Annotated in this window: 62 protein-coding genes and 1 tRNA gene (1 of these 63 cut by a window edge); 50 read left to right on the forward strand and 13 right to left on the reverse strand. The window is 62.5% G+C overall.

Translation table 11 applies throughout. From position 1 onward, the window contains the following. From L6D75_RS16825 to bfr, 31 genes are all read left to right on the forward strand, one after another. A partial coding sequence (locus L6D75_RS16825; RefSeq protein ID WP_236193715.1) for an EF-Tu C-terminal domain-related protein occupies positions 1–473 on the forward strand: 473 nt, incomplete at its 5' end. A 141-nt stretch (positions 474–614) separates the two neighbouring features. After that, positions 615–926: a 30S ribosomal protein S10 gene (rpsJ, locus tag L6D75_RS16830; RefSeq protein ID WP_003186070.1), complete on the forward strand. Its 312-nt coding sequence runs from the start codon at positions 615–617 to the stop codon at positions 924–926. Positions 927–1006: 80 nt separating this feature from the next. After that, positions 1007–1642, forward strand: coding sequence for a 50S ribosomal protein L3 (gene rplC, locus L6D75_RS16835; RefSeq protein ID WP_003257089.1), 636 nt, complete (start codon positions 1007–1009; stop codon positions 1640–1642). 12 nt (positions 1643–1654) lie between these two features. Then, positions 1655–2257, forward strand: coding sequence for a 50S ribosomal protein L4 (gene rplD / locus L6D75_RS16840; RefSeq protein WP_003255485.1), 603 nt, complete (start codon positions 1655–1657; stop codon positions 2255–2257). Next, entirely contained in the window at positions 2254–2553 is a 300-nt protein-coding gene (rplW, locus tag L6D75_RS16845) for a 50S ribosomal protein L23 (protein ID WP_003255484.1), read from the forward strand. Before rplD ends, rplW begins: the two co-directional genes overlap by 4 nt. A gap of 14 nt (positions 2554–2567) precedes the next feature. Next, entirely contained in the window at positions 2568–3392 is an 825-nt protein-coding gene (rplB, locus tag L6D75_RS16850; RefSeq protein ID WP_016393391.1) for a 50S ribosomal protein L2, read from the forward strand. 16 nt (positions 3393–3408) lie between these two features. Next, positions 3409–3684, forward strand: coding sequence for a 30S ribosomal protein S19 (rpsS, locus tag L6D75_RS16855; RefSeq protein WP_003255482.1), 276 nt, complete (start codon positions 3409–3411; stop codon positions 3682–3684). Positions 3685–3695: 11 nt separating this feature from the next. Beyond that, positions 3696–4028 (forward strand): 50S ribosomal protein L22, encoded by a 333-nt coding sequence (gene rplV / locus L6D75_RS16860; protein ID WP_003103908.1) that lies wholly within the window; start codon positions 3696–3698, stop codon positions 4026–4028. Between the two features lie 13 nt (positions 4029–4041). Beyond that, positions 4042–4728, forward strand: a complete 687-nt coding sequence (gene rpsC / locus L6D75_RS16865; protein WP_003255481.1) for a 30S ribosomal protein S3 — start codon at positions 4042–4044, stop codon at positions 4726–4728. Positions 4729–4740: 12 nt separating this feature from the next. After that, positions 4741–5154, forward strand: a complete 414-nt coding sequence (gene rplP / locus L6D75_RS16870; RefSeq protein ID WP_003255479.1) for a 50S ribosomal protein L16 — start codon at positions 4741–4743, stop codon at positions 5152–5154. Further along, complete coding sequence (gene rpmC, locus L6D75_RS16875; protein ID WP_002555481.1) at positions 5154–5345, forward strand: 50S ribosomal protein L29; 192 nt, start codon at positions 5154–5156, stop codon at positions 5343–5345. The genes rplP and rpmC overlap by 1 nt, the downstream gene beginning before the upstream one ends. A 2-nt stretch (positions 5346–5347) precedes the next feature. Then, positions 5348–5614: a 30S ribosomal protein S17 gene (gene rpsQ, locus L6D75_RS16880; protein WP_008089812.1), complete on the forward strand. Its 267-nt coding sequence runs from the start codon at positions 5348–5350 to the stop codon at positions 5612–5614. Between the two features lie 23 nt (positions 5615–5637). Next, positions 5638–6006, forward strand: coding sequence for a 50S ribosomal protein L14 (rplN, locus tag L6D75_RS16885; protein WP_008089810.1), 369 nt, complete (start codon positions 5638–5640; stop codon positions 6004–6006). 11 nt (positions 6007–6017) lie between these two features. After that, positions 6018–6332 (forward strand): 50S ribosomal protein L24, encoded by a 315-nt coding sequence (gene rplX, locus L6D75_RS16890; RefSeq protein ID WP_003255476.1) that lies wholly within the window; start codon positions 6018–6020, stop codon positions 6330–6332. A 20-nt stretch (positions 6333–6352) separates the two neighbouring features. After that, positions 6353–6892 (forward strand): 50S ribosomal protein L5, encoded by a 540-nt coding sequence (gene rplE / locus L6D75_RS16895; RefSeq protein ID WP_012316517.1) that lies wholly within the window; start codon positions 6353–6355, stop codon positions 6890–6892. Between the two features lie 13 nt (positions 6893–6905). Next, the gene (gene rpsN, locus L6D75_RS16900) at positions 6906–7211 is read left to right on the forward strand and encodes a 30S ribosomal protein S14 (RefSeq protein WP_012316516.1); all 306 of its coding nucleotides are present in this window, start codon (positions 6906–6908) and stop codon (positions 7209–7211) included. Between the two features lie 209 nt (positions 7212–7420). After that, positions 7421–7813 carry a 30S ribosomal protein S8 gene (rpsH, locus tag L6D75_RS16905; RefSeq protein ID WP_008089805.1) on the forward strand — a complete coding sequence of 131 codons (393 nt, stop codon included), beginning with the start codon at positions 7421–7423 and terminating at the stop codon, positions 7811–7813. Between the two features lie 12 nt (positions 7814–7825). Continuing rightward, complete coding sequence (gene rplF, locus L6D75_RS16910) at positions 7826–8359, forward strand: 50S ribosomal protein L6 (RefSeq protein WP_009681972.1); 534 nt, start codon at positions 7826–7828, stop codon at positions 8357–8359. Between the two features lie 10 nt (positions 8360–8369). Further along, complete coding sequence (gene rplR / locus L6D75_RS16915) at positions 8370–8720, forward strand: 50S ribosomal protein L18 (protein ID WP_008089801.1); 351 nt, start codon at positions 8370–8372, stop codon at positions 8718–8720. Positions 8721–8723: 3 nt separating this feature from the next. Then, on the forward strand, positions 8724–9224 hold the full coding sequence (gene rpsE, locus L6D75_RS16920) for a 30S ribosomal protein S5 (RefSeq protein ID WP_003255465.1): 501 nt from the start codon (positions 8724–8726) through the stop codon (positions 9222–9224). A 2-nt stretch (positions 9225–9226) separates the two neighbouring features. Next, the gene (rpmD, locus tag L6D75_RS16925) at positions 9227–9403 is read left to right on the forward strand and encodes a 50S ribosomal protein L30 (protein ID WP_008089798.1); all 177 of its coding nucleotides are present in this window, start codon (positions 9227–9229) and stop codon (positions 9401–9403) included. 3 nt (positions 9404–9406) lie between these two features. Beyond that, positions 9407–9841, forward strand: a complete 435-nt coding sequence (gene rplO / locus L6D75_RS16930; protein ID WP_008089796.1) for a 50S ribosomal protein L15 — start codon at positions 9407–9409, stop codon at positions 9839–9841. Next, positions 9842–11173, forward strand: a complete 1332-nt coding sequence (secY, locus tag L6D75_RS16935; RefSeq protein WP_003255459.1) for a preprotein translocase subunit SecY — start codon at positions 9842–9844, stop codon at positions 11171–11173. It begins immediately after the preceding gene. A gap of 28 nt (positions 11174–11201) precedes the next feature. Further along, on the forward strand, positions 11202–11318 hold the full coding sequence (rpmJ, locus tag L6D75_RS16940; RefSeq protein ID WP_002555468.1) for a 50S ribosomal protein L36: 117 nt from the start codon (positions 11202–11204) through the stop codon (positions 11316–11318). A 131-nt stretch (positions 11319–11449) separates the two neighbouring features. After that, on the forward strand, positions 11450–11806 hold the full coding sequence (rpsM, locus tag L6D75_RS16945) for a 30S ribosomal protein S13 (protein ID WP_003255457.1): 357 nt from the start codon (positions 11450–11452) through the stop codon (positions 11804–11806). An 18-nt stretch (positions 11807–11824) separates the two neighbouring features. After that, a complete protein-coding gene (gene rpsK, locus L6D75_RS16950) occupies positions 11825–12214 on the forward strand; it encodes a 30S ribosomal protein S11 (protein WP_003255454.1) in 390 nt (129 codons plus the stop codon). 15 nt (positions 12215–12229) lie between these two features. Continuing rightward, positions 12230–12850 (forward strand): 30S ribosomal protein S4, encoded by a 621-nt coding sequence (rpsD, locus tag L6D75_RS16955; RefSeq protein ID WP_008089778.1) that lies wholly within the window; start codon positions 12230–12232, stop codon positions 12848–12850. 22 nt (positions 12851–12872) lie between these two features. Continuing rightward, positions 12873–13874: a DNA-directed RNA polymerase subunit alpha gene (locus L6D75_RS16960; RefSeq protein WP_003255452.1), complete on the forward strand. Its 1002-nt coding sequence runs from the start codon at positions 12873–12875 to the stop codon at positions 13872–13874. Positions 13875–13916: 42 nt separating this feature from the next. After that, entirely contained in the window at positions 13917–14303 is a 387-nt protein-coding gene (gene rplQ / locus L6D75_RS16965; RefSeq protein ID WP_003255451.1) for a 50S ribosomal protein L17, read from the forward strand. A gap of 171 nt (positions 14304–14474) precedes the next feature. Beyond that, positions 14475–15914: a catalase gene (locus tag L6D75_RS16970; protein WP_176515235.1), complete on the forward strand. Its 1440-nt coding sequence runs from the start codon at positions 14475–14477 to the stop codon at positions 15912–15914. A 164-nt stretch (positions 15915–16078) separates the two neighbouring features. After that, positions 16079–16543: a bacterioferritin gene (gene bfr / locus L6D75_RS16975; protein ID WP_012316512.1), complete on the forward strand. Its 465-nt coding sequence runs from the start codon at positions 16079–16081 to the stop codon at positions 16541–16543. 70 nt (positions 16544–16613) lie between these two features. Here bfr and uvrA read toward each other — a convergent pair whose 3' ends face one another. Then, positions 16614–19448 (reverse strand): excinuclease ABC subunit UvrA, encoded by a 2835-nt coding sequence (gene uvrA / locus L6D75_RS16980; protein ID WP_176515237.1) that lies wholly within the window; start codon positions 19446–19448, stop codon positions 16614–16616. A gap of 129 nt (positions 19449–19577) precedes the next feature. On the opposite strand from uvrA, the gene L6D75_RS16985 reads away from it, so the two are divergent. After that, complete coding sequence (locus L6D75_RS16985) at positions 19578–20972, forward strand: MFS transporter (protein WP_176515238.1); 1395 nt, start codon at positions 19578–19580, stop codon at positions 20970–20972. Positions 20973–20981: 9 nt separating this feature from the next. Further along, on the forward strand, positions 20982–21533 hold the full coding sequence (locus L6D75_RS16990) for a single-stranded DNA-binding protein (protein WP_176515240.1): 552 nt from the start codon (positions 20982–20984) through the stop codon (positions 21531–21533). A 76-nt stretch (positions 21534–21609) separates the two neighbouring features. Here the strand turns inward: L6D75_RS16990 and L6D75_RS16995 are convergent, their stop codons facing one another. Continuing rightward, complete coding sequence (locus L6D75_RS16995; protein ID WP_176515242.1) at positions 21610–23007, reverse strand: aminotransferase-like domain-containing protein; 1398 nt, start codon at positions 23005–23007, stop codon at positions 21610–21612. Between the two features lie 419 nt (positions 23008–23426). Between L6D75_RS16995 and L6D75_RS17000 the strand changes: the two genes are divergently transcribed. From L6D75_RS17000 to L6D75_RS17010, 3 genes are read left to right on the forward strand one after another with little or no spacing between them, the layout of a single operon-like run. After that, complete coding sequence (locus L6D75_RS17000) at positions 23427–24452, forward strand: TauD/TfdA family dioxygenase (protein WP_176515244.1); 1026 nt, start codon at positions 23427–23429, stop codon at positions 24450–24452. 29 nt (positions 24453–24481) lie between these two features. Continuing rightward, positions 24482–25267: a sulfite exporter TauE/SafE family protein gene (locus L6D75_RS17005; RefSeq protein WP_176515246.1), complete on the forward strand. Its 786-nt coding sequence runs from the start codon at positions 24482–24484 to the stop codon at positions 25265–25267. Between the two features lie 24 nt (positions 25268–25291). Continuing rightward, entirely contained in the window at positions 25292–26059 is a 768-nt protein-coding gene (locus L6D75_RS17010) for an SDR family NAD(P)-dependent oxidoreductase (RefSeq protein ID WP_176515248.1), read from the forward strand. A gap of 12 nt (positions 26060–26071) precedes the next feature. Here the strand turns inward: L6D75_RS17010 and L6D75_RS17015 are convergent, their stop codons facing one another. Both L6D75_RS17015 and L6D75_RS17020 read right to left on the reverse strand, forming a co-directional pair. Then, positions 26072–26512, reverse strand: a complete 441-nt coding sequence (locus tag L6D75_RS17015) for a GlcG/HbpS family heme-binding protein (protein ID WP_236193716.1) — start codon at positions 26510–26512, stop codon at positions 26072–26074. A gap of 170 nt (positions 26513–26682) precedes the next feature. After that, entirely contained in the window at positions 26683–27579 is an 897-nt protein-coding gene (locus L6D75_RS17020; protein ID WP_176515252.1) for a LysR substrate-binding domain-containing protein, read from the reverse strand. 183 nt (positions 27580–27762) lie between these two features. Between L6D75_RS17020 and L6D75_RS17025 the strand changes: the two genes are divergently transcribed. The 12 genes from L6D75_RS17025 to L6D75_RS17080 all read left to right on the forward strand — a co-directional run bounded on the left by L6D75_RS17025 (position 27763) and on the right by L6D75_RS17080 (position 43989). Further along, complete coding sequence (locus L6D75_RS17025; protein WP_176515254.1) at positions 27763–28683, forward strand: ABC transporter permease; 921 nt, start codon at positions 27763–27765, stop codon at positions 28681–28683. A 10-nt stretch (positions 28684–28693) separates the two neighbouring features. Further along, positions 28694–29554 (forward strand): ABC transporter permease, encoded by an 861-nt coding sequence (locus L6D75_RS17030; RefSeq protein WP_236193717.1) that lies wholly within the window; start codon positions 28694–28696, stop codon positions 29552–29554. 60 nt (positions 29555–29614) lie between these two features. Beyond that, positions 29615–31186, forward strand: coding sequence for an ABC transporter substrate-binding protein (locus L6D75_RS17035; RefSeq protein WP_176515258.1), 1572 nt, complete (start codon positions 29615–29617; stop codon positions 31184–31186). 14 nt (positions 31187–31200) lie between these two features. Further along, entirely contained in the window at positions 31201–32706 is a 1506-nt protein-coding gene (gene argH, locus L6D75_RS17040) for an argininosuccinate lyase (protein ID WP_176515260.1), read from the forward strand. A 14-nt stretch (positions 32707–32720) separates the two neighbouring features. Further along, a complete protein-coding gene (locus L6D75_RS17045; protein ID WP_176515262.1) occupies positions 32721–34550 on the forward strand; it encodes an ABC transporter ATP-binding protein in 1830 nt (609 codons plus the stop codon). Between the two features lie 252 nt (positions 34551–34802). Continuing rightward, positions 34803–37871 carry a formate dehydrogenase-N subunit alpha gene (fdnG, locus tag L6D75_RS17050; RefSeq protein WP_176515264.1) on the forward strand — a complete coding sequence of 1023 codons (3069 nt, stop codon included), beginning with the start codon at positions 34803–34805 and terminating at the stop codon, positions 37869–37871. Further along, complete coding sequence (gene fdxH, locus L6D75_RS17055; RefSeq protein ID WP_176515266.1) at positions 37871–38821, forward strand: formate dehydrogenase subunit beta; 951 nt, start codon at positions 37871–37873, stop codon at positions 38819–38821. The genes fdnG and fdxH overlap by 1 nt, the downstream gene beginning before the upstream one ends. Beyond that, positions 38818–39474, forward strand: coding sequence for a formate dehydrogenase subunit gamma (locus L6D75_RS17060; RefSeq protein ID WP_176515268.1), 657 nt, complete (start codon positions 38818–38820; stop codon positions 39472–39474). The genes fdxH and L6D75_RS17060 overlap by 4 nt, the downstream gene beginning before the upstream one ends. A 4-nt stretch (positions 39475–39478) precedes the next feature. Further along, entirely contained in the window at positions 39479–40405 is a 927-nt protein-coding gene (gene fdhE / locus L6D75_RS17065; protein WP_176515270.1) for a formate dehydrogenase accessory protein FdhE, read from the forward strand. Positions 40406–40540: 135 nt separating this feature from the next. Beyond that, on the forward strand, positions 40541–41968 hold the full coding sequence (gene selA, locus L6D75_RS17070; protein WP_176515271.1) for an L-seryl-tRNA(Sec) selenium transferase: 1428 nt from the start codon (positions 40541–40543) through the stop codon (positions 41966–41968). Beyond that, on the forward strand, positions 41965–43887 hold the full coding sequence (gene selB, locus L6D75_RS17075) for a selenocysteine-specific translation elongation factor (RefSeq protein WP_176515273.1): 1923 nt from the start codon (positions 41965–41967) through the stop codon (positions 43885–43887). The genes selA and selB overlap by 4 nt, the downstream gene beginning before the upstream one ends. Before the next feature lie 6 nt (positions 43888–43893). Further along, positions 43894–43989: transfer RNA gene (locus L6D75_RS17080), tRNA-Sec, on the forward strand. Positions 43990–43995: 6 nt separating this feature from the next. Here the strand turns inward: L6D75_RS17080 and L6D75_RS17085 are convergent. Both L6D75_RS17085 and L6D75_RS17090 read right to left on the reverse strand, forming a co-directional pair. Further along, positions 43996–44982 (reverse strand): asparaginase, encoded by a 987-nt coding sequence (locus L6D75_RS17085; protein WP_176515275.1) that lies wholly within the window; start codon positions 44980–44982, stop codon positions 43996–43998. A gap of 72 nt (positions 44983–45054) precedes the next feature. Beyond that, the gene (locus L6D75_RS17090) at positions 45055–46497 is read right to left on the reverse strand and encodes an alanine/glycine:cation symporter family protein (protein WP_176515277.1); all 1443 of its coding nucleotides are present in this window, start codon (positions 46495–46497) and stop codon (positions 45055–45057) included. A 178-nt stretch (positions 46498–46675) separates the two neighbouring features. Between L6D75_RS17090 and L6D75_RS17095 the strand changes: the two genes are divergently transcribed. After that, on the forward strand, positions 46676–47485 hold the full coding sequence (locus L6D75_RS17095) for a helix-turn-helix domain-containing protein (RefSeq protein ID WP_176515279.1): 810 nt from the start codon (positions 46676–46678) through the stop codon (positions 47483–47485). Positions 47486–47810: 325 nt separating this feature from the next. Here the strand turns inward: L6D75_RS17095 and L6D75_RS17100 are convergent, their stop codons facing one another. From L6D75_RS17100 to L6D75_RS17130, 7 genes are all read right to left on the reverse strand, one after another. Then, positions 47811–48659 carry a TauD/TfdA dioxygenase family protein gene (locus L6D75_RS17100; RefSeq protein WP_176517499.1) on the reverse strand — a complete coding sequence of 283 codons (849 nt, stop codon included), beginning with the start codon at positions 48657–48659 and terminating at the stop codon, positions 47811–47813. A 14-nt stretch (positions 48660–48673) separates the two neighbouring features. After that, a complete protein-coding gene (locus L6D75_RS17105; RefSeq protein ID WP_176517498.1) occupies positions 48674–49654 on the reverse strand; it encodes a quinone oxidoreductase family protein in 981 nt (326 codons plus the stop codon). A 166-nt stretch (positions 49655–49820) separates the two neighbouring features. Further along, positions 49821–50381 (reverse strand): fasciclin domain-containing protein, encoded by a 561-nt coding sequence (locus tag L6D75_RS17110; RefSeq protein WP_176517497.1) that lies wholly within the window; start codon positions 50379–50381, stop codon positions 49821–49823. A 74-nt stretch (positions 50382–50455) separates the two neighbouring features. Next, on the reverse strand, positions 50456–51163 hold the full coding sequence (locus L6D75_RS17115) for an anti-sigma factor (RefSeq protein ID WP_176517496.1): 708 nt from the start codon (positions 51161–51163) through the stop codon (positions 50456–50458). Next, positions 51160–51702, reverse strand: a complete 543-nt coding sequence (locus L6D75_RS17120; protein ID WP_219824873.1) for a sigma-70 family RNA polymerase sigma factor — start codon at positions 51700–51702, stop codon at positions 51160–51162. Before L6D75_RS17120 ends, L6D75_RS17115 begins: the two co-directional genes overlap by 4 nt. Before the next feature lie 88 nt (positions 51703–51790). Then, complete coding sequence (locus L6D75_RS17125) at positions 51791–53644, reverse strand: ABC transporter ATP-binding protein (protein ID WP_176517494.1); 1854 nt, start codon at positions 53642–53644, stop codon at positions 51791–51793. A gap of 199 nt (positions 53645–53843) precedes the next feature. Continuing rightward, a complete protein-coding gene (locus L6D75_RS17130) occupies positions 53844–54344 on the reverse strand; it encodes a DUF4142 domain-containing protein (RefSeq protein ID WP_176517493.1) in 501 nt (166 codons plus the stop codon). A gap of 170 nt (positions 54345–54514) precedes the next feature. On the opposite strand from L6D75_RS17130, the gene L6D75_RS17135 reads away from it, so the two are divergent. Further along, positions 54515–55420: the 5' portion of an iron-containing redox enzyme family protein gene (locus L6D75_RS17135; RefSeq protein ID WP_176517492.1), read on the forward strand. It continues 429 nt past the right edge of the window; the window shows 906 of its 1335 coding nt (coding positions 1–906); the start codon lies at positions 54515–54517; the stop codon falls past the right edge of the window.

A 55420-nucleotide genomic window follows, 5' to 3' on the forward strand; every position in this document is an offset into this window, starting at 1 on the left:
GCGTTCAGGATCCGCTGGAAATCGTTGGTCTGCGTGACACCACCACCACCACCTGCACCGGCGTTGAGATGTTCCGCAAGCTGCTGGACGAAGGTCGTGCTGGCGAGAACTGCGGCGTGCTGCTGCGCGGCACCAAGCGTGACGACGTTGAGCGTGGCCAGGTTCTGGTCAAGCCAGGTTCGGTCAAGCCGCACACCAAGTTCACCGCAGAAGTCTACGTCCTGTCGAAGGAAGAAGGCGGCCGTCACACTCCGTTCTTCAAAGGCTACCGTCCTCAGTTCTACTTCCGTACCACTGACGTGACCGGTAACTGCGAACTGCCGGAAGGCGTTGAAATGGTAATGCCAGGTGACAACATTCAGATGACTGTCACCCTGATCAAGACCATCGCAATGGAAGACGGTCTGCGCTTCGCTATCCGTGAAGGCGGTCGTACCGTCGGCGCCGGCGTCGTAGCCAAAATCATCGAGTAATCACTCGACCGATTGAAAAAACCCCCGCTCAGCGGGGGTTTTTTTTATTGGGTTGACACTAAATTGGGGCGTCTATAGAATCACGCCTCCTTTTAGCGGGCGTAGTGCGTCCGTTGGGAACAGCCTGGAGTCTGAAATCCAATGCAAAATCAGCAAATCCGTATCAGGTTGAAGGCTTTCGACCATCGCCTGATCGACCAATCCACCCAGGAAATCGTGGAAACCGCGAAACGTACTGGTGCACAAGTGCGTGGTCCTATTCCACTGCCTACCCGCAAAGAGCGTTTCACCGTTCTGGTCTCCCCGCACGTCAACAAAGACGCGCGTGACCAGTACGAGATTCGCACTCATAAGCGTGTTCTGGACATCGTCCAGCCAACGGATAAAACCGTTGACGCGCTGATGAAGCTTGATCTGGCGGCAGGTGTGGAAGTACAGATCAGCCTCGGCTAAGACTTCGGTCTAGTCGTGTAACGCTCTGAAATGGGCGGCCATAGCGGGTGAAAGCCCCGTACACTCATGAGGTTTACAACATGACTATTGGTGTAATCGGTCGCAAATGCGGTATGACCCGCATTTTCACCGAAGAAGGTGTCTCCATTCCGGTCACGGTCATTGAGATCGAGCCGAATCGCGTCACCCAGTTCAAAACTGAAGAAACCGATGGCTACCGTGCAGTGCAAGTCACTGTCGGCGAGCGTCGTGCTTCGCGTGTGACTGCCGCTCAGGCAGGCCACTTCGCCAAGGCCAACGTTGCCGCTGGTCGCGGTGTCTGGGAGTTCCGTCTTGAAGAAGGCGATTTCCAGGCTGGCGATCTGATCAAAGCTGAACTCTTCACTGCAGGCCAGCTGGTAGACGTAACCGGTCAGTCCAAAGGTAAAGGCTTTGCCGGTACCATCAAGCGCTGGAACTTCCGTGGCCAGGACAACACCCACGGTAACTCCGTGTCGCACCGTGTCCCAGGTTCCATCGGCCAGTGCCAGACTCCTGGTCGTGTGTTCAAGGGCAAGAAAATGTCCGGTCACATGGGCGCCGAGCGCGTGACTGTTCAGTCCCTGGAAGTAGTTCGCGTAGACGCTGAACGCAACCTGCTGCTGGTCAAGGGTGCCGTTCCTGGCGCTACTGGCGGCGACGTGGTTGTACGTCCAGCTGTCAAGGCTCGCGGTTAAGGGGAAACTGACATGCAACTTAATGTAAATGACGCTCAGGCGATCGAAGTTTCCGAACTGACCTTCGGTGGCGAATTCAACGAGACGCTGGTACACCAAGCAGTCGTGGCCTACATGGCCGGCGGCCGTCAGGGCACCAAGCAGCAGAAGACCCGTTCCGACGTGGCTGGTGGCGGTAAGCGCCCATGGCGTCAGAAGGGTACTGGCCGTGCTCGTGCTGGTACCACTCGTGGTCCGATCTGGCGTGGCGGTGGTGTAACCTTCGCAGCTCGCCCTCAAGATCACTCGCAGAAGCTCAACAAGAAGATGTACCGCGCAGCCCTGCGCTCCATCCTCGCTGAGCTGGTGCGTAGCGACCGTCTGGTCGTGGTTCAGGACTTCGCTGTTGAAGCGCCGAAAACCAAAGATCTGCTGAACAAGCTGAACGGCATGGGTCTGAGCGATGTTCTCATCGTTTCCGACGCTGTTGATCAGAACCTGTACCTGGCTGCTCGTAACCTGCCGCACGTCGACGTACGTGACGTACAAGGTTCCGACCCGGTCAGTCTGATCGCATACGAGAAAGTGTTGATCACTGTCTCGGCCGTGAAGAAATTCGAGGAGCTGCTGGGATGAACCAGGAACGCGTATTCAAAGTCCTCCTTGGCCCGCACGTTTCCGAGAAGGCTACCGTTCTGGCTGAGAAAAAAGGCCAGTTCGTATTCAAGGTTGCTACTGACGCAACCAAGCTGGAAATCAAGAAAGCTGTCGAAGGCCTGTTCAACGTAAAAGTTGAAAACGTGTCGACTGTTAACGTTCTGGGTAAAACCAAGCGTACCGCACGTGGTCTGGGCAAGCGTAATGACTGGAAGAAGGCGATCGTCTCCCTTCAGCCAGGCCAAGATCTCGATTTCAGCAGCAGTGCTGAGTAAGGAAGGGGTGCATCATGGCAATCGTTAAATGCAAACCGACTTCCCCTGGCCGCCGTTTCGTGGTCAAGGTGGTCAACAAGGAGCTGCACAAAGGCGCTCCTCACGCACCGCTGCTCGAGAAGAAATCGAAGTCTGGTGGTCGTAACAACAATGGCCGCATTACCACTCGTCACGTTGGTGGTGGTCATAAGCAGCATTACCGTCTGGTCGACTTCCGTCGCAACGACAAAGATGGCATCCCAGCCACTGTCGAGCGTATCGAATACGATCCAAACCGTACTGCTCACATCGCCCTGCTGTGCTACGCAGACGGTGAGCGTCGCTACATCATCGCCCCTAAAGGCGTGAGCGCTGGCGACCAGCTGATCGCAGGTGCCCTGGCCCCAATCAAGGCCGGTAACTCCCTGCAACTGCGCAACATCCCAGTAGGTAGCACCATTCACGGCATCGAACTGAAGCCGGGTAAAGGTGCTCAGATCGCTCGTTCCGCTGGCGCTTCGGCTCAGCTGATCGCTCGTGACGGCGTATACGTGACCCTGCGTCTGCGCTCCGGTGAGATGCGTAAAGTACTGGCTGAGTGCCGTGCGACCCTGGGCGAAGTCTCGAACTCCGAGCACAGCCTGCGTTCGCTGGGTAAAGCGGGTGCCAAACGCTGGCGCGGCGTTCGCCCAACCGTTCGTGGTGTTGCCATGAACCCGGTTGACCACCCACATGGTGGTGGTGAAGGTCGTACCTCCGGTGGTCGTCATCCGGTATCGCCATGGGGCTTCCCAACCAAGGGTGCTAAAACCCGCGGTAATAAGCGTACCGACAACATGATCGTCCGTCGTCGCAAGTAACTAGAGGGATACGACAGTGCCACGTTCTCTGAAAAAAGGTCCTTTTATCGATCTTCACCTGTTGAAGAAGGTCGAAGTGGCGGTGGAGAAGAACGATCGCAAGCCAGTTAAAACCTGGTCGCGTCGTTCGATGATCCTGCCACAAATGGTCGGTCTGACCATCGCGGTTCACAACGGTCGCCAGCATGTCCCAGTTCTCGTGAACGAAGACATGGTCGGCCACAAACTGGGCGAGTTCGCCGGTACCCGCACCTATCGCGGGCACGTGGCTGACAAGAAAGCCAAGCGTTAAGGGGTAAGGAAATGGAAGTAGCCGCTAAGTTGTCGGGCGCTCGCATCTCCGCCCAGAAAGCCCGCTTGGTCGCCGACCAGATCCGCGGGAAGAAGGTGGGCGAAGCGCTCAACCTGTTGGCCTTCAGCAGCAAAAAAGCCGCTGAAATCATGAAGAAAGTCCTCGAGTCGGCCGTTGCCAACGCCGAACACAACGAAGGCGCAGACGTTGATGACCTGAAGGTCTCCACCGTCTTCGTCAACGAAGGGCGTTCGCTGAAGCGCATCATGCCACGTGCCAAAGGCCGTGCTGATCGCATCGTCAAGCGGTCTTGCCATATCACTGTCAAGGTTGCGGACAAGTAACGGAGTCGATCAGATGGGTCAGAAAGTACATCCCACTGGCATTCGCCTGGGAATCGTCAAGGAGCACACCTCCGTCTGGTACGCAGACGGTGCTACTTACGCAGATTACCTGTTGAAGGATCTGAAAACGCGTGAGTACCTCCAAGACAAACTAAAAAGCGCGTCCGTAAGCCGTATCGATATTCATCGTCCGGCTCAAACTGCACGCATCACCATCCACACCGCTCGTCCCGGTATCGTTATCGGCAAGAAAGGTGAAGATGTTGAGAAGCTGCGTCAGGACCTGACCAAGCAGATGGGTGTGCCTGTGCACATCAACATCGAAGAGATCCGCAAGCCGGAACTCGACGCTATGCTGGTTGCGCAGAGCGTAGCTCAGCAGCTGGAACGCCGCGTAATGTTCCGTCGCGCCATGAAGCGCGCCGTACAGAACGCCATGCGTATTGGTGCCAAGGGCATCAAGATCCAGGTGAGCGGTCGTCTCGGCGGTGCTGAGATTGCTCGTACCGAGTGGTATCGCGAAGGTCGTGTGCCTCTGCACACCCTGCGTGCCGATATCGACTACAACACCTACGAAGCTCACACCACTTACGGTGTGATCGGTGTGAAGGTTTGGATCTTCAAAGGCGAAGTTATTGGTGGTCGCCAAGAAGAACTGAAACCACAAGCACCAGCGCCTCGTAAAAAAGCTGCTAAGTAAGGGGTACGCCAAATGTTGCAACCAAAGCGTACAAAATTCCGCAAGCAGATGACTGGCCACAACCGTGGTCTGGCACTGCGCGGTAGCAAAGTCAGCTTCGGCGAATTCGCCCTGAAAGCTGTTGCTCGCGGTCGCCTCACCGCTCGCCAGATCGAGTCCGCACGTCGTGCGCTGACCCGTCACGTAAAACGTGGCGGCAAGATCTGGATCCGTGTGTTCCCGGACAAGCCGATCTCCAAGAAGCCTCTCGAGGTTCGTATGGGTAAAGGTAAGGGTTCCGTGGAATACTGGGTTGCCCAGATCCAGCCAGGCAAAGTCCTGTACGAGATCGAGGGTGTTTCTGAAGAGCTGGCGCGCGAAGCTTTCGCCCTGGCTGCTGCAAAGCTGCCTCTCGCCACCTCCTTTGTTAAGCGGACGGTGATGTGATGAAAGCGAATGAACTTCGTGAAAAATCTGCACAGCAACTGAATGAGCAACTGCTCGGCTTGCTGCGCGACCAGTTCAATCTGCGTATGCAGAAAGCAACTGGCCAGTTGGGTCAGTCGCACCTGCTCTCGCAAGTTAAGCGTGACATCGCTCGCGTGAAAACTGTGCTCAACCAGCAGGCAGGTAAGTGATCATGGCTGAAGCTGAAAAAACCGTCCGTACGCTGACTGGCCGTGTCGTCAGCGACAAAATGGACAAGACCATCACCGTTCTGATCGAGCGTCGCGTAAAGCACCCGATCTACGGTAAATACGTTAAGCGTTCGACTAAGCTGCACGCGCACGACGAATCCAACCAGTGCAAGATCGGCGACAAGGTTTCCATCCGTGAAACCCGTCCGCTGGCCAAGACCAAGTCCTGGGCACTGGTTGAAGTCCTCGAACGCGCTGTTGAAGTCTAAGGGCTAGGGGTCGGAGAAATTTTATGATTCAGACTCAATCCATGCTCGATGTGGCCGATAACAGCGGCGCTCGTCGCGTCATGTGCATCAAGGTGCTCGGCGGTTCCCACCGCCGTTACGCCGGCATCGGTGACATCATCAAGGTAACCGTCAAGGAAGCAATTCCGCGCGGTAAGGTCAAAAAAGGCCAAGTGATGACCGCTGTTGTCGTCCGTACCCGTCACGGTGTACGTCGCGCTGACGGTTCCATCATTCGTTTCGACGGCAACGCTGCTGTTCTGCTGAACACCAAGCAAGAGCCGATCGGCACTCGCATCTTCGGGCCAGTGACCCGTGAACTTCGTACTGAGAAGTTCATGAAGATCGTCTCGCTCGCCCCTGAAGTGCTGTAAGGAGATCCGACATGCAAAAGATTCGTCGTGACGACGAGATCATCGTGATCGCCGGCAAAGACAAAGGTAAGCGCGGTAAGGTGCTGAAGGTTCTCGCTGATGACCGTCTGGTCATCGGTGGTGTGAACCTGGTCAAGCGTCATACCAAGCCTAACCCGATGGCGGGCGTTCAGGGCGGTATCGTCGAAAAAGAAGCGCCTCTGCACGCTTCCAACGTTGCCATCTTCAACGGCGAAACCAACAAGGCTGACCGCGTTGGTTTCAAAGTAGAAGACGGTAAGAAAATTCGTGTCTTCAAGTCGACCCAAAAAGCGGTTGATGCTTGAACACTGCTAGGTAGAAGACCATGGCACGACTGAAAGAGATTTACCGGAACGAAATCGCTCCTAAGCTTAAGGAAGAACTTAAGCTGTCGAACGTGATGGAAGTTCCGCGCGTTACCAAGATCACCCTGAACATGGGTCTGGGCGAAGCGATCGGCGACAAGAAAGTCATCGAGCACGCTGTTGCCGACCTGGAAAAGATCACCGGTCAAAAGCCGGTTGTGACTTTCGCTCGTAAATCCATCGCGGGCTTCAAAGTCCGTGAAGGATGGCCGATCGGCGTCAAGGTGACCCTGCGTCGCGAGAAAATGTACGAATTCCTGGACCGCCTGCTGGCGATCTCCCTGCCTCGGGTTCGCGACTTCCGCGGCCTGAATGCCAAGTCCTTCGATGGTCGTGGCAACTACAGCATGGGCGTGAAAGAGCAGATCATCTTCCCGGAAATCGATTACGACAAGATCGATGCTCTGCGCGGTTTGGACATCACCCTGACCACCACTGCTCGTTCGGACGACGAAGGCCGCGCTCTGCTGCGTGCTTTCAAGTTCCCGTTCCGCAACTGATTGGAGTAGGAAAATGGCCAAGAAGAGCATGAAAAACCGCGAGCTGAAGCGTCAGCTCACGGTAGCCAAGTTCGCCAAAAAGCGTGCTGAGCTGAAAGCGACCATCGTCAACCTGAACGCCTCTCCAGAAGAGCGTTTCGCTGCCGTTGTCGCTCTGCAGAAGCAGCCACGTGATGCCAGCGCTGCGCGCCTGCGCAACCGTTGCCGCCTGACCGGTCGTCCTCACGGTGTATACCGTAAGTTCGGCCTGGGCCGTAACATGCTGCGTCAAGCTGCAATGCGTGGCGACGTACCAGGTCTGGTCAAGGCCTCCTGGTAATCGCTGCAGGTGTGATCCCGACGGACGGGGAGCAATCTTCCGACCGTCGGTGACCTCGCCAACAAACAAGCCCCTATATGGGGCTTGTTTCGTTTCTGCCTTGTGTCTAGAATGACCGGCTCACCCGAGCCTGGGTTTTTTACCCTGCCCGTTCGGGTGGTTGTGATAGCCGCAAGGCTAATAATTCTTGTATCAGGAGCATCTAGCCCATGAGTATGCAGGACCCGTTAGCGGACATGCTAACTCGCATCCGTAATGCCCAGATGGCTGAAAAGTCCGTCGTAAGCATGCCTTCCTCCACCCTGAAGGTCGCGGTTGCCAAAGTTCTGAAAGACGAAGGTTACATCGCTGGCTACCAGGTTACTGGTGAGGCCAAGCCGTCCCTGTCGATCGAACTCAAGTACTTCGAAGGCCGTCCGGTCATCGAGGAACTGAAGCGTTCCAGCCGTCCTGGCCTGCGCCAGTACAAGTCCGTCACAGACCTGCCGAAAGTTCGTGGCGGCCTGGGCGTGTCTATCGTCTCCACCAACAAAGGTGTGATGACTGACCGCGCTGCGCGCGCTGCCGGTGTCGGCGGCGAAGTTCTGTGCACAGTGTTCTAAGGGGAGATAGGCATGTCTCGCGTCGCTAAGAACCCCGTTAAGCTGCCAGCAGGCGTCGAAGTCAAATTCGCCGGCCAGCAGCTTTCGGTGAAGGGTGCCAAAGGCACTCTCGAACTGAACGTTCACTCGTCTGTTGAAGTTACCGAAGAGTCCGGCGAACTGCGTTTCGTCGCTCGCAACGGTGACCAGCAAGCTCGCGCCATGGCCGGTACTACCCGTGCTCTGGTCAACAACATGGTCCAAGGCGTAAGCCAAGGCTTCGAGCGCAAGCTCCAGCTGGTCGGTGTTGGTTACAAGGCACAGGCAAAAGGCACCGTCCTGAACCTGGCTCTGGGCTTCTCGCATCCAGTGGACTACGAACTGCCAGCCGGTATCACCGCTGAAACTCCTAGCCAGACCGACATCCTGATCAAGGGTATCGACAAGCAGCTGGTAGGTCAGGTGGCCGCTGAAATCCGCGACTTCCGTCCGCCAGAGCCGTACAAAGGCAAAGGTGTGCGTTACGCGGACGAAGTAGTCCGTCGTAAAGAAGCCAAGAAGAAGTAGGGCCTAGCAAATGACCGACAAAAAAGTTACTCGACTGCGTCGCGCTCGCAAAGCACGTCTCAAGATGCACGAACTCGAAGTCGTGCGCCTGTGCGTGTTCCGCTCCTCGCAGCACATCTATGCCCAGGTCATTTCGGCCGACGGCAGCAAGGTTCTGGCAAGCGCCTCGACCTTGGACAAAGACCTGCGTGATGGCGCCACTGGCAACATCGACGCGGCCACTAAGGTTGGCAAGCTGGTAGCTGAGCGCGCGAAAGCCGCCGGTGTATCTCAAGTTGCCTTTGACCGTTCCGGCTTCAAGTACCATGGCCGCGTCAAAGCGCTGGCTGATGCTGCTCGTGAAGGCGGGCTGGAGTTCTAAGTTATGGCAAATAACGATCAAAAGCGCGACGAAGGCTACATCGAGAAGCTGGTTCAAGTTAACCGCGTAGCCAAAACCGTTAAAGGCGGCCGTATCTTCACCTTCACCGCGCTGACCGTGGTGGGTGATGGCAAGGGTCGCGTTGGTTTCGGCCGTGGCAAATCGCGCGAAGTACCTGCTGCGATCCAGAAAGCCATGGAAGCTGCTCGTCGCAACATGATCCAGGTTGACCTGAAAGGCACCACCCTGCAGTACGCCACCAAGGCCGCCCACGGCGCCTCGAAGGTTTACATGCAGCCTGCCTCGGAAGGTACCGGTATCATCGCCGGCGGCGCCATGCGTGCTGTCCTGGAAGTTGCTGGTGTTCAGAACGTCCTGGCCAAGTGCTACGGTTCGACCAACCCAGTGAACGTGGTTTACGCCACCTTCAAGGGTCTGAAAGCCATGCAATCTCCTGAGTCCATTGCTGCCAAGCGCGGCAAGAGCGTTGAGGAGATCTTCTGATCATGGCTACCGTAAAAGTAACGCTGATCAAGAGCGTCTCGGGCCGTATCCCTAACCACAAACTGTGCGTTAAGGGTCTGGGTCTGCGTCGCATCGGTCACACTGTAGAAGTCCAGGATACTCCCGAGAACCGCGGGATGATCAACAAGGCTTACTACATGCTGCGCGTCGAGGGTTAATCGATGAAACTCAATGATCTGAGTCCAGCGCCGGGTTCCCGTCGCGAAAAGCATCGTCCGGGTCGTGGTATCGGTAGCGGTCTGGGTAAGACCGGCGGCCGTGGCCACAAAGGTCAGACCTCCCGTTCGGGTGGTTCGATCGCTCCGGGCTTCGAAGGCGGTCAACAGCCGCTGCACCGTCGCCTGCCGAAGTTCGGCTTCGTTTCCCTGAAAGCCATGGACCGCGCAGAAGTGCGTCTGTCCGAGCTGGCCAAAGTGGAAGGCGACGTGATCTCCGTGCAATCCTTGAAGGATGCCAACGTGATCAACCAGAACGTACAGCGTGTGAAAATCATGCTGTCTGGCGAAGTCACTCGCGCAGTCACCATCAAGGGCATCGCAGCCACCAAGGGTGCGCGTGCGGCTATCGAAGCAGCTGGCGGCAAGTTCGAGGAATAAATGGCTAAGCAAGGTGCTCTCTCTTCGCTCGGTAAGGGCGGGATGTCGGAACTCTGGGCTCGTCTGCGCTTTCTGTTCATGGCGATCATCGTCTATCGGATAGGTGCGCATATCCCGGTTCCCGGCATCAATCCGGACCGTCTGGCGGATCTGTTTCGGCAGAATGAGGGGACCATTCTTAGCTTGTTCAACATGTTTTCCGGTGGCGCGCTCGAGCGCATGAGCATCTTTGCACTGGGGATCATGCCGTACATCTCGGCATCGATCATCATGCAGCTGATGACGGCGGTCAGCCCGCAACTGGAGCAGTTGAAGAAGGAAGGTGAAGCTGGCCGTCGCAAGATCAGCCAGTACACCCGCTACGGCACCGTTATCCTGGCACTGGTTCAAGCCATTGGCATGTCCATTGGCTTGGCCAACCAGGGCGTGGCGTTTTCTGCGGGCCTGGGCTTCCATGTCGTTGCCGTCTCCACGTTCGTGGCAGGCGCGATGTTCATGATGTGGCTGGGCGAGCAGATCACCGAGCGCGGTGTGGGCAACGGTATCTCGATGTTGATCTTCGCAGGTATCGTTGCCGGTCTTCCGAGAGCAATCGGGCAGTCTTTCGAGTCTGCACGCACAGGCGATATCAATATTTTCGCCCTGGTCGCAATCGGTTTGCTGGCAGTAGCGATCATCGGTTTCGTGGTGTTCATTGAGCGTGGTCAGCGTCGTATCGCCGTTCACTACGCCAAGCGTCAGCAGGGCCGCAAGGTCTTCGCTGCGCAGACCAGCCACTTGCCGCTGAAGGTGAACATGGCGGGGGTTATCCCGGCCATTTTCGCGAGCAGCATCTTGCTGTTCCCGGCTTCGCTGGGTGCCTGGTTCGGTCAGTCCGAAGGTATGGGCTGGCTGCAGGACATCTCGCAGTCGATCGCTCCTGGTCAGCCGTTGAACATTCTGCTGTTTAGTGCAGGGATCATTTTCTTCTGCTTCTTCTACACAGCGCTGATGTTCAACCCGAAAGACGTAGCGGAAAACCTGAAGAAGTCCGGTGCCTTTATTCCGGGTATCCGTCCTGGTGAGCAGTCGGCGCGCTACATTGATGGCGTTCTGACCCGTTTGACCATGTTCGGTGCTCTTTACATGATGGCCGTCTGCCTTCTGCCCCAGTTCCTGGTGGTGGCAGCAAATGTGCCGTTCTACCTTGGCGGGACCTCGTTGCTGATTGTGGTAGTGGTTGTGATGGACTTCATGTCCCAAGTACAATCGCACCTCGTTTCGCACCAGTACGAATCCCTGATGAAGAAAGCCAACCTGAAAGGCTACGGTGGCAGCGGTCTGCTGCGCTGATACGCCCCTAAGGTTCGAGGAGTCGGTAATGAAAGTTCGTGCATCGGTGAAAAAGCTGTGCCGTAACTGCAAGATCATCCGTCGCGAAGGCGTCGTACGAGTGATCTGCAGCGCGGAACCGCGTCACAAACAGCGCCAAGGCTGAGTGTGATCTGCGCTTCAAACCCAGCAGCTAGTGTGCTGCTGGGTTGATTATTCGTTTCTACAGCGATATTATCTCGCGCCCTATTTCTTGGCTTCCGGGGCGTAGGTAGCTGTCAATTGGAGTCCCACTGAATGGCCCGTATTGCAGGCGTCAACATTCCAGATAACAAGCATACTGTTATCTCGCTGACCTACATCTATGGTGTCGGTCGCACAACTGCACAGAAGATTTGTGCAGACGCTGGTGTCAACCCAGCCGCAAAGATCAAGGATCTGAGCGACGAGCAAATCGAAACCCTGCGTGGCGAAGTCGCGAAGTTCACCACTGAAGGTGACCTGCGTCGTGACATCAACATGAAGATCAAGCGCTTGATGGACCTGGGTTGCTACCGCGGCCTGCGCCATCGTAAAGGTCTGCCGGTTCGCGGTCAGCGCACCAAGACCAACGCACGCACCCGTAAGGGCCCGCGTAAGCCGATCCGCAAGTAATCGCCCAGGAATATAGACATGGCAAAACCTGCTGCTCGTCCTCGTAAGAAAGTCAAAAAGACAGTGGTTGATGGCATCGCCCACATCCACGCTTCTTTCAACAACACCATCGTGACCATCACCGACCGTCAGGGCAATGCTTTGTCCTGGGCGACCTCCGGTGGTTCGGGTTTCCGTGGTTCGCGCAAATCCACCCCGTTCGCAGCCCAGATCGCTGCTGAGCGTGCTGGTCAAGCTGCGCTGGAATACGGTCTGAAGAACCTCGACGTTAACGTCAAGGGTCCAGGTCCAGGTCGTGAGTCCGCCGTTCGTGCACTGAACAGCTGTGGCTACAAGATCGCCAGCATCACCGACGTGACGCCAATCCCGCACAACGGGTGCCGTCCGCCGAAGAAGCGCCGCGTGTAATCAGGAGACAGAAGAATGGCACGTTACATTGGTCCAAAATGCAAACTGTCTCGTCGTGAAGGCACCGATCTGTTCCTGAAGAGCGGCGTTCGCGCTCTGGAATCGAAGTGCAACATCGAAGCAGCCCCAGGTATCCACGGCCAGCGCCGTGGCCGTCAGTCCGACTACGGTACCCAGCTGCGCGAGAAACAAAAAGTCCGTCGTATCTACGGTGTTCTGGAGCGTCAGTTCCGCGGTTACTACCAAGCTGCTGCCTCGAAAAAAGGCGCAACCGGTGAGAACCTGCTGCAACTGCTCGAGTGCCGTCTGGATAACGTCGTTTACCGTATGGGCTTCGGCTCGACTCGTTCCGAGTCCCGTCAGCTGGTTTCGCACAAAGCGATCAGCGTCAACGGTAAGACTGTAAACATTCCATCCTACCAAGTTCGTCCGGGTGACGTGGTCGCGGTTCGCGAGAAGTCGTCGAACCAGCTGCGCATTGTTCAAGCCCTTGAACTGTGCGCCCAGCGTGGCCGCGTTGAGTGGGTAGACGTAGATGCTGCTAAAAAGTCGGGCGTTTTCAAGAACGTTCCTGCTCGCGGCGACCTGTCTGCCGACATCAACGAAAACCTGATTGTCGAGCTCTACTCCAAGTAAGGGCTAGAAAATAGGTGCATCCATGCAGATTTCGGTAAATGAGTTCCTGACTCCCCGCCACATTGATGTGCAGGTAGTCAGTCCGACCCGCGCCAAGATTACGCTCGAGCCTCTCGAGCGTGGTTTCGGCCATACCCTGGGCAACGCGCTGCGCCGCATCCTGTTGTCCTCCATGCCTGGCTGTGCAGTAGTCGAGGCCGAGATCGATGGCGTACTCCATGAGTACTCCGCGATCGAAGGTGTACAGGAAGACGTCATTGAAATCCTGTTGAACCTGAAAGGCCTGGCTATCAAGCTGCACGGTCGTGACGAAGTTACGCTGACCTTGTCGAAAAAGGGTTCGGGGGTGGTTACCGCTGCCGATATTCAGCTGGATCACGATGTCGAGATCGTCAACCCCGATCACGTAATCGCGAACCTGGCGTCGAATGGCGCCCTGAACATGAAGCTCACTGTAGCTCGTGGTCGCGGTTACGAGCCGGCCGACTCCCGTCAAACCGACGAAGACGAAAGCCGTAGCATTGGCCGTCTGCAGTTGGACGCTTCGTTCAGCCCGGTGCGTCGTATCGCCTATGTGGTCGAAAACGCCCGTGTTGAACAGCGTACCAACTTGGACAAGCTGGTCATTGATCTGGAAACCAACGGCACCCTGGATCCTGAAGAGGCTATCCGCCGCGCTGCGACCATCCTGCAACAGCAGCTGGCCGCGTTCGTCGACCTCAAAGGTGACAGCGAGCCTGTCGTAGTCGAGCAGGAAGACGAGATCGATCCGATCCTGCTGCGTCCGGTTGACGACCTGGAACTGACTGTACGTTCGGCCAACTGCCTCAAGGCGGAGAACATCTACTACATCGGCGACCTGATTCAGCGTACCGAAGTAGAGCTGTTGAAGACTCCTAACCTGGGCAAGAAGTCCCTGACTGAAATCAAGGACGTCCTGGCCTCTCGTGGTCTGTCTCTCGGCATGCGCCTCGACAACTGGCCGCCTGCAAGTCTTAAGAAAGACGACAAGGCGACCGCCTGATCGTCGTAATCACCGAACGTAGTGTTTGGTAAGGAATGAATCATGCGTCATCGTAAAAGTGGACGTCACCTGAGCCGTACCAGCTCTCACCGCAAGGCTATGTTCCAGAACATGGCAGTGTCGTTGATCGAGCACGAGCTGATCAAAACCACCCTGCCGAAAGCCAAGGAACTGCGCCGCGTTGCCGAGCCGCTGATCACCCTGGCCAAGGAAGACAGCGTTGCTAACCGTCGTCTGGCCTTCGACCGTACCCGTTCGAAGTCCGCTGTTGGCAAACTGTTCAACGACCTGGGCAAGCGTTACGCCACCCGTCAGGGCGGCTACCTGCGCATCCTGAAGTGCGGTTTCCGCGCTGGCGACAACGCGCCTATGGCGTACGTCGAGCTGGTTGATCGTCCGGTCGGCGGTGCTGTAGAAGCTGCTGAGTAAGACGTTCTGTCTGCTACAAAGAACCGGGCCTAGTGCCCGGTTTTTTGTGCGCGTATGTATTGTTTGTTTCTATTGATGCAAGTCAATCAATGAATTTGTTTGTGTAACCTTGCTCGACGATACTCCTCTTCAAGCCGATAGCCGGCACCTGAAGACCGATAAGGAGAGCCCATGAGCAAGATACTCACCACCGCCAGCGGTGCACCTGTAGCTGACAACCAGAACTCCCGTTCCGCCGGCCCTCGCGGCCCGCTGCTGCTCGACGACTTTCACCTGATCGAGAAACTCGCGCACTTCAACCGCGAGAACATCCCCGAGCGCCGTGTGCACGCCAAGGGTTCAGGTGCCTACGGAAGCTTCACCGTCACCCGCGACATTAGCGAATACACGAGCGCCAAGCTGTTCGAGCAGATTGGCAAGCAGACCGAAACCTTCCTGCGCTTCTCCACCGTGGGTGGCGAACGCGGTTCGGCAGACACCGAGCGCGACCCGCGCGGCTTCGCCGTGAAGTTCTACACCGAGGAAGGCAACTGGGACATCGTTGGCAACAACACTCCAGTGTTCTTCATCCGTGACCCGCTCAAATTCCCTGACTTTATCCACACCCAGAAGCGTCACCCGCAAAGCAACCTGAAAAATGCCCAGATGATGTGGGACTTCTGGTCGCACTCCCCCGAGGCGCTGCACCAGGTCACCATCCTGTTCTCTGATCGGGGTATTCCGGATGGCTACCGCCACATGCACGGCTTTGGCAGCCACACCTACAGCCTGATCAACGCACAGGGCGAACGCACCTGGGTCAAGTGGCACTTCAAGACCCAGCAAGGCATCAAGAACCTGGCTCCGGCCGAGGCTGCGCGCCTGGCAGGTACTGACCCGGACTACGCTCAGCGCGACCTGTTCGAAGCCATCGAGCGCGGTGACTTCCCGCGCTGGACCGTGTGCATCCAGGTCATGAGCGAAGCCGAAGCGGCCAGCCGCAACGAGAACCCGTTCGACGTGACCAAGACCTGGTCGCAGAAGGACTACCCGCTGATCGAAGTGGGTGTGCTGGAGCTCAACCGCAACCCGCTCAACTACTTCGCCGAAGTCGAGCAAGCTGCATTCGGCCCGAGCAACATGGTGCCCGGTGTCGGCCTGTCGCCTGACCGCATGCTGCAAGGCCGTGTATTCGCCTATGCCGATGCGCACCGCTACCGCGTGGGTACCAACCACCAGCAACTGCCCGTCAACGCCCCGCGTTGCCCGGTCAACAGCTACCAGCGAGACGGTTCAATGGCGGCCGGCAGCTACGGCAGCGCGCCTAACTACGAGCCCAACAGCTTCGCCGATGCGCCGAAGCAGTCGCCGCGCCACGCCGAGCCCGCCTTGGCGCTCAACGGTTCGGCCGACCGCTACGACCACCGCGAGGATGATGACTACTACAGCCATGCCGGCGCACTGTTCCGCCTGATGAGCGATGAGCAGAAAGCACTGTTGATCAGCAACATCGCAGGCACCATGGCCGGCGTCAGCGAAGATGTGATCCAGCGGCAGCTGCAGTACTTCTTCATGGCCGACCCGGCCTATGGCGAAGGCATCGCCAAGGCGTTGGGGTTGAATCTCGCCTAAGTCGAAGTGATAAGAAGAACCGCCCTCATTTGGGCGGTTTTTCAATGAATATCACTACTGTTTAACCGATTTTTTGCTTCTAATTGCGCGTTTTTCAGTGACCGCGACGAAAACCTGGTTCACACTATGCGGTATTGAAGTTATTCACAGGGAGAAGCAGGGCGATGCAAGGTCACCCGGACGTAATCAACTACCTCGTCACGTTGCTGAAGGGCGAACTGGCAGCACGCGACCAGTACTTCATTCACTCGCGCATGTATGAAGACTGGGGCCTGTCCAAGCTCTACGAGCGTATCAACCACGAGATGGAAGAAGAGACGCAGCACGCCGATGCACTGATGCGCCGTATCCTGATGCTCGAAGGCACCCCGGACATGCGTGCAGATGACCTCGAAGTGGGCAGCACCGTACCGGAAATGATCGAGGCCGACCTCAAGCTCGAGTACAAGGTACGCGCCGCGCTGTGCAAAGGCATCGAACTGTGCGAACTGCACAAGGACTACATCAGCCGCGACATCCTGCGCGCGCAATTGGCCGATACCGAAGAAGATCACACCTACTGGCTGGAAAAGCAGCAGGGCCTGATCAAGGCCATCGGCCTGGAAAACTACCTGCAGTCGCAGATGTAAGTTATCCACACGCAATAAAAAAAGCCCCTGGCACCGTCGGTACCAGGGGCTTTTTTTATCCACAGGCCAATCAGGCCCGGTCACGCTCCAGCAATGGCTTGAGGTAATGCCCGGTGTAGGACTGCTTCATCTTGGTCAGCTCCTCCGGCGTGCCGCTGGCAATGATCTGCCCACCTTTGGAACCACCCTCCGGCCCCAGGTCCACCAGCCAGTCGGCGGTCTTGATCACGTCCAGGTTGTGCTCGATGACCACCACCGTGTTGCCGTGGTCGCGCAGGCGATGCAGCACGTCGAGCAGTTGCTGGATGTCGGCGAAGTGCAGGCCGGTGGTGGGTTCGTCGAGGATGTACAGGGTCTTGCCGGTGTCGCGCTTGGACAGCTCGCGAGACAGCTTGACCCGCTGCGCCTCACCACCCGACAGGGTGGTCGCCGACTGCCCCAGCTTGATGTACGACAGGCCCACGTCCATCAGGGTCTGCAGCTTGCGCGCCAGGGCCGGCACCGCGTCGAAGAACTCGCGGGCATCCTCGATGGTCATTTCCAGCACCTCGTGGATGTTCTTGCCCTTGTACTTGATCTCCAGGGTTTCGCGGTTGTAGCGCTTGCTCTTGCACACGTCGCACGGCACGTAGATGTCCGGCAGGAAGTGCATCTCGACCTTGATCAGGCCATCGCCCTGGCACGCCTCGCAGCGGCCACCCTTGACGTTGAAGGAGAAACGCCCTGGGCCATAGCCACGGGAGCGCGACTCCGGCACGCCGGAGAACAGTTCGCGGATCGGCGTGAAGATGCCGGTGTAGGTGGCGGGGTTCGAGCGCGGCGTGCGGCCGATCGGGCTCTGGTCGATATCGACCACCTTGTCCAGGTGCTGCAGGCCGTCCATGCTGCTGTGCGGCGCGGCTTCCAGGCTGCTTGCACCGTTCAGCGCGGTGGCGGCGAGCGGGAACAAGGTGTTGTTGATCAGCGTCGACTTGCCCGAGCCGGACACGCCGGTCACGCAGGTGAGCAGGCCGATCGGGATCTCCAGGTCGACGTTCTGCAGGTTGTTGCCCCGCGCGCCCTTGAGCTTGAGCTGCAGCTTCTTGTCACGCGGGGTGCGCTTGGCCGGCACGACGATCTTCTTGCGCCCGGACAGGTACTTGCCGGTCAGCGAGTCCGGGTGGTCCATGACCTCCTGCGGCGTGCCCTCGGCCACGATCTGGCCACCGTGCACACCGGCGCCCGGGCCGATGTCGACAACGTAGTCGGCCAGGCGGATGGCGTCCTCGTCGTGCTCGACCACGATCACCGTGTTGCCCAGGTCGCGCAGGTGGTTGAGGGTGGCCAGCAAGCGGTCGTTGTCCCGTTGATGAAGACCGATGGACGGTTCATCGAGGATGTACATCACCCCCACCAGGCCCGCGCCAATCTGGCTGGCCAGGCGGATACGCTGGGCTTCACCACCCGAAAGGGTGTCGGCGCTGCGGTCGAGGGTGAGGTAGTCGAGGCCGACGTTGACCAAAAACTGCAGGCGTTCGCAGATTTCCTTGAGGATCTTCGCGGCGATCTCGCCACGCCGGCCGGTCAGGGTCAGCTCACCGAAATAGCTGCTGGCTTCGCCGATCGGCAGGTTGGTGACCGCCGGCAGGGTCTTCTCGCCCACCCACACGTGCCGCGCCTCACGGCGCAGGCGGGTGCCGCGGCAGTCGGGGCAGGGCTGGGTGCCAAGGAACTTGGCCAGCTCCTCGCGCACGGTGGCCGACTCGGTCTCGCGGTAGCGCCGCTCCAGGTTCGGGACGATGCCCTCGAACGGGTGCGAGCGCTTGACGATGTCGCCGCGGTCGTTGAGGTACTTGAAGTCGACGCTCTGCTTGCCGCTGCCCTGCAGGATCACCTTCTGGTGCTCGGCTGACAGCTCGCCGAACGGCTCCTCCAGGCTGAAGCCATAGTGCGCCGCGAGCGAGCCAAGCATCTGGAAGTAATAGACGTTGCGCCGGTCCCAGCCGCGGATCGCGCCTTCGGCCAGGGTCAGCTCGCTGTTGACCAGGCGCTTGGTGTCGAAGAACTGCTTCACCCCCAGGCCATCACAGGTCGGGCAGGCGCCGGCCGGGTTGTTGAAGGAGAACAGCTTGGGCTCCAGCTCGCTGATCGCATGGCCGCAGATCGGGCAGGCGAAGCGCGCGGAGAAGATCGTCTCTTCGCCTTCTTCGTCGTCCATCGGCGCCACCAGGGCGATGCCGTCGGCCAGTTTGAGCGCGGTCTCGAACGATTCGGCCAGGCGCTGCTGCAAATCGGCGCGCACCTTGAAGCGGTCTACCACCACGTCGATGCTGTGCTTTTTCTGCTTGTCCAGCTTGGGCAGTTCGTCCAGCTCGTAGAGCTTGCCGTTGACCCGCGCCCGCACGAAGCCCTGGGCGCGCAGTTCGTCGAACACCGCCAGGTGCTCGCCCTTGCGCTCGCGGATGACCGGCGCCAGCAGCATCAGCTTGCTGCCTTCCGGGCGCTCCAGCACCAGGTCGACCATCTGGCTGATCGTTTGCGCTTCCAGCGGAATGTCGTGGTCCGGGCAGCGCGGCGTGCCGACGCGGGCATACAGCAGGCGCAGGTAGTCGTAGATCTCGGTGATGGTGCCGACCGTCGAGCGCGGGTTGTGCGAGGTCGACTTCTGCTCGATGGAAATGGCCGGCGACAAGCCTTCGATGGTGTCGACGTCGGGCTTTTCCATCATCGACAGGAACTGCCGGGCATAGGCCGACAGCGACTCCACATAGCGTCGCTGGCCTTCGGCGTACAGCGTGTCGAACGCCAGCGACGATTTGCCGGACCCGGACAGGCCGGTGATCACGATCAACTTGTCGCGCGGCAGGGTCAGGTCGATGTTCTTAAGGTTGTGGGTACGTGCCCCACGAATCAGGATCTTGTCCACTGCGGCCTCGCTCGGCGGGCATAAACAAGGAAGTATACGGCGCGCTGCCAGTACGCGGCAAAGCGTCGCGTAGATGCCGTCAAGCTGTCGGACTGATAGAATCGCCGCCGGTTCACACGAGGTTAATCCATGCACGACACCCACAACGAGCGCATGAGTGGCAGCGAAACCCGCGCCGCTGGCGGCCTGGCCCTGGTCTTTGCCTTTCGTATGCTGGGCATGTTCATGGTCTTGCCGGTGCTGGCCACCTACGGCATGGACCTGGCCGGCGCCAGCCCTGCACTGATCGGCCTGGCCATTGGCGCCTATGGCCTGACCCAGGCAGTATTGCAGATCCCGTTCGGGATGATTTCCGACCGCATCGGCCGTCGCCCGGTCATCTACCTGGGGCTGGTGATCTTTGCCCTGGGCAGCGTGCTGGCGGCCCAGGCCGATTCCATCTGGGGCGTGATCGCCGGGCGTGTCCTGCAGGGCGCCGGGGCGATCTCCGCGGCAGTCATGGCACTGCTTTCCGACCTGACCCGCGAACAGCACCGAACCAAGGCCATGGCCATGATCGGCATGAGCATCGGCCTGTCGTTCGCGGTGGCGATGGTGGTCGGCCCATTGCTGACGCGGGCATTCGGCTTGTCAGGATTGTTCCTTGCCACTGCAGGACTTGCCCTAGTCGGCATCGCCCTGATCGCCTTCGTCGTGCCCAACACGCACAGCACCCTGCAGCACCGCGAATCGGGCGTGGCGCGCCAGGCCCTAGGCCCGACCCTGCGCCACCCGGACCTTCTGCGCCTGGATGTGGGTATCTTCATCCTCCACGCCATCCTCATGGCCAGCTTCGTCGCGCTGCCACTGGCGTTCGTCGAGCGCGGCGGCCTGCCCAAGGAGCAGCACTGGTGGGTGTACCTGACCGCGCTGTTCATCTCATTTTTTGCAATGGTCCCCTTCATCATCTACGGCGAAAAAAAGCGCAAGATGAAACGTGTGTTGGCCGGTGCGGTCAGTGTGCTGCTACTGACGGAGATATACTTCTGGGAGTGGGCTGACGGTTTGCGCGGACTGGTGATTGGCACCGTGGTATTCTTTACCGCATTCAACCTGCTGGAGGCATCGCTGCCTTCGCTGGTGAGCAAGGTGTCACCTGCCGGTGGCAAGGGCACGGCGATGGGGGTGTACTCCACCAGCCAGTTCCTCGGCGCCGCGCTGGGCGGAATTCTCGGTGGCTGGTTGTTCCAGCATGGCGGGCTGAGCACCGTGTTCCTCGGTTGCGCGGTGTTGTGTGCCATCTGGTTGGTCGTGGCCTTGCGCATGAACGAGCCGCCGTATGTGACCAGCCTGCGCATGCCGCTGACGCCTGAAGCCGTCCGGGAAGCCGGGCTGGTCGAACGACTGATGGCTGTGCCGGGTGTGACCGACGCTGTGGTGGTGGCAGAAGAGGCCGCCATCTATATCAAACTGGATACGAAAATTTTGGACCGTGCGACCCTCGAGCGTCTGGTAAACCCAGCCTCTTCGGCGTGCGAAGCCTAGGAGAACGTTATGGCCCGTGGGGTTAACAAAGTCATTCTGGTCGGCACCTGTGGCCAGGATCCCGAAGTCCGCTACCTGCCCAACGGTAACGCCGTGACCAACCTGAGCCTGGCTACCAGCGAGCAGTGGACCGACAAGCAGTCGGGCCAGAAGGTCGAGCGTACCGAGTGGCACCGTGTGTCGATGTTCGGCAAGGTTGCCGAAATCGCCGGCGAATACCTGCGCAAGGGTTCGCAGGTGTACATCGAAGGCAAGCTGCAGACCCGCGAGTGGGAAAAAGACGGCATCAAGCGCTACACCACCGAAATCATCGTCGACATGCAGGGCACCATGCAGCTGCTCGGCGGCCGTCCGCAGAACCAGCAAGGTGGCGGCGACCAGTACAACCAGGGTGGTGGCAACAACTACAACCAGGGTGGCCAGCAGCAACAGTACAACCAGGCCCCTCAGCGCCAGCAGGCCCCGCGCCCGCAACAGGCCCAGCAGCGCCCAGCGCCGCAGCAGCCTGCGCCACAGCCGGCGGCTGACTTCGACAGCTTCGATGACGACATTCCGTTCTGATTCAGCGCGAAGCCTGTAGTAAAAAAGCCCAAGGCGATTGCCTTGGGCTTTTTTTATGGCGCAGGGCTAAGCCCTTTCAATAGAACAGCCGCGGCTCCGGCGAGTCCAGCAGGCTGGCAAGCTTGGTCAAGGCAAAGCCCAGCTCCGCACGGCTCGGGGTCATCAGCGCAATGCGCACGCCGCAGGCGGCAGGGCTGCGTTCGGGCAGGAACTGGCTGCCACTGACCACCGTCACCCCATTGTTGCGCGCCAGGTTGGCGAATTCATCGCTGGTCCAGGGCTCGGGCAGCTCCAGCCACAGATGGAAGCTGTTGGGCTGGCTGCGAATCTTGTATTTGCCGAGGATTTCCCGGGCCATCTGCTGGCGCGCGGCCGCTTCGTCCTGCTGCACCTTCACCAACTGGTCGGCCATGCCGCTGTTGATCAGGTTGCTGGCCAGCTGCGCCATCAGCGGCGAAGGCATCCAGACACTGCTGCGCACCATCGACGATAGCCGCGACAGGGTTTGCGGCGGGGCATACAGGTAGCCGATGCGCAGCGCCGGCAGCACGCTCTTGGACAGGCTGGTCAGGTATACCGAACGTTCCGGCGCATAGGCCGCCAGCGGCTGGTAGTCCGGTGCCGGCTCAAGGAACCCGTAGATATCGTCGTCGACGATGAACAGGTCGAATTCGCGGGCAATCGCGGCGATGGCTTCGCGGCGTTCGTGGGGCATGATCGAGTTGGTCGGGTTCTGATGCGTGGTCACGCACACCAGCAGGGAAGGGCGGTGCTCCTCGCAGGCCGCGCGCAACGCTTCGGGAATCAGCCCGTGTTCATCCATGGCCACGCCACGCAGCCGGCGGCCCATGCTGTGGGCGAGGGAAATGATGCCGGGGTAGCAGAACGATTCGCAGAGGATCACGTCATCGCTCTTCGACAGGCTGCTGATGGCAACCAGCAGGCCGTGCTGCGCACCTGACGTCAGCACCACCTGCTGCCAGCGGGCTTCGGGCAGCCAACGTTGAATCCAGGCGGCGCCTGCCTGCTTGTGCGTCGCGTGGCCGCCTTCGGTGACGTAGTCGAGCACCTGAACCAGGTCGGGCGAGGCCGCCAGCTCGGTGATGGCGCCCCGCAGCCAGTCGGTCATGTGGGCATCGTTGGGCTTGATGATCGACAGGTCGATCTGCCCGCTCTCGTGCTGGCGCGGGCCAGGCGCAGGCGGGGTGGCTGGCGCCGGCGTGGGTGCAGCCGGCCGCTGCTGAAGCACGAAAGTACCCCGGCCAACCTCACCGACCACCAACCCGCGCTTGGCGGCTTCGTCATAGGCCCGGCCGATGGTGCCAGGCGTCACGTTCAATGATTCGGCCAGGTCCTTGAGCGTCGGCAGGCGATCGCCTGCTGCCAGCCGGCCGCTGCCGATGTCCTGCTCGAGGGCGTCGGCAATCATCAGGTAGACCGGCTGCGCCAGGTCGCTGTAGTGAGGAACCCACATAGAAATGGCACCAGAAGCTGCGAGAACGCGGAAGCCTAGCACGAAAGGTCAGATGGAAGTAATTGTGTTTTCCTACAGGTAAATTGCATCGATTGATTCGTTCTTGAGCACCCTCGAATGGCTGTTTCGTCATGTACGTCGAGCCGTGAAGATCGCCAGTCCCAGTGGCTTCATTAGGAAATCTTTTGAAATCAATAAGTTGATTGAGTCGATTCAATCGAGCGTGCAATCGCTCATAGAAATAAATTGAATCGACTTTATTTTTGTAATTACAATGATTGAGTCGATGCAATTCAAAGGGGGCGTGAGCAGCTCCCCAGCCAGCAATCGACCAGATGTGAATGGCTTCAAAAAGACAATGTCTGCCGCCTCTGCCCGGCAAAGCACGACACCGAATGGCCAATGGAATATCACCCGAAATGGAAAGCGCACACCTGCAACAAGCAGCCGAGGCCCGGACCTCGCTGGAGATTCGCCTGCCCTGGGTCGTCTCGAGCGCCTGGCAAACGTTACTGCACAACACCCCTCTGGACTTCGAGACCAGCAAAGAGCTCTACCCCCAACTGAAGGACCAGGCCCAGGAGGTGCTGGGCAAGGCCCTGTGCCAGCAGATCCGCGGGTTCGTCGAAGACCCGCAGTTGACCAGTATGATCGTGCGCAACTGCCCGCGTGACCGGGATGTGCCACCCACGCCGTACTCGGGGGTACTCAGCCCGCGCAGCACGCCAGTCGCCTGCCTGGTCAGCCTGACCATGCAATGCCTGATGGGCATCAACCCGATCGTCTATGAAGGTGAAAACGACGGCCGCTTGTTCCGTCATGTCATCCCGGCGCGCACCTCGTCCAGCCACAAGAGCTCGCACGGTTCGCGCCTGCGATTCTCCTACCACGTCGACAACCCGGACCTGCCATTGTCCAGCGAGCCGCTGGGCACTGCGTCCTGCTGCCCGGAATACCTGTCCTTCTTCGGCATGCGCTGCGACCCGCGCATCAGCACCACCCTGGTCAACCTCGATGCCGTGGTGGCGGCGCTGCCCCTGGCCACCGTGCGCGAACTGAGCCTGGCGCAGTTCGAAATCCGCCGCCCGGACTCATTCACCGGCAACCGCCGCTGCACCGCCGAACTGCCGGTACTGGTGCGCGGCCATGCCGGCGAGTGGCTGTGCCGTTTCGACAGCGAAAACACCCACGGCCTGAACCTGCGCGCCGAGCAAGCCCTGGCCAGCCTGCGCAGCCTGCTGGAAACCCGCCGTTTCGATGAGCCACACCTGTTGCTGCCGGGCGACTTCATGATCTTCAAGAACCAGCGCGTGCTGCATGCCCGCGATGGTTTCGAACCCCAGAACGATGGTGCCGACCGCTGGCTGCTGCGCCTGTTCGCGGTCAACGACCTGAACCGGGTGCACTTCGCCCGCGCCGATCACCTCTACGAAGTGCTCTCCTGAGCCATCGCCACACTCAAGGAACGACTGCTATGGAACTGTTAGGCGCCTTCTGGGCGGAACATTGGCTGCTGGCGATTCTGCTGCTGGGCACCATCGCCTTCATCGCTGGCTTCGTCGACAGCATCGCCGGGGGCGGCGGGCTGTTTCTGGTACCGGGTTTCCTGCTGGTGGGCATGCCGCCCCAGGTCGCCCTGGGCCAGGAAAAACTGGTCAGCACCCTGGGCACGCTGGCGGCCATCCGCAATTTCCTGGCCAACAGCAAGATGGTGTGGAAGGTTGCCCTGGTCGGCGTTCCGTTCTCGCTGCTCGGTGCCTACCTTGGCGCGCACCTGATCGTGTCGATCTCCCAGGAAACCGTGGGCAAGATCATCCTGGCGCTGATCCCGTTCGGCATCCTGATCTTTCTCACCCCCAAGGACCGCCCGGTGCAGGAGCGCGAGCTGTCGCCGCGGGTGCTCTACACCGTGGTGCCGCTGACTTGCCTGGCCATTGGCTTCTATGACGGCTTCTTCGGCCCCGGCACCGGCAGCATGTTCATCATCGCCTTCCACTACCTGCTGCGCATGGACCTGGTGTCCAGCTCGGCCAACTCCAAGACCTTCAACTTCGCTTCGAACATCGGCGCCCTGGTGGCCTTCATCATGGCGGGCAAAGTCGTCTACCTGCTGGCCTTGCCGCTGGTGGCCTGCAACATCCTCGGCAACCACATGGGCAGCGCTCTGGCCTTGCGCAAAGGCAACGAAGTGGTCCGCAAGGCGCTGGTGTTCTCGATGCTGTGCCTGTTCACCAGCCTGGGCGTGAAGTACCTGGCCTGACATTTCTGGAAAGGAGACAACCTGATGAAAACCGCATTCGTAACCGGCGCCTCCTCGGGCTTTGGCCGGGCCATCTGCCGCACCCTGGTCAGCAAGGGCTACCGCGTGATCGGCGGCGCCCGGCGCATGGACAAGCTGCAGGCACTGGAGCGCGAGTTGGGCGTCAACTTCATCCCGCTGGCGCTGGATGTGACCGATGCTGCATCGCTGGAAGCGGCGGTGGAGCAGATTCGCGACGCCTCGCTGCAGATCGACCTGCTGGTGAACAATGCCGGGCTGGCGCTGGGCGTCGAGCGCGCCCAGGTGTCCAGCGCCGAGAACTGGCAGCGGATGATCGACACCAACATCACCGGCCTGGCCATGGTGACCCACAAGATCCTGCCGCAGATGGTGGAAGCCGACCGCGGGATGATCATCAACATTGGCTCGATTGCCGGCACCTACCCGTACCCGGGCGGCAACGTCTACGGCGCCAGCAAGGCGTTCGTGCGCCAGTTCAGCCTCAACCTGCGCGCCGACCTGGCAGGCACGCGGGTGCGGGTGAGCAACATCGAGCCGGGCCTGTGCTCGGGCACCGATTTCTCGGTGGTGCGCCTGAACGGCGACCTCAACGCCGTGGAGGCGTTGTACCGCGATGTGGAAGCCATCCTGCCAGAGGACATCGCCGCCACAGTCGCCTGGATCGCCGAGCAACCTGCGCACGTGAACATCAACACCATCGAAATCATGCCGGTGGCGCAAAGCAGTGCCGCGCTCAACATCGCCCGCGACCTGCCGCTGGGCGCCGCCTGATTGCCCGCTTGCTCAGGCGTCGGCATCCAGCGCCGCCTGGGCGAACTGCGCGTCCAGTTCCGGGGTTGTACCGCTGATGCCGATGCCGCCGATGTGCTGGCCGTTGGCATCCATGATCGGCAAACCGCCGCCGAGCAGCGTGAAACCCGGCAAGGAGGCGTAGGGGTTGGCTGGCAATGCGGCGCTGCGTTCGCCGAGCGCGCGTGAGGACAAGGGGAAGCGGGCAGACGTCGACGCCTTGAGCTGCGCAACCTGGATGCTGCCGCTGCTGGTGCCGTCCATGCGGTGGAAGTGTTTCAGGTTGCCATGGTTGTCGACGATGCTGATGACGATGGCATGACCCTGGGCGCGGGCCGCGTGTTCGGCCGCGGCGGCCATGTTGCGGGCGGCTTCGGCGGTGATGGGGGAGGGGGCGTCTGCCAGTGAGGTTGCTGCGAAAAGCGCAGCGCACATGAAAAGACTGAAACGGCCATGGTTCGAAGGCATGCGAGCGTTACCCCTGAGGACTGTTCGGCCGGGCAACCTAGCAGGCAGTTGTCGCTTGCGGATGTAGGCCATTTCCGAGACCGATGTCCGGTAAGCGTGTTGCCACTCTGGCCCAGGCAGTTCAATGGCGCTGGTCGTTACACGGGCGCTTTGAAGATCTTCTCCATGATTCCCATGAAGTCCCACGCCAGCTTCGAGCGCTGCTGATGCCCGGGGAAAACCATCGACACTTCGAAAGGAATGGACTGCTCAAGCTTGCGATAGGTAATCCCTGGGTACTTGGAATACGACGCGGTGAACGGGTCGCACACCGTCATGCCGAAGCCGCCGGAAACCATGTTGCAGGCAAAATGTGCCGAGGTGGTGTCTACCGAGCTCAAGCCCACGACCTTGAGTGCTTCCAGCGCAGCATCGAGGCGCCGCTGCAGGGGATTGTTGGGGTTCAGCGAGATCAGGCGCTGGCCTTGCAGGTCTTCGAGGCTGACGACCTGCTTTTCGGCAAGCGCATCATCGCTGCGCATCACGCACACCGCGTCCACCTTGGGCATCTGCACCAGTTGCAGGCCAGGGTATTCGCCGGCCGGCACCTGCACGAAGCCGATATCGAGCTGATTGGCCGAAGTCAGTTCGAGGACGCTCATCGAGTTGCGCACATCCAGGGAGGTCCGTACACCCGGGCGCTCTTGCACGAAACGGCGCACCCCTTCGGCCACCACGGTCAGGCCCAGCGCACTCATCGAGCCGATGCGCAGGGTGCCGGTGCGCAGGGTCATCAGGTCTTCGGCAACGCGCTCGATACGCTCGATACCCTGATAGAACTTGTCCACCTCGGCATACAGAAATTGCGCCTCGGTGCTGGGGATCAAGCGATTGCCTTCGCGGCGGAACAACCGCAGCGAGAGCGCGACTTCCAGGTCGCGAATCAGCCGGCTGATGGCGGGTTGGGAAACCCGCAAGGTCTCGGCGGCGATGGTCATGCTGCCGGTGAGCATGACGGTGCGAAAGGCTTCCAACTGGCGCGGGTTGAGTTTCATGTACGGTCTCGGCAGGGAGCAGTGGCGGCGGCAGGTCAGCATAACATTTCATTATGTGCGTCCAACCCGCTGGCGTATTGCGCTGTTTTGGTGACGTGCGATTATTTGCTCAGGTGTTTGCAGGTTAACAGCTTGCCAATACTTGCAGATGATTGCCGTTAATTAAAACAATAGGGGCTGATCGTGCTTAATTATGCAATTCGCAGGCTATTGCTCCTGCTGCCCATGTTGTTGGGTGTATCGATCGTGGTCTTTCTGGTCTTGCATTTCATTCCGGGCGACCCGGCCAGATTGGCCGCGGGGCCAGATGCAACGGATGCGGACGTCGAGCAGATAAGGCAGAACTACGGGTTGGACAAGCCCCTGCTGAACCAATACCTGATCTACGTGAAGAACGTCGCCAGCGGTGATCTGGGCGAATCCTTCCAGACCTTCACCCCGGTCCTCGAAGGTATCGCCAGGACATTGCCAGCAACGCTGGAGCTGACCGCAGCAGGGATGCTGCTGGCAGTCATCATTGGCGTCCCGCTGGGCATCATTGCGGCATTGCGCCCGCGAGGCGTGCTCGACAGCACATTGACGACGCTGGCGGTAGTGGGCATCTCGATGCCGGGGTTCCTGCTCGGCCTGGTCCTGATGTCGGTGTTCTCCGCCAGCCTGGGATGGCTGCCGCCTACCGGCCGTGGTGGCTTGCAGCACCTGATACTGCCCGCGGTGACGCTCGGCTTGCCCTATGTCGCAACGTTTTCCAGGTTGGCCCGCTCAACCCTGATGGATGTATTGAAGGAAGACTATATAAGGACGGCCTACGCCAAAGGCGTGCCTAATTATAAAGTTGTTCTCAAACATGCACTTTCCAATGCCGCCATTCCATTGGTCACGGTATTTGGCATGGACTTCGGACGCTTGCTCGGCGGCGCGGTAATTGTTGAAACCGTATTTGCCTGGCCCGGCATGGGACGCTTCCTGATAGATGCAATCATGGCCCGTGATATCTATGTGGTTCAAGGAACCGTATTGGTCTTCGCCGCCTTGGTCGTTGTCGTCAACCTCATTGTGGATCTTGCATATGGCTTCCTCGACCCTCGCATCACCTACAACTGAGGCCCGCCCCTTGCCTCGGACACTGCGGCGCATGAACTTCATCGGCTTTCTCATCGCCCGAAAGCGCTGGTTCGCCCTCGCGGCGACCGCGGTGATCGTGATGATGGTGACCGCAGCCATCTTCGCCCCCCTGTTCTTCGACTGGGATGCCGTCACCCGGATCAACTTGTCGCAATCGCTGGTCACGCCCGGCTCCGAATTCTGGCTAGGCACCGACCAGTTGGGGCGCGACCTGCTCGGGCGTGTGCTGTGGGGCGCACGCATCACCCTGATCGTCGCGGTGGCCAGCGTCGGCATCGCCATGCTGGTGGGCGTTGCAGTGGGGGCGGGCTGCGGTTACTACAACGGGCCGATCTCCGGGCTGGTCATGCGGGTCATGGACTCGATGATCGCCTTCCCCCGCACCCTGGTGGCAATCCTGGTAATCACCGTGGCCGGCAACAGCATCCTCAGCCTGACGTTGGCCATCGCCATTTCCAGCATTCCCATCTACGTGCGGTTCTTCGCCGGGCCGGTGATGGCCCTGGCCAAGCGCGAGTTCGTGCTGGCGTCGAAGTCCATCGGGGTGAGCGATGTGCGATTGCTGCGGGTGCATATCCTGCCCAACATCGGCTCGCTGGTGATCATTCAGGCCACGGTGTCGCTCGCAGAGGCCATCCTGATCGGTTCGGGGTTGAGCTTCCTCGGGCTTGGGCCACCCCCGCCCATACCGGAGTGGGGCGCGATGATCGCCGAGTCGCGGCCGTTGCTGACCACCCACCCCTATGTGCTGATCGCCCCGGGATGCGCGCTGGTGCTGACCATCCTGAGCTTCAACATCGTAGGCGATGCGCTACGCGACTTCATCGACCCGAAATCGCGCAAAGCCTGACACTCCGGCGTGGCCTGGCCGCGCCGGATGCCGACAAACCTTATCAAGCGAGAAAAGATCATGGAGCGTACAGGCTTCAAGGCAACGCTCATCCGTGGTTTGCTGCTGGGCGCCCTCGGATGCTCGGCACTCGGCCCAGCCGCGGTCAGCGCGCAGGGCTTGCAGACGCTGACCTTCGTCCAAGGCTCAGACATCGACACACTCGACCCCGCGGTATCGCGCAGCGTGCCGTCGTACAACGTGCTGGACCACCTGTTCAACCGCCTGGTGAACTGGCAAGGGCAGGACCGCGAGCAGGTCGTCCCCGACCTGGCGCTGTCCTGGGTCCGCTCCGATGATGGTCGGCAATGGACCTTCGCCCTGCGCAAGGGCGTGAAGTTTCACGACGGCACCGACTTCGACGCCCAGGCGGTGAAGTTCAACCTGGACCGCATACGCGATGCCAAGCTGGGCTCGCCACACCGCTCCTACTACACCGACATCGTCTCGGTCGAGGTGCTGGCGCCCGACCAGTTGCGCATCACCACCGCCAACCCTTCGCCGACCCTGCTCGAGCTGCTGGCCAAGCCATCCTCGTCCATCAGCAGCCCGGCGGCGGTGGCCAAGTACGGGCGGGCCTACGGGCACCATCCGGTGGGCACCGGGCCTTACAAGTTCGTGCGCTGGCTGCCCAACGACCACACCGTGATCGACAGCAATCCCAGCTACTTCGGTGTCGCCGGCAAGCCGCAAAAGATCGTCTTCCGCCCCGTGCGGGAGGACTCCTCGCGGGTCATCGAGCTGCGCACGCGCAATGCCGATGTGGCCGCCGACCTGTCCCCGGAAGCCGCCATCGAACTCAAGGCCCTGAACAAGTCGGACCTGTTGCGGGTGCCCAGCACCTTCCAGGTGTTCTTCGAACTCAACCTCACCCGGCCACCGTTCGATGACGTGCGCATGCGCCAGGCAGTGAACATGGCGATCGACCGCGATGCCCTGGTCAACAAGGTGCTGCTGGGCTACGGCAAGGTGCCGGTCAGCCCCTTCCCGGCAGGTACCCAGGCGCGTCGCACCTTCGCCCCGGTGAAATACGACCCGGCGGCTGCGCGACGCTTGATCGAGCAAGTCTACCCCGGTGGTTTCCCCGGCACCGTGGTGATGTGGACCCCGGCCGGGCGCTATACCAAGGACCGCCAGGTGGCCGAAGTGGTCCAGGGCTACCTCAACGCGGTGGGCCTTAAGACCGAGTTCAAGGTCTGGGAGTGGGCCACGTACCAGAAGAGCCTGTACCGCCCCGAACCGGGCAAGGGCACGGGCAAGGGGTCCAACGATGCCGACATGTGGCTGCTCGGCACCGGCATCTCCGACGCGGACATCCGCCTGCGCCGCAAGCTGGTGACGGGCGATCCGCAGAACCTGACCGGCTACAGCAACCCCGAGGTGGACAACCTGCTGCAACGGGCCGCCCGTGAACTGGATGAGCACAAGCGCATGGCCTACTACGGGCAGATCCAGCAAATCCTCTGGGAGCAGGACCCCAACAGCCTGCCGCTGTTCGACCAGGAGCAGATCATCGGGCTTCGCAAAGGTTTGAAAGGCCTCGTCGTGGATTACGAAGGGACCATCGATTTCCAGCATGCACAACTGAATTGAACGGTGAAACGACCATGTCCAAAGCACACGCACACGAAACCTTGCTCACCGATGCCCGCCTGAGTGCACCGGCTGCCGAGCGGATGGTGAAATACCATGACATCCCGGCCCTGGATACCGAGATCCGGCAGTTCCACGAGTTCATCGAGGTCGACCTGGCGCACACGGTGATGCTCGTCGAGCAGCAGATCCTCGCCCGCCCCGTCGGCCAGGCCATCCTCTCCGAACTGCGCAAGATCCGCGCGCTGGCCACCTCCGACTTCCCGTTCGACGTCAGAAAGGGCAGCTTCCTGCTGCAGGTCGAATCCTACCTGTTCGCCCGCATCGGCGAAGACAACGCCGGCCAGATGCACACCGGGCGCAGCCGCATCGACCAGGGCGCCACGGTGCGCCGGCTGTACGACCGCAAGCGCATCCTGGCGGTGCTGGCGCGTATCAATGGCTTCCAGCAAGCGCTGATCGAGCAGGCCGCGCGCCATGCCGACACCATCATGCCGGGCTACACCCACATGCAGCATGCCCAGCCGTGGGTGTTCGGCCATTACCTGCTGAGTTTCAGCACCCGCCTGCACGACAGCTTCAGCCGCCTGGCCCAGGCCTATGCCCGGGTCAACCGCAACCCGCTGGGCGCGGTAGGGCTGGCCGGGACCTCCTGGCCGCTGGACCGCAAGCGCACCACCGAGCTGCTGGGCTTCGACAGCCTGGTGGAAAACTCCAAGCTGGGCCGCGAGGCGTGGTACGCGGCTGAGGCGATCGGTGCGCTGTCGTTCATCATGGCCGACCTCAACGACCTGGCCACCGACCTGCACATCTGGTCCAGCGTCGAGTTCGCCACGGTCGAGAGCGATGACAGCTATTGCGGCACCAGCAGCATCTTCCCGCAGAAGAAGAACCCCTCGGGCCTGGAGACCATCAAGAAGGCCGCGGGCGAGTCGGTCACCTGGCTGAGCACGGCGCTGGCCACCTTCCGCGCCGAAGGCACGGGCGATCAGGCCATGCGCGACCTGCCCTTGATCCAGCGGGCGCTGGAAGTCACCGAGGGCATGCTCGATTTGTTCACCGGCATCGTCGAGACCCTCAAGGTGCATGAGGCGCGCATGAGCGAACTGCTGTCGGGCAGCTGGTGCACCGCCAGCAACCTGGCCGATGTCATCGTGCGCGAGCGTGGCATCAGCTTCCGCCAGGTGCATCATGTGGTCGCTCGGCTGGTGCGCAACAGCCTGGCCTCGGGGGTGATGCCACAACAGGTCACCGGTGCGGCGCTGGACCAGGCCGCCGTGGAGACCATCGGCTCGACCCTGGGCTATAGCGACGCGCAGGTGCGTGACGCCCTCAACCCGCGTACGTTCGTGGAAACCCGTATCTCCATCGGTGGCGTCGGGCCCGCCGAGGTGCGCCGCCTGCTGGCGGTTGCCCAGGACGAGCTGGTGCAAGACCGCCTGTGGGTGGCTGCCAGCCAGGGCAAGGTCGCCGGTGCCCGGGCCGCGCTGGATGCCGCCGTGGCGCGGATAGTGGATTGAAGGGGGTCACTCTGATGAACGAGAACCTGGTCGCTCGGGTCGAGAACTTGAGCGTGGCTTTCGGCAGTGATGGCGAGGCCCCAGTGGTACGTGACGTGTCCTTCGAAGTCGGCCGTGGCCAGACGCTGGCCATCGTCGGTGAGTCAGGCTCTGGCAAATCGGTGACCTCGATGGCCATGATGGGCCTGATCGGGCGTGCCGGTGGGCGGGTGGTGTCCGGCTCGATGCACCTGCGTACCGGCGACGGTGCGCTGATCGACCTGGTGGCAGCGCCCGAAGCGCTGCTGCGCCGGCTGCGTGGCTCGGCGATGTCGATGATCTTCCAGGAGCCGATGACCTCGCTGAACCCGGTGTTCAAGGTCGGCGCCCAGCTGGTCGAGGCGATCACCCTGCACAAGCGCTGCAACCGCACCAGTGCCGAGGCCCAGGCCCTGCGCATGCTCGACCTGGTGCGCATTCCCGATGCACGGCAGGTGATGGGGCGCTTCCCTCATGAACTGTCCGGCGGCATGCGCCAGCGGATCATGATTGCCATGTCGCTGGTGTGCGAGCCGACCTTGCTGATCGCCGACGAGCCGACCACCGCGCTGGACGTCACCGTGCAAGCGCAGATCCTGCGCATCATCAAGGAGCTGCAGGACAGCCTGCGCATGGGCGTCATCTTCATCACCCATGACATGGGCGTGGTCGCGGAAGTGGCCGACGAGGTGATGGTCATGAAGCGCGGAGAGACCGTCGAGCACGGTACGGCCAAGGACGTGCTGCTGCACCCGCGCCAGCCCTACACCCAGGCGCTGTTGGCAGCGGTGCCGAAAATCGGCTCGATGCGTGGTAGCGACCTGCCGGCCAAGTTCGCCCTGGTCGACGAGCCGCTGGCGCAGGGGCAGCAGGAGGCGGCGCGGGCGCCGGATTACCAGGGTGCGCCGATCCTCAGCGTCGAGTCGCTGTCGATCCGTTATGACCTGCGTGGCGGCATCCTTGGCAAGGTGCAGCGGCGCGTGCACGCGGTGGAGTCGATCGACTTCCAGATCTACCCAGGCGAGACCCTGGCGCTGGTGGGCGAGTCGGGCTGCGGCAAGTCCACCAGCGCCAGGGCCGTGGCCGGCCTGATGCCGATCCAGGGCGGCAACATCCTGTTCCAGGGCAGGAATGTCGGTGCCTTGGGCAGGGCCGAGCAGAAGGCACTGCGGCGTGATATCCAGATGGTGTTCCAGGATCCGTATGCCTCGCTCAACCCGCGCCTGACCATCGAGCAGAGCCTGATGGAGCCGCTGCTGGTGCATGGGCTTGCGCAGGGTGAGGCTGCGCGCCGGCAGGTTGGCGAGTTGCTCGAACGGGTAGGGCTTGGCGCCGAGCACGCGCAACGCTACCCCCACGAGTTCTCCGGCGGCCAACGGCAACGGATCTGCATCGCCCGCGCCCTGGCCCTGTCGCCCAAGCTGATCATTGCCGATGAGGCGGTGTCGGCGCTGGATGTGTCGATCCAGGCCCAGGTCATCAACCTGCTGCAGGACCTGCAGCGGGAGCGGGGGATCGCGTTCTTGTTCATCTCGCACGACATGGCGGTGGTCGAGCGGGTCAGCCATCGGGTGGGGGTGATGTACCACGGGCGGATCGTCGAGATCGGCCCACGGCGTAGCGTGTTCGAGAACCCGGGGCATGCGTATACGCAGCGGTTGCTCAGTGCAGTGCCCTCGGCGGATCTGAATGTGCAGAGAAAACCGTTCAACCTGATGAGCGAGGCGGTGCCCAGCCGCATACATGACATCGGGCACCAGGCGGCGGCCATGCAGTATCGGGAGGTTGCACCGGGGCATTTCGTGGCCATTTCAGCGGTGGCGTGAGGGTTCGTTTTCACTGCTGGCCTCTTCGCGGGGCAAGCCCGCTCTCACAGGTGCAGCGCAACCTTCATGCCTGCGCTGAACTCGTGGGAGCGGGCTTGCCCCGCGAAAGGGCCATAACTGCTGACCCATGTCATCGCACCTTCTCGATTCTTGACTAGTCTTATCTATTGGCGGCCGTCAAAACCGCCCCCCGTGACTACCAAGAGGCGCCGGCCATGTTCCGTGCGTCCACCACCTGATCAGGAGTGCACGATGGACCTCAACCGTCGGCAGTTCTTCAAGGTCGCCGCCGTCGGCCTTGGAGGCTCGAGCCTGGCAGCGTTGGGCATGGCCCCGACGCCTGCGTTTGCCGAGCAGGTGCGTCACTTCAAGCTGGCGCATACGAAAGAAACCCGCAACACCTGCCCCTACTGTTCGGTCGGCTGCGGCCTGATCCTGTACAGTCAGGGCGATGCGGGCAAGAACGTCAAACAGAACATCATCCACATCGAAGGCGACGCCGACCACCCGGTCAACCGCGGCACTCTGTGCCCCAAAGGCGCCGGCCTGCTCGACTTCATCCACAGCGCCAGCCGCCTGCAGTACCCCGAGGTGCGCAAGCCAGGCAGCAAGGAGTGGGTGCGGGTCGAATGGGACGAAGCGCTCGACCGCATCGCCGACCTGATGAAGCAGGACCGCGACGCCAATTTCATCGAGAAGAATGCCCAGGGCCAGACGGTCAACCGTTGGCTCACCACCGGTTTTCTCGCCGCCTCCGCTGCCTCCAGCGAAGCCGGCTACCTGACCCACAAGGTCATCCGCGCAACCGGCATGCTGGGGTTCGATAACCAGGCGCGTGTCTGACACGGCCCGACGGTGGCAAGTCTTGCCCCGACGTACGGCCGTGGCGCCATGACCAACCACTGGTCCGATATCGCCAACGCGAATCTGGTCCTGGTGATGGGTGGCAACGCAGCAGAAGCGCATCCGTGCGGCTTCAAGTGGGTGACCGAGGCCAAGGCGCACAACAAGGCGCGGCTGATCGTGGTCGACCCGCGGTTTACCCGTACCGCTTCGGTGGCGGACTACTACGCGCCGATCCGTACCGGTACCGACATCGCCTTCATGGGCGGGCTGATCAATTACCTGCTGAGCAACGACAAGATCCAGCACGAATACGTGCGCAACTACACCGACGTGTCGTTCATCGTCAAAGAGAACTATGGCTTCGAGGACGGGCTGTTCAGCGGCTACGACGAGGCCAAGCGCGTGTATGCCGACAAGTCGGGCTGGGGCTACGAGCTGGGCGAGGACGGTTTCGCCAAGGTCGACCCGAGCCTGCAGCACCCGCGCTGCGTGTACCAGCTGATGAAGCAGCACTACAGCCGCTACACCCCGGAAATCGCCAGCATGACCTGCGGCATGCCGCAGGACGCCATGCTCAAGATCTGGGAAGAGATCGCCACCTGCTCGGCACCGGGCAAGACCATGACGATTCTCTACGCCCTGGGTTGGACGCAGCACTCGATCGGCGCGCAGATCATCCGCAGTGCGGCGATGGTGCAGCTGCTGCTGGGCAACGTCGGCATGCCGGGCGGTGGCGTCAACGCTCTGCGCGGGCACTCCAACATCCAGGGCCTGACCGATCTGGGCCTGCTGTCGAATTCGCTGCCGGGTTACCTGACCCTGGCCGGCGACGCCGAGCAGGACTACGCCACCTACATCGACAAGCGCGCCTCCAAACCGCTGCGCCCGGGGCAACTGTCGTACTGGCAGAACTACGGCAAGTTCCACGTCAGCCTGATGAAGGCCTGGTACGGCGCCAATGCCACGGCGCAAAACAACTGGGGCTACGACTGGCTGCCGAAACTCGACGTGCCGGCCTACGACGTGCTGCGCATGTTCGAGATGATGAGCCAGGGCAAGGTCAACGGCTACATGTGCCAAGGCTTCAACCCGATCGCCGCGCTGCCGGACAAGAACCGCGTCACGGCCGCGCTTGGCAAGTTGAAGTGGCTGGTGATCATGGACCCGCTGGCCACCGAAACCTCCGAGTTCTGGCGCAACGCCGGGCCGTTCAACGATGTCGACACGGCCAACATCCAGACCGAGGTGATCCGCCTGCCCACCACCTGTTTCGCCGAGGAGGATGGCTCGCTGGTCAACAGCAGCCGCTGGCTGCAATGGCACTGGAAAGGCGCCGACGGCCCGGGCGAAACCCGCACCGACGTGCAGATCATGAGCGAGCTGTTCCTGCGCCTGCGCCAGCGCTACCAGGCCGAGGGCGGGGCCTACCCGGACCCGCTGATGAACATCAGCTGGCCGTACAAGATCCCCGATGAGCCTTCACCCGAAGAGCTGGCCAAGGAAATGAACGGCTGGGCCGTGTCCGACCTCAGCGACGCCACCGGTGTGGTGCTCAAGAGCGGGCAGCAGCTGTCGGGCTTCGCCCAGCTCAAGGACGACGGCAGCACGGCTTCTGGCTGCTGGATCTTCGCCGGCTGCTGGACCGAGCAGGGCAACCAGATGGCGCGCCGTGACAACAGCGACCCGTTCGGCATGCACCAGGTGCAGAACTGGGCCTGGGCCTGGCCGGCCAACCGGCGCATCCTCTACAACCGCGCCTCCAGCGACACGCAAGGCAAGCCATGGGACCCGGAGAAAAAGCGCCTGGTGTGGTGGAACGGCAAAACCTGGACCGGCACCGACGTGCCCGACTTCAAGGTCGACTCGCCGCCGGACGCGGGGATGAACCCGTTCATCATGAACCCCGAGGGCGTGGCGCGGTTCTTTGCCATCGACAAGATGGCCGAAGGCCCGTTCCCCGAGCACTACGAGCCGTTCGAGACGCCCATCGGCATCAACCCGCTGCACCCGCAGAACAAGAAGGCCACCAGCAACCCGGCCGGGCGGATCTTCGATTCGGTGTGGGACACCCTCGGCACGCACGACGAGTTCCCCTACGCGGCGACCACCTACCGGCTGACCGAGCACTTCCACTTCTGGAGCAAGCACTGCCGCCTCAACGCCATCGCCCAGCCCGAGCAGTTCGTCGAAATCGGCGAGGTGCTGGCCAACGAGAAAGGCATCAAGGCCGGCGACCGGGTGCGGGTGTCGAGCAAGCGTGGGCATATCGAGGCGGTGGCGGTGGTGACCAAGCGGATTCGCCCGCTGCAGGTCAACAACCAGACCGTGCACCAGATCGGCATCCCGCTGCACTGGGGCTTCACCGGCGCGACGCGGCACGGCTACCTGACCAACACCCTGGTGCCGTTCCTCGGTGATGGCAACACGCAGACGCCGGAGTCCAAGTCGTTCCTCGTCAAAGTGGAGAAAATCTGATGGCCAGCCAAGACATCATCGCCCGCTCGGCCACCACCACCGTACCGCCCTCGGTACGCCAGCAGCAGGAAGTCGCCAAGCTGATCGACACCACCAAGTGCATCGGCTGCAAGGCCTGCCAGGTGGCGTGTTCGGAGTGGAACGAGCTGCGTGACGAGGTCGGCCACAACCACGGCACCTACGACAACCCCCAGGACCTCACCGCCGAGACCTGGACCTTGATGCGCTTCACCGAGCACGAGCGCGACGACGGCAACCTGGAGTGGCTGATCCGCAAGGACGGCTGCATGCACTGCGCCGACCCAGGTTGCCTGAAGGCCTGCCCGAGCCCAGGGGCGATCATCAAGCACGCCAACGGCATCGTCGACTTCAACCAGGACCACTGCATTGGCTGCGGCTACTGCATCACCGGCTGCCCGTTCAACATCCCGCGCATCTCGCAGAAGGACCACAAGGCGTACAAGTGCACCCTGTGTTCCGACCGTGTGACCGTGGGCCTGGAGCCGGCCTGCGTGAAAACCTGCCCGACCGGGGCGATCGTGTTCGGCAGCAAGGACGAGATGAAGGTGCATGCCGCCGAGCGCATCGTCGACCTCAAGTCGCGCGGTTACGACAATGCCGGGCTGTACGACCCCGACGGCGTCGGCGGCACCCACGTGATGTATGTGCTGCACCATGCCGACACCCCCAGGCTGTATGCCGGCCTGCCGGACCAGCCGGTGATCAGCCCGCTGGTGGGCCTGTGGAAGGGCTTCACCAAGCCGCTGGCGCTGCTGGCCATGGGCGCGGCGGTGCTGGCCGGGTTCTTCCACTATGTGCGCGTCGGCCCGCAGCGGGTGGAAGAGGACGAGCACCCAACGCCTGCGGACGACAGCGTGCACCAGGTGGACCCGTCGGTCCATGTCTATGACCCGAACCGGCCCGGCGGGCAAGGGGAGCAGCGGCCATGAACGACAACAAACCCATCCTGCGCTACAACGCCAACGAGCGGACCAACCACTGGATCGTCGCCATCCTGTTCTTCATGGCCGGGCTGTCCGGGCTGGCGCTGTTCCACCCGGCGCTGTTCTGGCTCAGCCACCTGTTCGGCGGCGGGCCGTGGACGCGCATCCTGCACCCGTTCATGGGCGTGGCGATGTTCGTGTTCTTCCTCGGCCTGGTGCTGCGCTTCTGGCGCGCCAACTTCATCACCGCCAACGACCGCCTGTGGCTGCGCCGCATCGACCGGGTGATGGTCAACCGCGAAGACGGCGTGCCCCCCATCGGCAAGTACAACGCCGGGCAGAAGCTGCTGTTCTGGACGCTGCTGGTGTGCATGCTGGTGTTGCTGCTCAGCGGCGTGGTGATCTGGCGCCAGTACTTCAGCCATTACTTCGACATCGGCTCGATCCGCTTGGCGGCACTGGCCCATGCGCTGGCCGGCTTCGTGCTGATCCTCAGCATCATCGTGCACATCTACGCCGGCATCTGGATCAAGGGCTCGATCGGCGCCGTGCTGCATGGCTGGGTCAGCCGCGCCTGGGCGCGCAAACACCATGAACTGTGGTACCGCGAAGTGACCGGCGACAAGACGCCGAGCAATCACGGACGTAAAGAAGGATGAGCGCTTGAGCACGATACTCGAACCCGGGCAGATCGAAGCGTCGGCAGTGATGCCGCCGTTTCTGCACCTGCCACCCGCCAACCTGTTCACCCTGCGCGCCGAGCGCCTGGCGCACCTGGCCGAGGGCAACGCCTTGGTGCGCTACCTGAAACTGGTCGCGCGCTTGTGCCACGTTCAGCAGCAGCTTGTGGATAACCCGCCTGGCGCCTTGCCGGTAGCCGAGGAGCGCCAGCGCCTGTGCATAAGTCATGGGCTGCCGCCGCTGGCTGCTGACAGCCTGGTGCGTGAAGGCGCGTGGCTGGCCTGGTTGCAGGCATTGCTCGGGCACTTCGACGATGAGCCCGACGGCCCGCTCGGCGAAGCCCTGAAAATGCTGCGCGCAAGTGACGACAGCCAGCGCAAGGGTTGGGGCATCGCCTTGCTGGCTGGCCAGTACGACGCGGTTCCGGCGGCGCTGGTGCCGTTCATTGGCGCCGCCTTGCAAGCGGCCTGGTCGAGCTGGCTGCTGGCGCTGCCGGCCACCGAACTCAAGCCCGCCGGCAGCCTGGCCCAGTGCCCGGCCTGCGGCTCGCCGGCGATGGCCGGGGTGGTGCGCAACCGGGGCAAGCACAATGGCCTGCGCTATCTGGCCTGTTCGCTGTGTGCCTGCGAATGGCATGTGGTGCGGGTGAAGTGCGTGTATTGCGAGTCGAGCAAGGATTTGCGCTACACCAGCCTCGAGGACGATCGCCATGCGCCGGGCAAGGCGCCGTTGCGGGCCGAGTGCTGCCCGGCGTGCAACAGTTACCTGAAACAGAACTACTTGGAGAACGACGCCGCCGCCGAACCACTGGCCGATGACCTGGCCAGCCTTGCCCTGGATATCCGCCTGGACGAGGAGGGCTTCCACCGCCTGGCACCGAACCTGATGCTCGCGCCCGGTGGTGGCTGAGTGTCTACACTGCAACACCGAGTCGCCTCTATCGCCGGCAAGCCGGCTCCCACAGGGTCAGTGCTATCCCCGTGGGAGCCGGCTTGCCGGCGATAGGGCCAGAACAGACAACGGCCCCGCCCAAGGTAGTACTGCATGCCTCAAACCCCCGCCAGCGAAACCCCACGCCTGCCCTCCATCGACACCCTGCTGCGCCACCCGGCCTGCCTCCCGCTGATCGACCGCCACGGCCGCGACGCCGTGCTCGCCACCCTGCGCCAACTGCTCGACGACCTGCGCGACCCGGCCCGCAGCGGCCAGCTCAGCGCCGCCGAACTGGCCGCCGAAGTCCTCCTGGGCCGCACCGGCGAGCGCCTGGCCATCCAGCAACGCAGCCAGGTACGCCGGGTGTTCAACCTCACCGGCACCGTGCTGCACACCAACCTCGGCCGCGCCCTGCTGCCCGAGGAAGCCGTCGAAGCCATGCAGACCGCCGCGCGCTACCCGCTCAACCTGGAATTCGACCTGGCCACCGGCAAGCGCGGCGACCGTGACGACCTGATCGAAGGCCTGATCCGCGAGCTCACCGGCGCCGAAGCCGTCACCGTGGTCAACAACAACGCCGCCGCCGTGCTGCTGGCGCTCAACAGCCTCGGCGCGCGCAAGGAAGGCATCATCTCCCGCGGCGAGCTGATCGAGATCGGCGGGGCGTTTCGCATCCCCGACATCATGGCCCGCGCCGGCGTGAAGCTGCACGAGATCGGCACCACCAACCGCACCCACGCCCGCGACTATGAAGCGGCCATCAACCCGCGCACCGGCTTGCTGATGCGCGTGCATTGCAGCAACTACAGCATCCAGGGCTTCACCACCCAGGTGGCGACCGCCGAGCTTGCGCGCATCGCCCACCAGCATGAGCTGCCACTGCTCGAAGACCTCGGCAGCGGCAGCCTGCTCGACCTGACCCGCTGGGGCCTGCCCGCCGAACCAACGGTGCGCCAAGCCCTGGCCGACGGCGCCGACATCGTTACCTTCAGCGGCGACAAACTGCTAGGCGGCCCGCAAGCCGGGATCATCGTCGGGCGCAAGGACCTGATCGCCAAGATCAAGAAGAACCCGCTCAAGCGCGCTCTGCGCGTCGACAAGATCACCCTCGCCGCACTCGAGGCGGTGCTGGCGCTGTACCGCAACCCCGACCGCCTGGCCGAGCGCCTGCCCAGCCTGCGCCTGCTGACCCGCAGCCAGGCCGAGATCCAGGCCCAGGCCGAGCGCCTGGCCCCCGAGCTCGCGGCCCACCTTGGCGAACCCTGGCAAGTCAGCGTGGAGCCTGCGCTGGGCATGATCGGCAGCGGCAGCCAGCCGGTGGCGCGCCTGCCGAGCGCGGCGTTGTGCCTGCGCCCGCAGGTGTCGAAGAAACTGCGCGGGCGCAGCCTGCACGTGCTGGAGCGGGCCTTGCGCGGCTTGCCGGTGCCGGTGCTCGGGCGCATCGATGACGACGCCTTGTGGCTCGACCTGCGCCAGCTCGACGACGAAGCCCAGTGGCTGGCGCAACTGCCGGCCCTGCAACTGGGGCCGGTGCAGTGATCGTGGGTACCGCGGGCCATATCGACCACGGCAAGACCGCACTGCTCAAGGCCCTGACCGGCCAGGCCGGCGACCAGCGCCAGGAAGAACGTGAGCGCGGCATGACCATCGACCTCGGCTACCGCTATGCCGCGCTCAGCGAAGGCGCGCCGCTGACCGGTTTCATCGATGTGCCGGGCCATGAGCGTTTTATCCACAACATGCTCGCCGGTGCCCATGGCATCGACCTGGTGCTGCTGGTGGTGGCGGCCGACGATGGGGTGATGCCGCAGACCCGCGAGCACCTGGCGATCATCGAGTTGCTGGGCATTCCCCAGGCGCTGGTGGCCATCAGCAAGTGCGACCGGGTAGCGCCGGCGCGCCTGGCCGAGGTGCAGGCGCAAGTGGCCGAGCTGCTGGCGCCAGGCCCCTATGCAGGGGCGCGGCAGTTTGCGTTGTCGAGTGTCACGGGGGAGGGCATCGAGGCATTGCGCCAGGCCTTGCTGGAGGCTGAGGCACGGGTTCGCCAGCGCAGCGCGCGCGGCGGCTTGCGCCTGGCGGTAGACCGCGCCTTTGCAGTGACCGGTGCCGGCGTGGTGGTAACCGGCACGGCCCTGGCCGGGCGCGTGAGTGCCGGCGATACCTTGCTGTTGGGCAAGGCCGGCAAGGCGGTGCGGGTGCGTGGCCTGCATGCGCAAAACCAGGCCGCTTTGGTCGCCGAGGCCGGCCAGCGGGTGGCGCTGAACATCGCCGCCGAACGCCTGGCGGTGGAGCAGGTGCACCGTGGCGACTGGCTGGTGCCCGAATGGCTGCATGCGCCCAGCGTGCGCGTGGATATCGACCTGCACCTGTTGCCAAGCGAGCTGCGCGCCTTCGAACATTTCAGCGCCGTGCACGTGCACCTCGGCACCCAGGATGTGACGGCCCGGGTGGCGTTGCTCGAAGGCGAAACCCTGGCCGCCGGCCAGCGCATGTTCGCCCAGTTGCTGCTCAACGCGCCGCTGCAGGCGGTGCACGGCGACCGCCTGGTGCTGCGCGACCAGCGTGCCCAGCGCACGCTGGGTGGCGGCAGGGTGCTCGACCCCTTTGCCCCGAGCCGCCAGCGCCGCAGCGAAGAACGCCTGCGCCAGTTGCAGGTGCTGCGCGATGCACAAGAGCTGGAGCAGGCCCTGCCGGCACTGCTTGCCAACGTGCCGGGCGGGCTCGACCCGCAGCGCCTGGAGCGCCAGTTCAATCGCCTGCGCGACACCTGGCAGCTGCCCGAGGGCGTGTTGGTGGTGGCCACGCGGCAGGGCCAGTTGCTGTTTGCCCACAGCCAGTGGCAGGCGCTCAAGCGCCAGGTGCTTGAGCATCTGGCGCGTTTCCACGAGCAGGAGCCCGACCAGCTCGGCCCCGACCGTGACCGCTTGCGCCGCTTTGCCGCCTTGCCACTGGAGCGCCCGGCGTTCGTCAGCTTGCTCGATGAGTTACTTGGCGAAGCGCTGATCGCCAGCAGCGGACCATGGCTGCACCTGCCCGATCACAAGGTGCAGTTGAGCGAGGCCGACAACGCCTTGTGGGCGCGCCTGCAGCCAAGCTTGCTGGAGGGGCAGTACGATCCGCCCTGGGTCAGGACGTTGGCGGCGCAAGCGCAATGCGCCGAAGCCGATGTGCGCCTGTTGCTGCGCAAGCTGGCGCGGCTGGGCCTGGTGCACCAGGTGGTGCGCGACCTGTTCTACCCTGAATCGACGCTACAGCGCATGGCAGAGCTGTTGCTGGCCCAGGCCAGTGCAACGCCGATAGTGCAGGTGGCGGCGTTTCGCGATATGTTGGGCATTGGTCGCAAGCGCAGTGTGCAGATTCTCGAGTACTTCGACCGCATCGGCCTGACCCGCAGGGTTGCCGATCAGCGTTACATCCGTGCCGACAGCGCACTGGCCCAGCAGCAGGCCAGGCACTGAGTACAAGGAAGGCAATCGCGCCCGGTGGCGCGGCCGGGCTTCAAACCCGGTTGGGGACGGCAGCCGTTCCCGGGCAGGTTCGACTCCCGCTGCCTTCCGCCATTTCAGTCAGGCGCGTTCGCCACACAAATCCAGGGCAAACCACTGCTCTGCGGTTTCCACATCCAGCCCCGCGCCCAGCAATGCAAACAGCTTGGCCAAGGCCGCCTCACGGGTCATGCCGCCGCCGCTGACCAACCCTGCCTGGCGCAGCCGATTGCCTGCCGCATAGGTATCGAACACCACCGACCCTTCCGGGCACTGGCTGATGGCAACCAGCATCACCCCGCGCTGACGCGCCGCGCGCAGCACCTCGAGCAAGGCCTGGTCATCCGAGGGGCCGGTGCCGCTGCCATAACACTCCAGCAGCAAACCTTGCACGCCGGTGTCGAGCACGCCGCGCAGGTGCGCTGCCTGCAAGCCTGGGTACACCGGCATCACCGCCAGGTTGACCGGCTGGCGCTGCTGGCGATAACCCAGTGTCTCTGGCACTTGGCTCGCGCGCTCGCCTTCCCGGTGGCGCGGCAGCGCGGCGAAGGCGTCGAACGCTTCGCTGCGCAGTTTCGAGGCGCGGCAGCCATGCAGCAGCTGGCCGTGGAAGTACAGTTGCACGCCCTCTTCCAGGCCTGCCTCGAACTGCCAGAGGGCGCCGCACAGGTTGCCCCAGGCATCGCTGCCCGGCGCGCCGGCCGGCAGCATCGAGCCGGTCAGCAGCACCGGCACCGGCAGGCCCAGCAACAGGAACGACAGGGCCGCCGCGCTGTGCGCCAGGCTGTCGGTGCCGTGCAGCACCAGCACGCCGTCATGGCCGGCATCCACCGCCGCGACGATGGCATCGCGCATGGCCAGCCAGTTGTGCTGCTGCATGTTGGCGCTGTCCAGCAGCGGGTTCAGCTCCTGCAGCGTCCACGGCACTTTCGGTGCATCGCTCAGCTGGGCCAGGTGCTCGCGCATGCGCGCATCGAAACCACCGGCGGGCGCCAGGCCCTCGGCGGTTCCGAGCATGCCGATGGTGCCCCCGGTGTAGAGGACGAGAAGATTCTTGACTGCACGCATGGAAAGCATCCGTAGCGGTGAGCGAAAGAGAAGCAGCCGCCCGCGGACGGGGCGGCTGGGCAAGGCAGGATATCAGCGTTGCGGCTGGGCTTGGCCGGTGGTGTTGGCTGCGGCAGGTTCAACCTGTGCATTGGCAGGCCAGGCATTGCGGTCCAGGTCCAGGTCGGTGAACTTGGCCGAGTCGAACACGGGCTGGGCGACGCCTGCCTTGCGCTGGTCGTCGTAGTCGCGCATCACCCGCAGGCCGACCTTGAACAGCATGGCCAGGGCGATCAGGTTGACGAACGCCAGGCAGGTCATGGTGATGTCGGCGAAGGCGAACACGGTCGACAGGTCCTGCATCGAGCCCCATACCACCAGCGCCAGTACCAGGCCGCGGAATACCATCAGCACCACGCGGTTGCGGCTGAGGAACTGCAGGCTGTTTTCGCCCAGGTAGTAGTTGTAGAGGATGCAGGTGAACACGAACAGCGACAGCGCCACGCTGACGAACAGGCGGCCCCAGTCACCGACCACGGCGGCCAGCGAGTTCTGGGTCAGGACGATGCCGTCGCCTTCGAAGCCTGGGGTATAGAAGCCCGACAGCAAAATCAGCAGCGCGGTGCAGGTGCAGATCACGAAGGTGTCGAGGAACACGCTGAAGGCCTGCACCACGCCCTGGGCACCCGGGTGCTTCACGGCGGCAACGGCGGCGACGTTGGGCGCGCTGCCAAGGCCGGCTTCGTTGGCGAACACGCCGCGCTTCACGCCCATGACGATGGCGCTGCCGAGCAGGCCGCCGAATGCTGGGTCGAGGCCGAAGGCGCTCTTGAAGATGGTTTCGAGCATGGCCGGCACGTGGTCGATCTGGGTGCCGATCACGTACAGGGTCACGCCGATGTAGGCCAGGGTCTTGACCGGCACCAGCAGGTCCGACACTGCGGCGATGCGCTTGATGCCGCCGAGGAAGGTGATGGCCAGCAGCACTGCCAGCACGATGCCGGTGTGGCTTGGGTCGAAGTCGAAGGCGTTTTGCAGCGAGTGGGTCACGGTGTACGACTGCAGGCCGATGAAGGCGAAGCCGTAGGTGACCAGCAGCAGGATCGAGAACACGATCGCCATGTTCTTGCGCTTGAGGCCGTGCTGGATGTAGTACGCCGGGCCGCCGCGGTACAGGCCATCGCCATCGGCGCGCTTGTAGACCTGGGCCAGGGTGCATTCGAAGAAGCTGCTGGCCATGCCGACCAGGGCCGTGACCCACATCCAGAACACCGCACCCGGGCCACCCAGGGTCACGGCAATGCCGACACCGGCGATGTTACCGGCACCCACGCGGCCGGCAAGGCTCAGCATCAGGGCCTGGAAGGAGCTCAGCTGGCCTGCCTGGCCACGCAGCGACTCTTTGAACACGGCGAACATGTGGCCGAAATGGCGGAACTGAACGAACCGCGAGCGGATGGTGAAGTAACCGCCGAGACCGACGATCAGCACGATGAGGAGTTTCCCCGAGAGGAAATCGTTGAGTGCTTCGAGCATTGGAAAATGACCTCGATTCTTATTCTTCGCATGGAAAGACCAGCGGACGGCAGGCGCACCGCTATTCGTTGGGGCGCATGGTTGGCCATGACAAGAGTGGTTACAATTTCGCGGGTTGCTCTGACTTGATGCGACTTGATGCTAGAATGGCGCCATTCGCGTCACCAGGATTTTGCCCATGAGCGACCATTTCGCTACCAATCTGAAATTGGCCTGCAGCCACTACCGCTCTATTTCCGAAGTTTGCCGGCAGCTGTCGATCAACCGCGCGCAGTTCAACAAGTACCTCAGCGGGCAGAGCCGCCCGACGGCTTTCAACCTCAAGCGCATCGGCGATTTCTTCGGCGTCGAGGATTACGAGCTGAACCTGCCGCCCGAGCAGTTCTCCCGTTTGATCGGGGCACGGGTGTCGAGCGTGAACGACCAGCCCAGCGACCCGATCAGCGACTTGTTCCGGCCGTTGCACGAACACGCCGGCAACCTGTCGCGCTACTGTGGCTACTACTTCGAGTATTCCAACTGCATGTCGGTACCCGGCACCATCCTGGTGTCGCTGGTGCACCTGCGGGAAGAACGCGGCCGCTTCCTGTTCGAGCGCCAGGAACGCCAGGAGCGCTCCAGCGCCACCGACCAGCACGCCGAGGTGCGCTGCCGCTACTTGGGCGCCGCCTTCCAGCTGCAGGACCGGATGTTCCTGATCGACTACGAGTCGCTGACCCTCAACGAGATGAGCCAGACCATCCTCATCCCTAGCTTCAAGAGCCGCATCACCCGCTTGAACGGCCTCAAGACCGGGGTTTCCAGCGGCGACCGGCGCAACCCGGCCTGTACCCGGGTGGTGTGGGAGTACCTGGGCGAGGAGATCAACCGCATCAACGCCTACCGGCAGGTGAAGCTGTACCAGCCGGATGATCCGCGGATCGATGATGATGTGCGTGAGCGGTTGAGTGTGGGGCCGTTGAGCAATGGGTTGTTCGAAATCGAGTAGCTCTGGGTAGGGGCCGCCTCAAGAGTTTTGCGGGGATTGAGATCGCGCGCCGCCCGCGCGGCGCATCGCGGATAAATCCGCTCCTACATTTGTTGCAACGTGCCACGGTCTGTCAGGCCATGGTTGTCCGCTCTTGGTGCCCGCCGAGAAATTGCGTCGTACAAACAAGGCTGGCAACCATGGCCTATCAGGCATAGGCACGTTGCAACAAATGTAGGAGCGGATTTATCCGCGATGCGCCGCGCGGGCGGCGCTCGATCTCATGCTCGCCACAACTCTCACGGCTAGCCCATAGGGCTCGCCACAACCCTCACGGCAAGCCCCATCAATAGGGCTTGTCACCAATGATACCGGCGCGGTTCATCTTGCGGTGGCAGGGCGGGTAGTCCATGACCGCGTAATGCTGGGTGCTGCGGTTGTCCCAGATGGCAATGCTGTTGGGCTTCCAGCGCCAGCGCACCTGATACTCGGGGATCGTCGCCTGGCTGATCAGGTAACGCAGCAGCTCGGACGCCCCTGGGTTGAAGTCCTGCCCGAAGCGAACCCGCTCAGGCGTGTGGTAGTTGCTGAAGTGGGTGGCGAAACTGTTGACGAACAGCACCTTCTCGCCGGTTTCCGGGTGGGTGCGCACCACCGGGTGCTCGGCATCCGGGTAGCGCGCCTTGAGCGCCAGGCGCTTGTCGATGGGCATGGCGGCGCCAAAGCTGGCCTCGATGCTGTGCCGCGCGCGCAGCCCTTCGATCTTGGCCTTGACGTCCGCCGGCAGGCGCTCGTAGGCCACCACCATGTTCGCCCACACGGTGTCGCCGCCCACCGGCGGGCATTCGAGGCAGCGCAGCACCGCGCCCATGGAGGGGTTCTCGCGCCAGGTGGTGTCGGTGTGCCAGGCGTTCTCGTAGCGGTCTACCGGCGTTTCTGGCGACTTGTGGATCTGCACCAGGCCCGGGTGCTCGGGGTGGCTGCCGACCACCGGGTGGTCCTCCAGCTCGCCGAAGCGCCGGGCGAACGCCACGTGCTCGGCGTGGCTGATGTCCTGGTTGCGCAGAAACAGCACGCGGTGCTTGAGCAACTGCTGGCGAACCTCGGCGAACAGGCCGTCGTCGTGGATCGCGTCGGCCAGGTTCAGGCCCACCAGCTCGGCACCGATGGTGCAGGTCAGTTGTTCGACTTGCATGATGTGGCCCGCCCTTAGATGCAGAAGATCGATGAACCGGTGGTCTTGCGTGCCTCCAGGTCGCGGTGGGCTTGCACGGCGTCCTTGAGTTCGTACTGCTGGTTGATCTCGATCTTGATCCGCCCGCTGGCCACATGGTCGAACAGCTCGCCGGCCAGGGCGGCTTTCTCGGCCGGGTCGGCGATGTAGTCGGCCAGGGCCGGGCGGGTCAGCATCAGCGAGCCCTTCATCGCCAGGATCTGCGGGTCGAACGGCTCGATGGTGCCGGAGGCGGTGCCCACGCAAACCATCAGGCCACGGCGCTTGAGCGAGTCGAGCGAGCCCATGAAGGTGGTGCGCCCGACGCTGTCGAACACCACGTTCACGCCCACGCCGTCGGTGATTTCGCGCACGCGGCTGGCCACGTCCTCGCGGCTGTAGTTGATGATGTGGCTGCAGCCATGGGCACGGGCAAGCTCGGCCTTGGCCTCGGTGGACACGGTGCCGATCACGTTCAGGCCGAGCAGCTTGGCCCACTGCGACACGATAAGCCCGACACCGCCGGCGGCGGCATGCAGCAGCACGCTGTCACCCGGCTTGAAGGCGTAGATGCGGCGCAGCAGGTAGGACGATGTGAGGCCGCGCATGGTCATGGCCGCGGCGGTTTGGCAGCTGATGTTGGCTGGCAGCTTGATCAGCGGTGCGGCCGGGATGATGCGCTCGGTGCTGTAGGCGCCGAGGGTGTTGATGAAGCCTGTGTAGGTGACGCGGTCACCGACTGCGACGTTGCTCACGCCCGCGCCCAGGGCCACCACCACGCCAGCCGCCTCGACGCCGATGCCGTTGGGCATGGGGATCGGGTAGGTGCCATTGCGAAAATAGGTGTCGGCGTAGTTCAGGCCCACGGCCTCGTGGCGAAGCAGGACCTCGCCTGGGCCAGGTTCACCCACCTCGACATCTTCGTAGCGAAGGACTTCGGGGGCACCGGTTTCGTAGAAGCGCACGGCTTTGGCCATGGGTGTGTTCTCCAGTCTGCATTGTTGTTGTGAGCGTTGGATCACGCTGGAACAGACTGTAGGGCGCGGGTGCAGCGGGGCGCTTCACATCGGGTGACAGGTGCCTGTCTTTTCATGACAGGGGCCTGACGGACACGGCAGCCAGTGCCCGCCAGCTGCCCGGGCTCTATTTGGGCATCAATACCGTGTCGATCACGTGGATCACGCCGTTGGCCTGCATCACGTCGGCAATGGTGATCGCGGCCTTGCCGCCATTGGCATCCACCACCCACAGCTTGCCGTCATGCAGCATGACGGTCAGCGGCTCGCCCTGGACGGTTTTGAGCATCGCCTTGCCACCGTGCATCTTGGCATCGGCCATCAACTGCTTGGAGGTGTGGGTACCGGCCACCACGTGATAGGTCAGCACCTTGGTGAGGTCGGCCTTGTGTTCCGGTTTCACCAGGTTGTCGAGCGCCCCTGCCGGCAGTTTGGCGAAGGCTTCGTTGGTGGGCGCAAAGACCGTGAACGGGCCTTTGCCGTTGAGGGTGTCGACCAGGCCCGCGGCCTTCACGGCGGCCACCAGGGTGGTGTGGTCCTTGGAGTTGACGGCGTTCTCGACGATGGTCTTGTTGGGGTACATGGCGGCCCCGCCGACCATCACGGTATCGCCGGCAAAGCTCGGTGATGCGGCAAGGCAGAGGGCTGCGAGGCACGTTGCGGCAATGCGTTGAACAAAGGTAAGCATGATGCGACTCCTCGATCGTTCGTGCCTTCGAATGAAGGTGTGCAATGTACGAGTCAGGCGCCGAAACGGATGCATCACAGCGACGATATCTTGCCCTGGGCGACGACCGGTCCTGTCGGCAGCCCGGTGGGCGAGCCGTTGGGCGGCTCCAGCGACACGGCCAGCACGGCGCCGTCGATGAGCGCGCCATCCAGCCCGGGCGGCACGTCGAGGCTGACGGCATCATCGGTTGGCAGCAGGCCCAGGGAATGCGGCTTGCCATCGGCGCCGATCAACCAGGCCTGGGCACTCTTGCCTTGCCAGTCGTGGCTGCGGGTCGGCACGAACAGCACGGTGCGGCCCTCGGCCAGTACCGTGGCGGCGAACAGGGTATTGCCGTCGTTCTGTTGCAGCCGGGCGAGCAGGGCGGGTGCCGAAGGCGGTGCAGAAGGCGCTTGCAGCAGCGCCAGGGAGGCCACCAGCAGGGCGGCGCACAGTGCCGCTGCGGTCCAGCGCCAGAGGCGGATGTCGTTCCAGCCGCCGCGGGGTTTGCTGGCGGTGCCGGCGGGGAACAATTGGCGCTCGATGGCGCGCCATGTGCCCTGCGGGGCCTGGACCGGGGCGATCTGTGCCTGCCAGCTGTCGAAGTGCCGCTGCCAGGCGGCGATGCTGGCCTGCAGGCGTGGGTCCTGCGCGGCGCGGGCCTGCAGCTGCAGGTGTTGCTCGCGGGGCAGCACGCCCAGCACGTACTCGGCGATCAGCAGGTCGGGGTCATTGTCATCCGGCTGTTGGTTGTCGCTCATAGGCCCAGGCACACCCGAAGTCGAAGCAAGCCGCGGCGAATCCAGCTTTTCATGGTCCCCAGCGGGATGCCATGGCGCTGGGCCAGTTCTGCGTACGAATAGCCTTCGAAGAAGGCCACGCGGATGTAGCGTTGCTGGTCGGCGTCCAGCGTCTCCAGGCAGCGGTCCAGCTGGCTGCCCTGGCGCTCGCGCTCGACGGTTTCACTGACGCTTTCCTGTTGCGGCCATTCGTGCACGGCATCGAGCGTTTCGCAAGGGTGCAGCACACGGCGCCGGTCAATGGCCTTGTGGCGGGCCATGCTGGCCAGCCAGGTTACGGCGCTGGCCAGTTGCGGGTTGAACGTGGCCGCCTTGAGCCAGGCATTGGTGTACACCTCCTGCAGCACTTCCTCGGCCTCGGCGCGGTTGCCCAAATAGTGCAGGCAGATGCCGAACAGGCGGGCAGAAGTGGCGTGGTACAGGGTCTCGAATGCCAGGCGGTTGCCTTGGGCGCAGGCCTGCAACAGCAGGTTCTGCGCCGTGGCTGTGCTGTTTGGCACGGATTGCGGATCGATCGTCACTTGGCTCTGCCCCCGCGCAGCTTTGCAGCTACTGTAGTCGGCTTTTGCCCCTGCGGTGGCCGAGCGCTCACTCCACCGCCTCGGCCAGCCCCTGGTCCTCGCCCAGAAAGCCTCCGCTCTGGTGCTGCCAGAGCCGCGCGTAGGTGCCATTTCGGGCCAGCAGCTCGCTGTGCGTGCCTTGCTCGATGATGCGCCCTTCGTCCATCACGATCAGCCGGTCCATGGCCGCGATGGTGGACAGCCGGTGGGCGATGGCGATCACGGTCTTGCCTTGCATCATTTCATCCAGGCTTTCCTGGATCGCCACTTCCACTTCCGAGTCCAGCGCGCTGGTAGCTTCGTCCAGCAGCAGGATCGGCGCGTTCTTGAGCATCACCCGGGGAATGGCGATGCGCTGGCGCTGGCCGCCGGACAGCTTGATGCCGCGCTCGCCGACCAGGGTGTCGTAGCCACTGTGGCCCTGGCGGTCGCTGAGCTGCTGGATGAAGCCATCGGCCTGGGCATTGAACGCGGCCCTGCGGACTTGCGCATCGGTGGCATCCGGGCGGCCGTAGGCGATGTTGTCGCGGATCGAGCGGTGCAGCAGCGAGGTGTCCTGGGTGACCATGCCGATGGCGCTGCGCAGGCTGTCCTGGGTCACCTTGGCGACGTTCTGGCCGTCGATGCTGATGGTGCCGCTGTCGACGTCGTAGAAGCGCAGCAGCAGGTTGATCAGGGTGGACTTGCCGGCACCGGAACGGCCCACCAGGCCGACCTTTTCACCCGGGCGAATGTGCAGGCTCAGGCCATCGAGCACTTGGCGCTCGCCGTTGTAGTTGAAGCTGACGTTGTCGAAAGTCACCGCACCGCCTGCAGTCACCAGCACCCCGGCATCCGGCGCGTCCTGCACCTTGGGGCCGCGGGTGAGGGTGGCCATGCCGTCCTGCACCGTGCCGATGTTCTCGAACAGCGAGGTCATCTGCCACATGATCCAGTGCGACATGCCATTGATGCGCAGGGCCATGGCGGTGATCGCCGCCACCGCGCCGGTGCCGACCTGGCCCTGGTGCCACAGCCACAAGGCGTAGCCGCCGGCGCCCAGGATCAGGCCGACCACCAGCGCCTGGTTGACGATTTCGAACTGGCTGACCAGGCGCATCTGGCGAAAGCCGGTCTGCTTGAAGTCTTCCATCGCCGCCCGGGCGAAATGCGCCTCGCGCTTGGAGTGGGAGAACAGCTTGACGGTGGTGATGTTGGTGTAGGCATCGGAGACCCGGCCGGTCATCGAGGAGCGGGCGTGGGCCTGCTCCTGGCCGACCCGGCCCAGGCGCGGCACGAAGTACAGCATGGCCAGCCCGAACAGGGCGAGCCAGGCTATGAACGGCAGCATCAGTTTCAGGGCAAAGCCACCGGCCAGGGCGATGATGGCGATGAAGTACACGCCGATGCCAGGCACGATCTCGATCAGCGTGAACAGCACCTCGCGCACCGCCAGCGCGGTCTGCATCACCTTGGTGGTGACCCGCCCGGAGAATTCGTCGGAGAAGAACGACAGGCTTTGCCGCAGCATCAGGCGGTGGAAGTCCCAGCGCAGGCGCAGTGGCAGGTTGATCGCCAGCACCTGGTGTTGCATGAGGGTGCGCAATGCCACCAGCACGATACTCGCCAGCAGCACCAGGCCGATGCCCCACAGCACGCGCATTTCCTCAGCGCCTACCGCGCCGCCCGACTGCCAGGTGGAGAGCAGGTCGACCACCTGGCCGAGGAAGGAGAACAGCCAGGCTTCGTACATCGACACACCGGCACTGAACAGCGCCAGCGCCAGGATGTAGCCGCGTGCACCGCGGGTGCAGGCCCACATGAACCGCACCAGGCCCGCCGGGGGCGGTGGGGCTTCGTCGGGCGGAAATGGGTCGAGCCATCGTTCGAAGATACGCAGCATGGTGATTTCCCTAATGATCAGCTGGGCGCGCTTGGGGCAACGTAGACGGCGCGCCGATCCGGTAACCATACATCAGGTTCATGCGTTTCTCTGTCCGAGGGGCCGCTGCGCGGCCAAATCGCCGGCAAGCCGGCTCCCACAGGAGAAGCAGCATCGCCCTGTGTGGGAGCCGGCTTGCCGGCGATCGGGCTGCACGCGTTTACTTGCCGTGCTTGGCCTGCAGGGCCTTGGCCTGCTCCAGATGGTGCTGCAGGGTCGGCAAGGCGTCGCTGGCGAAGGCCTTGAGTTCAGCCTTGTCGGAAGACGCCGCTTCCTTCGTGAACAGCTCCACCGCTTTTTCGTGGGCATCGACCTGGTTGTTGACATAGGACTTGTCGAAGGACTCGTCGCGCCATTCGAGGATCATCTTCTTGACCTTGTCGGTCAGCGCCGCGTCATCGGGCACGCTGATGTCCAGGGAGCGGGCGATGTCACCGAGCTTCTGGTTGGCCTTGGTGTGGTCGGTGACCATCTGCTGGGCGAATGTCTTGATTTCGGCATCCTGGGACTTCTCCATGGCCAGGTTGCCGGTCACCACCTCGGCGATCCCGGCCTCGGTGGCGGCATCGACGAAGTCATTGGAGCTGGCGGCCATCACGTGGAAGGAGGCCATGCTCATCAACAAGGTAACGCCGGCGATCTTGAAAAATGGCTTGCTCATCTTTCACTCCTCAAAGGGACGCGACTTCGATGTCGCATTCGGTTGAGCGGCGCTGGCGGGCAAAGGTTTAATTTTTCTACACCCACCGTTGGTCCCCCCGTTGGCTATCCCGATCGAATCCCTGCCGATTGGCGAAATCACAGTTTGTAGTCACGGTGGAGGCACCCGGTATGACGGTGATGAGCCCTGCAGGCACTCGCCAATTGGCGCAATTGGCAGTCGATGACCCGCAAACGCGTTACCAGGCCATGCTGCAAGGCCCCTACCCAGGGGGCCGTGAGTGGCTTGCCTGGCAGTTGCGCCGTACCGAGGCGCTGGCCGACGACCTGCCCGATACGCCCGCGGCGCTTGCCCAGTGGGCCAGCGCCCATGCAGCCAAGGTGGCCGGCGAGCACGCGGCTTATCTTCGCCAGCGCGCCGATGGCGCCCCCCGGCGCTACTTCGCCACTCGCGCCCAGGCCTTGTGGTTCGTGCAACAGGTCGCGCCGACCAAGCTGGTCGATGGCGCCTGGCTGCACGCCACCTTGCGTCACTGGCGCGACCCCCGTTGGCACGGGTTGATCCGCACCTTCCTCGAAGAACTCGGCGACGGCGACCCCCGCTGCAACCATGTGCTGATCTACCAGCGGCTGCTGGGCCGCCTCGGCTGCACCCAGGCCATGCCGCTGGAGCCCGCCAGGTACCTGCAGGGCGCTTTGCAACTGGCACTCGGCGAGCACGGCGAGGCCTTTTTGCCGGAGGTGATCGGCTACAACCTGGGCTACGAACAACCGCCGCTGCACCTGCTGATTACCACCCATGAGCTGGCCGAACTTGGCATCGACGCTCATTACTTCCGCCTGCATGTGACCATCGACAATGCCGCCAGCGGCCATGCCCGCCGCGCGCTGGACGCGCTGCGCCTGCTGATGCCTGTCGACGATGCGCAGGCCTTCTATGCGCGGGTTCGGCAGGGCTATCGCCTCAACGAAATGGGCATCGATACACCGTCGCTGATTGCCAGCTTCGACCTGCAAGCGCAACTGGTGGCCGCACTGGAGCGCAAACGGGTGTTCGGCCAGTGCATGCACGGCGAC

This window comes from Pseudomonas faucium (assembly GCF_021602585.1).
GTDB lineage: Bacteria > Pseudomonadota > Gammaproteobacteria > Pseudomonadales > Pseudomonadaceae > Aquipseudomonas > Aquipseudomonas faucium.

Coding starts and splice junctions, on each gene's coding strand:
- rpsJ (WP_003186070.1), top strand. CDS start 615: ATGCAAAATCAGCAAATCCGTATCAGGTTGAAGGCTTTCGACCATCGC.
- rplC (WP_003257089.1), top strand. CDS start 1,007: ATGACTATTGGTGTAATCGGTCGCAAATGCGGTATGACCCGCATTTTC.
- rplD (WP_003255485.1), top strand. CDS start 1,655: ATGCAACTTAATGTAAATGACGCTCAGGCGATCGAAGTTTCCGAACTG.
- rplW (WP_003255484.1), top strand. CDS start 2,254: ATGAACCAGGAACGCGTATTCAAAGTCCTCCTTGGCCCGCACGTTTCC.
- rplB (WP_016393391.1), top strand. CDS start 2,568: ATGGCAATCGTTAAATGCAAACCGACTTCCCCTGGCCGCCGTTTCGTG.
- rplV (WP_003103908.1), top strand. CDS start 3,696: ATGGAAGTAGCCGCTAAGTTGTCGGGCGCTCGCATCTCCGCCCAGAAA.
- rpsC (WP_003255481.1), top strand. CDS start 4,042: ATGGGTCAGAAAGTACATCCCACTGGCATTCGCCTGGGAATCGTCAAG.
- rplP (WP_003255479.1), top strand. CDS start 4,741: ATGTTGCAACCAAAGCGTACAAAATTCCGCAAGCAGATGACTGGCCAC.
- rpmC (WP_002555481.1), top strand. CDS start 5,154: ATGAAAGCGAATGAACTTCGTGAAAAATCTGCACAGCAACTGAATGAG.
- rpsQ (WP_008089812.1), top strand. CDS start 5,348: ATGGCTGAAGCTGAAAAAACCGTCCGTACGCTGACTGGCCGTGTCGTC.
- rplN (WP_008089810.1), top strand. CDS start 5,638: ATGATTCAGACTCAATCCATGCTCGATGTGGCCGATAACAGCGGCGCT.
- rplX (WP_003255476.1), top strand. CDS start 6,018: ATGCAAAAGATTCGTCGTGACGACGAGATCATCGTGATCGCCGGCAAA.
- rplE (WP_012316517.1), top strand. CDS start 6,353: ATGGCACGACTGAAAGAGATTTACCGGAACGAAATCGCTCCTAAGCTT.
- rpsN (WP_012316516.1), top strand. CDS start 6,906: ATGGCCAAGAAGAGCATGAAAAACCGCGAGCTGAAGCGTCAGCTCACG.
- rpsH (WP_008089805.1), top strand. CDS start 7,421: ATGAGTATGCAGGACCCGTTAGCGGACATGCTAACTCGCATCCGTAAT.
- rplF (WP_009681972.1), top strand. CDS start 7,826: ATGTCTCGCGTCGCTAAGAACCCCGTTAAGCTGCCAGCAGGCGTCGAA.
- rplR (WP_008089801.1), top strand. CDS start 8,370: ATGACCGACAAAAAAGTTACTCGACTGCGTCGCGCTCGCAAAGCACGT.
- rpsE (WP_003255465.1), top strand. CDS start 8,724: ATGGCAAATAACGATCAAAAGCGCGACGAAGGCTACATCGAGAAGCTG.
- rpmD (WP_008089798.1), top strand. CDS start 9,227: ATGGCTACCGTAAAAGTAACGCTGATCAAGAGCGTCTCGGGCCGTATC.
- rplO (WP_008089796.1), top strand. CDS start 9,407: ATGAAACTCAATGATCTGAGTCCAGCGCCGGGTTCCCGTCGCGAAAAG.
- secY (WP_003255459.1), top strand. CDS start 9,842: ATGGCTAAGCAAGGTGCTCTCTCTTCGCTCGGTAAGGGCGGGATGTCG.
- rpmJ (WP_002555468.1), top strand. CDS start 11,202: ATGAAAGTTCGTGCATCGGTGAAAAAGCTGTGCCGTAACTGCAAGATC.
- rpsM (WP_003255457.1), top strand. CDS start 11,450: ATGGCCCGTATTGCAGGCGTCAACATTCCAGATAACAAGCATACTGTT.
- rpsK (WP_003255454.1), top strand. CDS start 11,825: ATGGCAAAACCTGCTGCTCGTCCTCGTAAGAAAGTCAAAAAGACAGTG.
- rpsD (WP_008089778.1), top strand. CDS start 12,230: ATGGCACGTTACATTGGTCCAAAATGCAAACTGTCTCGTCGTGAAGGC.
- L6D75_RS16960 (WP_003255452.1), top strand. CDS start 12,873: ATGCAGATTTCGGTAAATGAGTTCCTGACTCCCCGCCACATTGATGTG.
- rplQ (WP_003255451.1), top strand. CDS start 13,917: ATGCGTCATCGTAAAAGTGGACGTCACCTGAGCCGTACCAGCTCTCAC.
- L6D75_RS16970 (WP_176515235.1), top strand. CDS start 14,475: ATGAGCAAGATACTCACCACCGCCAGCGGTGCACCTGTAGCTGACAAC.
- bfr (WP_012316512.1), top strand. CDS start 16,079: ATGCAAGGTCACCCGGACGTAATCAACTACCTCGTCACGTTGCTGAAG.
- L6D75_RS16985 (WP_176515238.1), top strand. CDS start 19,578: ATGCACGACACCCACAACGAGCGCATGAGTGGCAGCGAAACCCGCGCC.
- L6D75_RS16990 (WP_176515240.1), top strand. CDS start 20,982: ATGGCCCGTGGGGTTAACAAAGTCATTCTGGTCGGCACCTGTGGCCAG.
- L6D75_RS16995 (WP_176515242.1), bottom strand. CDS start 23,007: ATGTGGGTTCCTCACTACAGCGACCTGGCGCAGCCGGTCTACCTGATG.
- L6D75_RS17000 (WP_176515244.1), top strand. CDS start 23,427: ATGGAAAGCGCACACCTGCAACAAGCAGCCGAGGCCCGGACCTCGCTG.
- L6D75_RS17005 (WP_176515246.1), top strand. CDS start 24,482: ATGGAACTGTTAGGCGCCTTCTGGGCGGAACATTGGCTGCTGGCGATT.
- L6D75_RS17010 (WP_176515248.1), top strand. CDS start 25,292: ATGAAAACCGCATTCGTAACCGGCGCCTCCTCGGGCTTTGGCCGGGCC.
- L6D75_RS17015 (WP_236193716.1), bottom strand. CDS start 26,512: ATGTGCGCTGCGCTTTTCGCAGCAACCTCACTGGCAGACGCCCCCTCC.
- L6D75_RS17020 (WP_176515252.1), bottom strand. CDS start 27,579: ATGAAACTCAACCCGCGCCAGTTGGAAGCCTTTCGCACCGTCATGCTC.
- L6D75_RS17035 (WP_176515258.1), top strand. CDS start 29,615: ATGGAGCGTACAGGCTTCAAGGCAACGCTCATCCGTGGTTTGCTGCTG.
- argH (WP_176515260.1), top strand. CDS start 31,201: ATGTCCAAAGCACACGCACACGAAACCTTGCTCACCGATGCCCGCCTG.
- L6D75_RS17045 (WP_176515262.1), top strand. CDS start 32,721: ATGAACGAGAACCTGGTCGCTCGGGTCGAGAACTTGAGCGTGGCTTTC.
- fdxH (WP_176515266.1), top strand. CDS start 37,871: ATGGCCAGCCAAGACATCATCGCCCGCTCGGCCACCACCACCGTACCG.
- L6D75_RS17060 (WP_176515268.1), top strand. CDS start 38,818: ATGAACGACAACAAACCCATCCTGCGCTACAACGCCAACGAGCGGACC.
- selA (WP_176515271.1), top strand. CDS start 40,541: ATGCCTCAAACCCCCGCCAGCGAAACCCCACGCCTGCCCTCCATCGAC.
- L6D75_RS17085 (WP_176515275.1), bottom strand. CDS start 44,982: ATGCGTGCAGTCAAGAATCTTCTCGTCCTCTACACCGGGGGCACCATC.
- L6D75_RS17090 (WP_176515277.1), bottom strand. CDS start 46,497: ATGCTCGAAGCACTCAACGATTTCCTCTCGGGGAAACTCCTCATCGTG.
- L6D75_RS17095 (WP_176515279.1), top strand. CDS start 46,676: ATGAGCGACCATTTCGCTACCAATCTGAAATTGGCCTGCAGCCACTAC.
- L6D75_RS17100 (WP_176517499.1), bottom strand. CDS start 48,659: ATGCAAGTCGAACAACTGACCTGCACCATCGGTGCCGAGCTGGTGGGC.
- L6D75_RS17105 (WP_176517498.1), bottom strand. CDS start 49,654: ATGGCCAAAGCCGTGCGCTTCTACGAAACCGGTGCCCCCGAAGTCCTT.
- L6D75_RS17110 (WP_176517497.1), bottom strand. CDS start 50,381: ATGCTTACCTTTGTTCAACGCATTGCCGCAACGTGCCTCGCAGCCCTC.
- L6D75_RS17115 (WP_176517496.1), bottom strand. CDS start 51,163: ATGAGCGACAACCAACAGCCGGATGACAATGACCCCGACCTGCTGATC.
- L6D75_RS17125 (WP_176517494.1), bottom strand. CDS start 53,644: ATGCTGCGTATCTTCGAACGATGGCTCGACCCATTTCCGCCCGACGAA.
- L6D75_RS17130 (WP_176517493.1), bottom strand. CDS start 54,344: ATGAGCAAGCCATTTTTCAAGATCGCCGGCGTTACCTTGTTGATGAGC.